Source organism: Roseomonas fluvialis, assembly GCF_022846615.1.
Taxonomy (GTDB): domain Bacteria; phylum Pseudomonadota; class Alphaproteobacteria; order Acetobacterales; family Acetobacteraceae; genus Neoroseomonas; species Neoroseomonas fluvialis.
Genome location: NZ_AP025637.1, coordinates 1,395,962 through 1,448,951, shown reverse-complemented (window position 1 = coordinate 1,448,951; position 52,990 = coordinate 1,395,962). Strand labels below are relative to the sequence as shown.

At 71.1% G+C, this 52,990-nt stretch carries 65 protein-coding genes and 1 other RNA gene (2 of these 66 cut by a window edge); 30 read left to right on the top strand and 36 right to left on the bottom strand.

From position 1 onward, the window contains the following. From folP to MWM08_RS07065, 14 genes are all read right to left on the bottom strand, one after another. Positions 1–226: the beginning of a dihydropteroate synthase gene (gene folP / locus MWM08_RS07130; RefSeq protein ID WP_244458769.1), read on the bottom strand. 815 nt of this gene lie to the left of the window's left edge; the window shows 226 of its 1,041 coding nt (coding positions 1–226); it begins with the start codon at positions 224–226; its stop codon lies beyond the left edge, outside the window. A gap of 155 nt (positions 227–381) precedes the next feature. After that, positions 382–2,304: an ATP-dependent zinc metalloprotease FtsH gene (ftsH, locus tag MWM08_RS07125; protein WP_244458768.1), complete on the bottom strand. Its 1,923-nt coding sequence runs from the start codon at positions 2,302–2,304 to the stop codon at positions 382–384. Then, the gene (tilS, locus tag MWM08_RS07120) at positions 2,297–3,595 is read right to left on the bottom strand and encodes a tRNA lysidine(34) synthetase TilS (RefSeq protein ID WP_244458767.1); all 1,299 of its coding nucleotides are present in this window, start codon (positions 3,593–3,595) and stop codon (positions 2,297–2,299) included. Before tilS ends, ftsH begins: the two co-directional genes overlap by 8 nt. A 114-nt stretch (positions 3,596–3,709) precedes the next feature. Then, the gene (locus MWM08_RS07115) at positions 3,710–4,567 is read right to left on the bottom strand and encodes a tol-pal system YbgF family protein (RefSeq protein WP_244458766.1); all 858 of its coding nucleotides are present in this window, start codon (positions 4,565–4,567) and stop codon (positions 3,710–3,712) included. A 39-nt stretch (positions 4,568–4,606) separates the two neighbouring features. Then, entirely contained in the window at positions 4,607–5,068 is a 462-nt protein-coding gene (gene pal, locus MWM08_RS07110; protein WP_244458765.1) for a peptidoglycan-associated lipoprotein Pal, read from the bottom strand. A gap of 77 nt (positions 5,069–5,145) precedes the next feature. Then, positions 5,146–6,525, bottom strand: coding sequence for a Tol-Pal system beta propeller repeat protein TolB (gene tolB / locus MWM08_RS07105; protein WP_244458764.1), 1,380 nt, complete (start codon positions 6,523–6,525; stop codon positions 5,146–5,148). Further along, complete coding sequence (locus MWM08_RS07100; RefSeq protein ID WP_244460068.1) at positions 6,522–7,523, bottom strand: hypothetical protein; 1,002 nt, start codon at positions 7,521–7,523, stop codon at positions 6,522–6,524. The genes tolB and MWM08_RS07100 overlap by 4 nt, the downstream gene beginning before the upstream one ends. 45 nt (positions 7,524–7,568) lie before the next feature. Then, entirely contained in the window at positions 7,569–8,075 is a 507-nt protein-coding gene (gene tolR, locus MWM08_RS07095; protein WP_244458763.1) for a protein TolR, read from the bottom strand. A 5-nt stretch (positions 8,076–8,080) separates the two neighbouring features. After that, entirely contained in the window at positions 8,081–8,824 is a 744-nt protein-coding gene (gene tolQ, locus MWM08_RS07090; RefSeq protein ID WP_244458762.1) for a protein TolQ, read from the bottom strand. A 53-nt stretch (positions 8,825–8,877) separates the two neighbouring features. Next, positions 8,878–9,273, bottom strand: coding sequence for a YbgC/FadM family acyl-CoA thioesterase (locus MWM08_RS07085; RefSeq protein ID WP_255751405.1), 396 nt, complete (start codon positions 9,271–9,273; stop codon positions 8,878–8,880). Positions 9,274–9,323: 50 nt separating this feature from the next. Beyond that, positions 9,324–10,388, bottom strand: a complete 1,065-nt coding sequence (ruvB, locus tag MWM08_RS07080; protein WP_244458761.1) for a Holliday junction branch migration DNA helicase RuvB — start codon at positions 10,386–10,388, stop codon at positions 9,324–9,326. Beyond that, positions 10,385–11,002 (bottom strand): Holliday junction branch migration protein RuvA, encoded by a 618-nt coding sequence (gene ruvA, locus MWM08_RS07075; RefSeq protein ID WP_244458760.1) that lies wholly within the window; start codon positions 11,000–11,002, stop codon positions 10,385–10,387. Before ruvA ends, ruvB begins: the two co-directional genes overlap by 4 nt. 250 nt (positions 11,003–11,252) lie before the next feature. Continuing rightward, complete coding sequence (gene ruvC, locus MWM08_RS07070) at positions 11,253–11,771, bottom strand: crossover junction endodeoxyribonuclease RuvC (protein ID WP_230169265.1); 519 nt, start codon at positions 11,769–11,771, stop codon at positions 11,253–11,255. Positions 11,772–11,804: 33 nt separating this feature from the next. After that, positions 11,805–12,230 (bottom strand): RrF2 family transcriptional regulator, encoded by a 426-nt coding sequence (locus MWM08_RS07065; RefSeq protein ID WP_244458759.1) that lies wholly within the window; start codon positions 12,228–12,230, stop codon positions 11,805–11,807. A gap of 99 nt (positions 12,231–12,329) precedes the next feature. On the opposite strand from MWM08_RS07065, the gene MWM08_RS07060 reads away from it, so the two are divergent. The 4 genes from MWM08_RS07060 to MWM08_RS07045 all read left to right on the top strand — a co-directional run bounded on the left by MWM08_RS07060 (position 12,330) and on the right by MWM08_RS07045 (position 14,587). Next, positions 12,330–12,716 carry a group III truncated hemoglobin gene (locus MWM08_RS07060; protein ID WP_244458758.1) on the top strand — a complete coding sequence of 129 codons (387 nt, stop codon included), beginning with the start codon at positions 12,330–12,332 and terminating at the stop codon, positions 12,714–12,716. A gap of 17 nt (positions 12,717–12,733) precedes the next feature. Next, on the top strand, positions 12,734–13,414 hold the full coding sequence (locus MWM08_RS07055; RefSeq protein ID WP_244458757.1) for an alternative oxidase: 681 nt from the start codon (positions 12,734–12,736) through the stop codon (positions 13,412–13,414). 2 nt (positions 13,415–13,416) lie between these two features. Beyond that, a complete protein-coding gene (locus tag MWM08_RS07050; protein ID WP_244458756.1) occupies positions 13,417–13,680 on the top strand; it encodes a TehB family protein in 264 nt (87 codons plus the stop codon). Positions 13,681–13,744: 64 nt separating this feature from the next. Next, positions 13,745–14,587 carry a ChbG/HpnK family deacetylase gene (locus tag MWM08_RS07045; RefSeq protein WP_244458755.1) on the top strand — a complete coding sequence of 281 codons (843 nt, stop codon included), beginning with the start codon at positions 13,745–13,747 and terminating at the stop codon, positions 14,585–14,587. A 1-nt stretch (position 14,588) separates the two neighbouring features. Here MWM08_RS07045 and MWM08_RS07040 read toward each other — a convergent pair whose 3' ends face one another. Next, positions 14,589–15,341 carry a YebC/PmpR family DNA-binding transcriptional regulator gene (locus MWM08_RS07040; RefSeq protein WP_244458754.1) on the bottom strand — a complete coding sequence of 251 codons (753 nt, stop codon included), beginning with the start codon at positions 15,339–15,341 and terminating at the stop codon, positions 14,589–14,591. Between the two features lie 112 nt (positions 15,342–15,453). On the opposite strand from MWM08_RS07040, the gene MWM08_RS07035 reads away from it, so the two are divergent. Continuing rightward, positions 15,454–16,086 (top strand): MSMEG_1061 family FMN-dependent PPOX-type flavoprotein, encoded by a 633-nt coding sequence (locus MWM08_RS07035; protein WP_244458753.1) that lies wholly within the window; start codon positions 15,454–15,456, stop codon positions 16,084–16,086. A 143-nt stretch (positions 16,087–16,229) separates the two neighbouring features. On the opposite strand, the gene MWM08_RS07030 is transcribed toward MWM08_RS07035, so the two are convergent. The 6 genes from MWM08_RS07030 to MWM08_RS07005 form a co-directional block, all read right to left on the bottom strand. Then, positions 16,230–17,021, bottom strand: a complete 792-nt coding sequence (locus MWM08_RS07030; RefSeq protein ID WP_244458752.1) for an SDR family oxidoreductase — start codon at positions 17,019–17,021, stop codon at positions 16,230–16,232. A 74-nt stretch (positions 17,022–17,095) separates the two neighbouring features. Continuing rightward, entirely contained in the window at positions 17,096–17,917 is an 822-nt protein-coding gene (locus MWM08_RS07025; protein WP_244458751.1) for a TIGR00282 family metallophosphoesterase, read from the bottom strand. Beyond that, positions 17,914–18,519 (bottom strand): 5-formyltetrahydrofolate cyclo-ligase, encoded by a 606-nt coding sequence (locus MWM08_RS07020; RefSeq protein ID WP_244458750.1) that lies wholly within the window; start codon positions 18,517–18,519, stop codon positions 17,914–17,916. The genes MWM08_RS07025 and MWM08_RS07020 overlap by 4 nt, the downstream gene beginning before the upstream one ends. A 237-nt stretch (positions 18,520–18,756) precedes the next feature. Beyond that, a non-coding RNA gene (ssrS, locus tag MWM08_RS07015) (6S RNA) lies at positions 18,757–18,911 on the bottom strand. A gap of 9 nt (positions 18,912–18,920) precedes the next feature. After that, complete coding sequence (locus tag MWM08_RS07010) at positions 18,921–19,280, bottom strand: cell division protein ZapA (RefSeq protein WP_244458749.1); 360 nt, start codon at positions 19,278–19,280, stop codon at positions 18,921–18,923. After that, entirely contained in the window at positions 19,280–19,459 is a 180-nt protein-coding gene (locus MWM08_RS07005; protein ID WP_244458748.1) for a hypothetical protein, read from the bottom strand. Before MWM08_RS07005 ends, MWM08_RS07010 begins: the two co-directional genes overlap by 1 nt. Positions 19,460–19,583: 124 nt before the next feature. Between MWM08_RS07005 and MWM08_RS07000 the strand changes: the two genes are divergently transcribed. The 7 genes from MWM08_RS07000 to MWM08_RS06970 all read left to right on the top strand — a co-directional run bounded on the left by MWM08_RS07000 (position 19,584) and on the right by MWM08_RS06970 (position 23,519). After that, complete coding sequence (locus MWM08_RS07000; protein WP_244458747.1) at positions 19,584–20,027, top strand: hypothetical protein; 444 nt, start codon at positions 19,584–19,586, stop codon at positions 20,025–20,027. A gap of 62 nt (positions 20,028–20,089) precedes the next feature. After that, positions 20,090–21,010 carry a class I fructose-bisphosphate aldolase gene (locus tag MWM08_RS06995; RefSeq protein WP_244458746.1) on the top strand — a complete coding sequence of 307 codons (921 nt, stop codon included), beginning with the start codon at positions 20,090–20,092 and terminating at the stop codon, positions 21,008–21,010. 56 nt (positions 21,011–21,066) lie between these two features. Next, positions 21,067–21,759 (top strand): tetratricopeptide repeat protein, encoded by a 693-nt coding sequence (locus MWM08_RS06990; protein ID WP_244458745.1) that lies wholly within the window; start codon positions 21,067–21,069, stop codon positions 21,757–21,759. A gap of 3 nt (positions 21,760–21,762) precedes the next feature. After that, positions 21,763–21,933: a hypothetical protein gene (locus MWM08_RS06985; protein WP_244458744.1), complete on the top strand. Its 171-nt coding sequence runs from the start codon at positions 21,763–21,765 to the stop codon at positions 21,931–21,933. 52 nt (positions 21,934–21,985) lie between these two features. After that, positions 21,986–22,474, top strand: coding sequence for a DUF4345 domain-containing protein (locus tag MWM08_RS06980; protein ID WP_244458743.1), 489 nt, complete (start codon positions 21,986–21,988; stop codon positions 22,472–22,474). Beyond that, a complete protein-coding gene (gene thiE / locus MWM08_RS06975; protein WP_244458742.1) occupies positions 22,471–23,115 on the top strand; it encodes a thiamine phosphate synthase in 645 nt (214 codons plus the stop codon). Before MWM08_RS06980 ends, thiE begins: the two co-directional genes overlap by 4 nt. Continuing rightward, on the top strand, positions 23,112–23,519 hold the full coding sequence (locus tag MWM08_RS06970; protein ID WP_244458741.1) for a bleomycin resistance protein: 408 nt from the start codon (positions 23,112–23,114) through the stop codon (positions 23,517–23,519). Before thiE ends, MWM08_RS06970 begins: the two co-directional genes overlap by 4 nt. A gap of 2 nt (positions 23,520–23,521) precedes the next feature. On the opposite strand, the gene MWM08_RS06965 is transcribed toward MWM08_RS06970, so the two are convergent. Beyond that, positions 23,522–23,926 carry a BLUF domain-containing protein gene (locus MWM08_RS06965; RefSeq protein WP_244458740.1) on the bottom strand — a complete coding sequence of 135 codons (405 nt, stop codon included), beginning with the start codon at positions 23,924–23,926 and terminating at the stop codon, positions 23,522–23,524. A gap of 200 nt (positions 23,927–24,126) precedes the next feature. Continuing rightward, positions 24,127–24,489 (bottom strand): hypothetical protein, encoded by a 363-nt coding sequence (locus MWM08_RS06960; protein WP_244458739.1) that lies wholly within the window; start codon positions 24,487–24,489, stop codon positions 24,127–24,129. A gap of 86 nt (positions 24,490–24,575) precedes the next feature. On the opposite strand from MWM08_RS06960, the gene MWM08_RS06955 reads away from it, so the two are divergent. Further along, the gene (locus MWM08_RS06955) at positions 24,576–25,298 is read left to right on the top strand and encodes an FkbM family methyltransferase (protein WP_244458738.1); all 723 of its coding nucleotides are present in this window, start codon (positions 24,576–24,578) and stop codon (positions 25,296–25,298) included. 24 nt (positions 25,299–25,322) lie between these two features. Next, positions 25,323–26,168 carry a TauD/TfdA dioxygenase family protein gene (locus tag MWM08_RS06950; protein ID WP_244458737.1) on the top strand — a complete coding sequence of 282 codons (846 nt, stop codon included), beginning with the start codon at positions 25,323–25,325 and terminating at the stop codon, positions 26,166–26,168. A 1-nt stretch (position 26,169) separates the two neighbouring features. Here MWM08_RS06950 and MWM08_RS06945 read toward each other — a convergent pair whose 3' ends face one another. The 3 genes from MWM08_RS06945 to epmA all read right to left on the bottom strand — a co-directional run bounded on the left by MWM08_RS06945 (position 26,170) and on the right by epmA (position 28,271). Beyond that, positions 26,170–26,430 carry a c-type cytochrome gene (locus MWM08_RS06945; RefSeq protein WP_244458736.1) on the bottom strand — a complete coding sequence of 87 codons (261 nt, stop codon included), beginning with the start codon at positions 26,428–26,430 and terminating at the stop codon, positions 26,170–26,172. Between the two features lie 62 nt (positions 26,431–26,492). After that, positions 26,493–27,176 carry a hypothetical protein gene (locus tag MWM08_RS06940; RefSeq protein WP_244458735.1) on the bottom strand — a complete coding sequence of 228 codons (684 nt, stop codon included), beginning with the start codon at positions 27,174–27,176 and terminating at the stop codon, positions 26,493–26,495. A 72-nt stretch (positions 27,177–27,248) separates the two neighbouring features. Next, positions 27,249–28,271, bottom strand: a complete 1,023-nt coding sequence (gene epmA, locus MWM08_RS06935; RefSeq protein WP_244458734.1) for an EF-P lysine aminoacylase EpmA — start codon at positions 28,269–28,271, stop codon at positions 27,249–27,251. Positions 28,272–28,307: 36 nt separating this feature from the next. Between epmA and MWM08_RS06930 the strand changes: the two genes are divergently transcribed. The 9 genes from MWM08_RS06930 to MWM08_RS06890 all read left to right on the top strand — a co-directional run bounded on the left by MWM08_RS06930 (position 28,308) and on the right by MWM08_RS06890 (position 37,681). Further along, a complete protein-coding gene (locus MWM08_RS06930; RefSeq protein ID WP_244458733.1) occupies positions 28,308–29,288 on the top strand; it encodes a lysine-2,3-aminomutase-like protein in 981 nt (326 codons plus the stop codon). Positions 29,289–29,627: 339 nt separating this feature from the next. After that, positions 29,628–29,885, top strand: a complete 258-nt coding sequence (locus MWM08_RS06925) for a type II toxin-antitoxin system Phd/YefM family antitoxin (protein ID WP_244458732.1) — start codon at positions 29,628–29,630, stop codon at positions 29,883–29,885. 92 nt (positions 29,886–29,977) lie between these two features. Then, positions 29,978–31,462 carry a transglycosylase domain-containing protein gene (locus tag MWM08_RS06920; protein WP_244458731.1) on the top strand — a complete coding sequence of 495 codons (1,485 nt, stop codon included), beginning with the start codon at positions 29,978–29,980 and terminating at the stop codon, positions 31,460–31,462. Between the two features lie 121 nt (positions 31,463–31,583). Further along, on the top strand, positions 31,584–32,150 hold the full coding sequence (efp, locus tag MWM08_RS06915) for an elongation factor P (RefSeq protein ID WP_244458730.1): 567 nt from the start codon (positions 31,584–31,586) through the stop codon (positions 32,148–32,150). A gap of 148 nt (positions 32,151–32,298) precedes the next feature. Next, complete coding sequence (locus tag MWM08_RS06910) at positions 32,299–32,805, top strand: hypothetical protein (protein WP_244458729.1); 507 nt, start codon at positions 32,299–32,301, stop codon at positions 32,803–32,805. A 131-nt stretch (positions 32,806–32,936) separates the two neighbouring features. Continuing rightward, complete coding sequence (locus MWM08_RS06905; RefSeq protein WP_341482858.1) at positions 32,937–33,749, top strand: inositol monophosphatase family protein; 813 nt, start codon at positions 32,937–32,939, stop codon at positions 33,747–33,749. Then, positions 33,746–34,312, top strand: a complete 567-nt coding sequence (locus MWM08_RS06900) for an OmpA family protein (protein ID WP_244458727.1) — start codon at positions 33,746–33,748, stop codon at positions 34,310–34,312. Before MWM08_RS06905 ends, MWM08_RS06900 begins: the two co-directional genes overlap by 4 nt. Positions 34,313–34,361: 49 nt before the next feature. After that, the gene (locus tag MWM08_RS06895) at positions 34,362–35,489 is read left to right on the top strand and encodes a flagellar motor protein MotA (RefSeq protein WP_244458726.1); all 1,128 of its coding nucleotides are present in this window, start codon (positions 34,362–34,364) and stop codon (positions 35,487–35,489) included. Between the two features lie 326 nt (positions 35,490–35,815). Further along, positions 35,816–37,681, top strand: a complete 1,866-nt coding sequence (locus tag MWM08_RS06890; protein ID WP_244458725.1) for a peptidoglycan -binding protein — start codon at positions 35,816–35,818, stop codon at positions 37,679–37,681. Positions 37,682–37,761: 80 nt separating this feature from the next. Here the strand turns inward: MWM08_RS06890 and MWM08_RS06885 are convergent, their stop codons facing one another. Next, positions 37,762–39,306, bottom strand: coding sequence for a DUF1254 domain-containing protein (locus tag MWM08_RS06885; RefSeq protein ID WP_244458724.1), 1,545 nt, complete (start codon positions 39,304–39,306; stop codon positions 37,762–37,764). A 225-nt stretch (positions 39,307–39,531) separates the two neighbouring features. On the opposite strand from MWM08_RS06885, the gene MWM08_RS06880 reads away from it, so the two are divergent. Further along, positions 39,532–40,470, top strand: coding sequence for a helix-turn-helix domain-containing protein (locus tag MWM08_RS06880; protein WP_244458723.1), 939 nt, complete (start codon positions 39,532–39,534; stop codon positions 40,468–40,470). Between the two features lie 45 nt (positions 40,471–40,515). On the opposite strand, the gene MWM08_RS06875 is transcribed toward MWM08_RS06880, so the two are convergent. Together MWM08_RS06875 and MWM08_RS06870 are read right to left on the bottom strand one after the other, a co-directional pair. Then, positions 40,516–41,880 (bottom strand): DUF1254 domain-containing protein, encoded by a 1,365-nt coding sequence (locus tag MWM08_RS06875; protein WP_244458722.1) that lies wholly within the window; start codon positions 41,878–41,880, stop codon positions 40,516–40,518. A 209-nt stretch (positions 41,881–42,089) separates the two neighbouring features. Next, positions 42,090–42,422, bottom strand: a complete 333-nt coding sequence (locus tag MWM08_RS06870) for a DUF1491 family protein (protein WP_244458721.1) — start codon at positions 42,420–42,422, stop codon at positions 42,090–42,092. A 258-nt stretch (positions 42,423–42,680) separates the two neighbouring features. Here MWM08_RS06870 and MWM08_RS06865 point away from each other — a divergent pair, with 258 nt between their 5' ends. Beyond that, complete coding sequence (locus MWM08_RS06865; protein WP_244458720.1) at positions 42,681–42,896, top strand: hypothetical protein; 216 nt, start codon at positions 42,681–42,683, stop codon at positions 42,894–42,896. A gap of 142 nt (positions 42,897–43,038) precedes the next feature. Next, a complete protein-coding gene (locus tag MWM08_RS06860) occupies positions 43,039–43,893 on the top strand; it encodes an OmpA family protein (RefSeq protein WP_244458719.1) in 855 nt (284 codons plus the stop codon). 52 nt (positions 43,894–43,945) lie between these two features. Here the strand turns inward: MWM08_RS06860 and MWM08_RS06855 are convergent, their stop codons facing one another. Further along, a complete protein-coding gene (locus MWM08_RS06855) occupies positions 43,946–44,083 on the bottom strand; it encodes a hypothetical protein (protein WP_244458718.1) in 138 nt (45 codons plus the stop codon). Next, the gene (locus tag MWM08_RS06850; protein WP_244458717.1) at positions 44,083–44,673 is read right to left on the bottom strand and encodes a cytochrome b; all 591 of its coding nucleotides are present in this window, start codon (positions 44,671–44,673) and stop codon (positions 44,083–44,085) included. The genes MWM08_RS06855 and MWM08_RS06850 overlap by 1 nt, the downstream gene beginning before the upstream one ends. 63 nt (positions 44,674–44,736) lie before the next feature. On the opposite strand from MWM08_RS06850, the gene MWM08_RS06845 reads away from it, so the two are divergent. The 4 genes from MWM08_RS06845 to MWM08_RS06830 all read left to right on the top strand — a co-directional run bounded on the left by MWM08_RS06845 (position 44,737) and on the right by MWM08_RS06830 (position 48,848). Then, positions 44,737–45,660 (top strand): hypothetical protein, encoded by a 924-nt coding sequence (locus tag MWM08_RS06845; protein ID WP_244459916.1) that lies wholly within the window; start codon positions 44,737–44,739, stop codon positions 45,658–45,660. A gap of 378 nt (positions 45,661–46,038) precedes the next feature. Continuing rightward, positions 46,039–47,295 carry a tetratricopeptide repeat protein gene (locus tag MWM08_RS06840; RefSeq protein ID WP_244458716.1) on the top strand — a complete coding sequence of 419 codons (1,257 nt, stop codon included), beginning with the start codon at positions 46,039–46,041 and terminating at the stop codon, positions 47,293–47,295. Between the two features lie 77 nt (positions 47,296–47,372). Next, on the top strand, positions 47,373–48,128 hold the full coding sequence (locus MWM08_RS06835; protein ID WP_244458715.1) for a metallophosphoesterase family protein: 756 nt from the start codon (positions 47,373–47,375) through the stop codon (positions 48,126–48,128). A gap of 276 nt (positions 48,129–48,404) precedes the next feature. Further along, positions 48,405–48,848, top strand: a complete 444-nt coding sequence (locus tag MWM08_RS06830) for a hypothetical protein (protein WP_244458714.1) — start codon at positions 48,405–48,407, stop codon at positions 48,846–48,848. A 16-nt stretch (positions 48,849–48,864) separates the two neighbouring features. On the opposite strand, the gene MWM08_RS06825 is transcribed toward MWM08_RS06830, so the two are convergent. The 5 genes from MWM08_RS06825 to MWM08_RS06805 all read right to left on the bottom strand — a co-directional run. Beyond that, positions 48,865–49,548 (bottom strand): type 1 glutamine amidotransferase, encoded by a 684-nt coding sequence (locus MWM08_RS06825; protein ID WP_244458713.1) that lies wholly within the window; start codon positions 49,546–49,548, stop codon positions 48,865–48,867. Next, positions 49,545–50,534 (bottom strand): ketopantoate reductase family protein, encoded by a 990-nt coding sequence (locus MWM08_RS06820; RefSeq protein WP_244458712.1) that lies wholly within the window; start codon positions 50,532–50,534, stop codon positions 49,545–49,547. Before MWM08_RS06820 ends, MWM08_RS06825 begins: the two co-directional genes overlap by 4 nt. Positions 50,535–50,628: 94 nt before the next feature. After that, positions 50,629–51,417, bottom strand: a complete 789-nt coding sequence (locus tag MWM08_RS06815; protein WP_244458711.1) for a creatininase family protein — start codon at positions 51,415–51,417, stop codon at positions 50,629–50,631. Between the two features lie 25 nt (positions 51,418–51,442). Beyond that, positions 51,443–51,820: a SpoIIAA family protein gene (locus MWM08_RS06810; RefSeq protein ID WP_244458710.1), complete on the bottom strand. Its 378-nt coding sequence runs from the start codon at positions 51,818–51,820 to the stop codon at positions 51,443–51,445. Between the two features lie 76 nt (positions 51,821–51,896). Continuing rightward, positions 51,897–52,990, bottom strand: the 3' portion of a protein-coding gene (locus MWM08_RS06805; protein ID WP_244458709.1) for a M20 metallopeptidase family protein. Its footprint extends 211 nt past the window's final position; 1,094 of the gene's 1,305 nt are visible here — the last part of the coding sequence; the start codon falls outside the window, past its right edge; its stop codon occupies positions 51,897–51,899.

Below are 52,990 nucleotides of genomic sequence, written 5' to 3'. Positions count from 1 at the left end.
GGCCGGCGAAGGGCGCGGGGCGCTCGGCGATGGCGTGCAGCGCGTCGTGCCAATCCTCCGGCACCTGGCCGATCGGGCCGACACCCAGGTCCTCTCCGTCCTCGACCAGCCGGACGAAGGTGAAGGCGATGTCGCCGCCCTGCAGTGGCAGCGCATGGCCCTGGCGCAGGGCATGGAAGGCGGCCGGGCCGGTCAACAGGCCCATCGGTTCGACAAGGCGGGTCATGCGCGGCGGGACAGGATCACGGGTGGCACCGGTTGCGTGGCAGCGCTGCCATAGACCGGTTCGGCCGCGCCGGAAATCGGGCCCGGACATGGCAAGGGCGGGTCCCGCACCCGCGGAACCCGCCCTTGTTCGACTTCGCTGCCCGCGTGGGGGCTTCAGGTGGCCGGCGCGGCCCCGGGGTTCAGCCCCGGCGGGCGCGGCGTCGGCCGCCCGGCGGACGGCACAGAACCGCGGCCCATGTTTACAGGCTCATCCGGCCGGTTACGCACGATCGGCTCGCCACGGATGACGTTGCGGATCTCGTCGCCCGACAGCGTCTCGTGCTCCAGCAGGCCCTTGGCCAGCAGGTGCAGCTCGTCCATGTGCTCGGACAGGATGGTCTTCGCACGCTGGTAGGCGCTGTCGATGATCGACCGGATCTCGCTGTCGATCTTGCGCGCGGTCTCCTCGGACAGGTTCTTGGTCTGCGTCACGGAATGGCCCAGGAAGACCTCCTGGCTGTTGTCGCCGTACGCGATCATGCCGATCACGTCCGACATGCCCCATTCCATGACCATCATGCGGGCCTGGCTGGTCGCCATCTTGATGTCGCCCGAGGCGCCGTTCGACACCTTGTCGGCGCCGAAGATCAGTTCCTCGGCGACACGCCCGCCCATCGCCATCGCGAGCTCGGACTTCAGCTTGGACTTGTGCTTCGAATAACGGTCCCCGGCCGGCAGCGACATCACCAGGCCCAGCGCGCGGCCGCGCGGGATGATCGTCGCCTTGTGGACCGGGTCGCATTCGGGTTCGTGCATCGCGACCAGCGCGTGGCCTGCCTCGTGATAGGCGGTCATGCGCTTCTCGTCCTCGGACATGACCAACGACCGGCGCTCCGCGCCCATCATGACCTTGTCCTTGGCGGCCTCGAACTCGGCCATGCCCACGGTGCGACGGCCGGTGCGCGCGGCCAGCAGCGCGCCTTCATTGACCAGGTTGGCCAGGTCCGCGCCGGAGAAGCCCGGCGTGCCGCGCGCGATCACCTTCGGATCGACGTCGGACGCCAGCGGCACCTTGCGCATGTGCACGCGCAGGATCTTCTCGCGCCCGTTCACGTCCGGGTTCGGCACGACCACCTGGCGGTCGAAGCGGCCCGGGCGCAGCAGCGCGGGGTCGAGCACGTCCGGCCGGTTGGTGGCCGCGATGATGATGACGCCTTCGTTGGATTCGAAGCCGTCCATCTCGACCAGCATCTGGTTGAGCGTCTGCTCGCGCTCGTCGTTGCCGCCACCCAGGCCGGCGCCGCGATGGCGGCCGACCGCGTCGATTTCGTCGATGAAGATGATGCAGGGCGCGTTCTTCTTGCCCTGTTCGAACATGTCGCGCACGCGCGATGCGCCGACACCCACGAACATCTCGACGAAGTCGGAGCCCGAGATGGTGAAGAAGGGCACATTCGCTTCACCGGCGACCGAGCGCGCGAGCAGCGTCTTGCCGGTACCCGGCGGGCCCACCAGCAGCACGCCCTTCGGGATCTTGCCACCCAGGCGCTGGAACTTCTGCGGGTCGCGCAGGAAGTCGACGATCTCCTCGAGCTCGCCCTTGGCTTCCTCGATGCCGGCCACGTCCTCGAACGTCACGCGGCCCTGCTTTTCGGTCAGCAGCTTGGCCTTGGACTTGCCGAAGCCCATGGCGCGCCCGCCGCCGCCCTGCATCTGGCGCATGAAGAAGATCCAGACGCCGATCAGCAGCAGCATCGGGAACCAGGACATCAGGTAGTGCAACAGCGGATTGACGTCGCTTTCCTCGGGCCGCGCGACGACGCGCACGTTCTTCTCGGTCAGGCGGGAGACCAGCGTCGGGTCTTCCGGCGTGTAGGTCTGGAACGACCGACCGTCGCTCAGCTGGCCCGTCAGCGTGCGGCCCTGGATCGAGACCTCGCGTACATGGCCGGCATTCACTTCGTTCAGGAAGTCCGAATACGCCACCTGCTGCGCCGTCGTGCGCCCGCCGCCCGAAGGTTGGAACAGGTTGAACAGCGCCACCAGCAGCAGGGCGACGATCACCCAGAGCGCGAGATTCCGGCCGAAATTATTCACGTGCGGTTGTCTCTCTCCGTGCCGGTCGGGAGGGTCCGCCGGCGTTGGCACTACACATAAGGTCGGGTTGACCAGCCTTGAATGGTCGCGCCGAAAACTCTCCGCCCACCCCCGGCGCGAACACGGTCGCGAAGGGGCGGCACGCCTCGGATGAAGGATAGTCCAGCATCGGCACCGCGGCCAGCGCGCCGTTCGGGTCGCGGATGGCGGGCAACGCCCGCAGCACGGCCGAGGGCAGCCCGGCGCCCCCGCGCAGCGCTGCCGCCGCCGTGCCGAGCGCCCCCAGCCGCCACCCCGCGCGGCCAGGCCCGGCCAGCCGGAACCGCCGGTCCCAGGTGGCGCCGGCCAGCGCCTCGACCTCGGGCGCCAGGCCGCCCGGGTCGCGCGCCAGCAGCCACCGACCGCGCGCACCAGCCCGGAGCCAGGCCCCGCCCAGCGTCCCGCCGCCGGCCGAGAGCATCGCCGCGACCTGCACCGGCGCGGGCGCCATCGCACCGCCGCCGACCAGACGTACCAGCCACGCGAGGCCCGCCGCCGCGACCCGGTCCTGCCCGAAAACGGCCGGATCGATCCAGGCAAAGCCTTCCGGCCGCAACTCGGCCGCGGCGGCCAGCCGGGCGGCGACCTCGGCCTCGGTGCGCTCCCGGCGCGCCGTGAAGGCGGCGGCAGCAGCAGCCAGCGCGGCCACGCCAGCCCCCTCCCCGCCCGGATCGGCCAGAGCGGCGCGCAGCCGGACCCGGGCGAAGCGCGCATCGGCATTGCTCGGGTCGCGGACGGGCACGAGGCCTGCCTCGGCCACCACCGCTTCCAGGGTGGCCGGTGCCACGCCCAGCAACGGCCGGAGCACCAATGCGGCACCGCCCTCGCGCACCGCCGCCATGCCTGCGAGCCCGGCCGGCCCGCTGCCGCGCAGCGCACGGAACAGCAGCGTCTCGGCCTGGTCGGCCCGATGCTGGCCCAGCAGCAGCCAGGGCCGCCCGGCCGCCGACGCGGCCTGGGTCAGCGCCGCCAGCCGAGCCGCCCGGGCGCGCGCCTGCAAACCTGGCCCGGCAGGCAGGTGCAGCCGCAGCACCCGCGCGGCGATCCCGCGTGATCCCAGCATCGCCGCAACGTGATCCGCCTCGGCAGCGCTTTCGGGTCGCAACCCGTGGTCCACCACCAGCGCGAGGAGCCCGCCGCCGCGCATGCGCGCCCAGTGATCGGCAAGCAGCCCCAACGCCAAGCTGTGCGGCCCGCCCGAAATGCCCGCCGCGATCCGCGGCGCTTCGCCGAATGGGCCGAGCGGCGCCATCAGCGCGGCAAAGGCCCGGGCGTTCAGCGGCGCGTTATCCCCATGGGCGGGCGAGGCGCCATGGCGCGCCAGACGACTGGGCGCCGGCGCCTGACACCGCGCCGCGGCGCGCCCTCACCGGCATTGCGCGCGCCGCCGCGCATCCGCCACACGGGTCGCCACCGGCTGCGCCAGGCGGGTGTACTCCGAGGCCAGCTGGTCGAGCGTGTCGCAGGCCTCGCGCCGCGCCCCGAAGCCGATGAAGGCGTTCGACAGGCCAAGCAGCGCTTCCGGCGCACGGCCGGACTGCCGGTTGCGCCGATACGCCTCATCGAAGGCCAGCGCCGCGTTCTGGAACTGTCGGCGGCCGAGCAGCGCCTCGCCCAGCAGCAACTGCGCATCCTGCGCGCGCGGGCCGGAGCGACCGGCGATCACCTCGCGCGCTGCTGCCTCGGCGGTGGGGAAATCACCACGGGCCAGGGCCGCCTGGCCGTCCGCCAGGGCGCGTTCAGCGGTTCTGGGGCCGCCCGGCGCCGGGGGGCTGCCCGGTGCGGCCGGCTGGGCTTGCGGGGCCGGCGCCTGGGCGGACGGCGGCCCCTGCGGAGGGCGGGTGGCGCCAGGCCGGCCGCCCCCTTCCAGCTGCTGCAGGCGGAAATCCATGTCGCCGCGCAGTTTCTCGATTTCCTCGGCCATGCGGCGGTTGGCGTTCTCGGCCACGTCGAGCTGGCCGCGCTGGCGGCGGACCGTCTCCTCCAGCTCCTGCACGCGGCCAAGCAGCGCCTGCACCGTCTCGGGCGGTGCGCCACCGCTGCCCCCGCGCGGGACGGGCGCGGCAGCACCACCGCCGCGGCGCACGGCATCAAGGTCGCGGCGCAGTTCCAGGATCTGGTTCTGCAGCGCGATGCCCTCCCGGCTGTCCATCTGGGCGCGCGCGGGGGCGGCCAGCAGCGGCAGGGCGATCAGGGCGGCGGTCAGCGCGATGCTGCGGGCCATGGCGGCGCGGCCCGGCTTACGCCGGGCCATCCCCTTCGGTTACTGGACGACGGTCACGGCGCGGCGGTTCTGCGCCCAGGCGGCTTCGTCCGACCCGAGCGCCGCCGGGCGGTCCTTGCCATAGGAAATGGTGGTGATGCGCGCGCCGTTGACGCCGCCGGCCACCAGCACATCGCGCGCCGCATTCGCACGGCGCTGACCCAGGGCCAGGTTGTATTCGCGGGTGCCGCGTTCGTCGGTGTGGCCTTCGACCTGCACGCGCACCTCGGCGTTGCGGCCCATCCACGCAGCCTGGCGCTCCAGGATCGGGCGCTGGTCGGCGCGGATGGTGGAACGGTCGAAGTCGAACAGCACGCGGTCGCCGACATTGGCCACCAGGTCTTCCTGGCTGCCAGGGCGGATCGTGCCGCCGGCCCCCGTCGCCGCCGCGTTCTGGTCAGTGTTCGAGCAGGCAGCGAGCAGCGCGAGGGCAGCCACGGCGCCGAACAGGCGGGTTTTCATCGGGGGGTCTCCTGGTGCAGTGATTTTCAGGCCGTGGGGTAAGCGCCCACGGCCCATGGGGTCAAGCGCGACGCCGGTCACGAAAGCAGCGGCGACCACGCAGGATCGGTCGCGTCGGTGGGCGTGGGCACCGGGCGTTCGTTGAAGCCGGCGATGTCGATCGACGCGATGCGCGCCGAATATCCACCACCGCGCGAATCCGTCGCGCGGCTCTCGCGGTAGAACATCAGCATGCGCCCGTTCGGCGCGAAGGTCGGCCCTTCCATCGCCCAGCCTTCCGACAGGATGCGCTCGCCCGATCCATCGGGGCGCATCACGCCGATGGCGAAGCCGCCGCCGCCGAAGCGCGTGAAGGCAATCAGGTCGCCGCGCGGCGACCACACTGGCGTGGCGTAGCGGCCGCGCCCGAAGGAGATCCGCCGCACGTTTCCGCCGCCGGCATCCATCACATACAATTGCTGGTCGCCGCCGCGGTCGGAATTGAACACGATCTGGTTGCCGTCGGGCGAATAGCAGGGCGAGACATCGAGCCCGCCACCGCTGGTCAATTGCCGTTCGCGCCGCGACGCGAGATCCACCACGTAGATGTTCGCATCGCCCCCGCGCGTCGAGGACAGCACCACCGAACGCCCATCCGGCGCGAAGCGCGGCGAGAGCGTCATGCCCTGGAAATTGCCCAGCACCTGCTGGCTGCCCGAGCCGATGTCGAACAGCACGACCTGCGGCTGCCCGCGGTCGCGATAGGACATGAAGGCGATGCGCTCGGCCGAGGGATGGAAGCGCGGCGTGAGCGCGGCGAAGCGGCCATCGGTCAGGAAGCGGTGGTTCTCGCCATCCTGGTCCATGATCGCGAGGCGGCGCGTGCGGCGATCGCGCGGGCCGGTCTCGCTGACATAGACCACACGCGTATCGAAGTAGCCCTTCTCGCCCAGCAGCCGTTCGTAGATCACGTCGCTGATCAGATGCGCGATGCGCCGCCAGTTCGCCGCCGGCGCGGTGAAGGCGGTGCCCTGCAGTTGCGCCTCGGGCAGCACGTCCCACAGGCGGAATTCGACGCGCAGCTGGCCGCCCTGTTCGACCACGCGCCCGGTCACCAGCGCCTGCGCGCCGATCACGCGCCAGTCCTGGAAGCGCGGGGTCTGCGCGGCGCTCTCGGGCGTCTGGATGAACGCCTGGCGATCGATCGGGCGGAACAGCCCGGAATTGCGCAGGTTGTTCTGGATCACGCGGGCGATGTCACGCCCCACGCGCGCCGCATCACCACCGCCCGCGAGATCAGGGATCGCGACCGGAATCGGATCGGTGCGCGCACGCGTGATGTCGATGACGGCACCCTGCGTGGCCTGCTGGGCGGCCGCGGGCAGCGGTGTGGCGAAGATGCCCGGCGCGACCAGGCCGGCGCCCACGCCCGCCAGCATGCGGCGGCGCGTCAGCGCGAAGGGAGAGCAAGGGTTCATCGCACGAGGCCCCTCGGGTTGAAGCGGAAGACGGAATCCATGACGGTCCGATACTTGTTGGGCGGCACGCGCAGCGGGTTGCATTGCGGGGACATAAGCGCCCGGCGCGCCGATTCGTAGACCGATCGCGCACGAGGATCGGCTGGAACGCCCGAGGACGGCAGCACGTTGCGTACCGTGCCCTGGCTGTCGAGCACGACGCGCAATTCGACCACGATCGTATCGAGGCCGAGCATCCCGCGATCGACGTTCCAGCATTCGGCGATCTGGTTCGCCAGGCCCATGATCTCGCCCTGCGTCAGCGCGGCCGAACCGGTGGGCGACCCGCCACCCTGCTGCGGCGCGCCTGACGGGTTGGGCCGCGCGGTCGGCGCGCGGTCCTGCTGCTGGGCCGTGCGCAGGCGTTCCAGCGTGTTCTGCACCGATGTGCTGCGTTCCTGCGGGCGCGCCACCGGCGGGGTCTGGCCGGTGCCCGCCTGCTGCGACGGCTCGGGCGGCGGAGGCACCGGCGTGGGCGGCAGCGGCAGCGGGTCGGCTCGCGGCGGGGTGGCGGCCTGCTGCTGTTGCGGCGGCGCCGGCGGCGTCGGGATTGGCTGCGTCACGCGCGGCGCCGGCACCGGGTCGGGGCTGGGTGCCGGTGTGGGTGCGGGCGGCGTGGGCTGCGCGGGCGTGGGGCTCGGCGGCGATGGCGTGGGCGCCGGCGCGGGCGGCGGCGGGGGCGGCGGTGGCGGGGGCTCGGGCGGCGTGTTGCGCGGCGGCGTCGGCGCGGGCGGTTCGGGCGTCGGGGGTGTGGGCGTCGCCTCGGGCGCCGGCGGGGCGGGCAGCGGGCGCGGGATGTCGGCCTGTGCCATCTGCGGCGGGCCAGGTGCCACGAGTTCCACCGCGATGCCCTGTTCTTCGGGCTCGGGGATCGGGCGCGCCAGCACGAACAGCGCGCCGGTCAGCAGCACGGCCGCATGCAGCGCCGCGGAGACCACGCCCCAGCGGTTCAGGGTCATCCCGGCGGTCGAGGATGGCCGGCCCATCCTTCCGCTCCCCGGCCGTCAGCCGCGCGGCTGTCCGGCCGGGCGGGCGGGCGCGGCAGGGCGGGCGGGTTGCGCGGCGGGCGCGCCGGAGGGTTGTTCGGCCAGCAGCGCCACGCGCGTGAAGCCGGCACCGGCGATGGTGCCCATCACCTCCATCACGCGACCATAGGCGATGGCGCGGTCGCCGCGCACGAAGATGCGGCGTTCCGGCGCGCCCTGTGGCTGGTTCTGCATGATGGCGCGCAGGCGCGGCACCAGTTCCTCCATCGGCACCTCGGTCTCCTGCAGGAAGATGCGGCCCTGCGGATCGACCGTGATGGTGAGCGGCTCGGTCTCCTGGTTCAGCGGCGTGGCCGCGGTGCGCGGCAGGTCGACCGGCACGCCCACCGTCATCAGCGGCGCGGCCACCATGAAGATGATCAGCAGCACCAGCATGACGTCGACGAAGGGCGTGACGTTGATCTCGGCCATCGGCCGGTAGCGCGACCGGCGATCGCGCCCGCCGTTCATCAGGGACCCGGCCATCGTGGCTATTCCGCCGCGCTCGCGGCCGGGGCCGCCGCGTCGTTCGCCGCCACTTCGGTCTGCCGCGACAGGATGGCGGCGAATTCGGTGGCGAAGGATTCCATCCGCGCGGCGAAGCGCGCCAGGTCGGTATTCAGCTTGTTGTAGGCCAGCACCGCCGGGATGGCCGCGACCAGGCCGATGGCGGTGGCGAACAGCGCCTCGGCGATGCCGGGGGCGACCACCGCGAGGTTGGTGTTCTGCATCCCCGCGATCGCGGCGAAGGAATTCATGATGCCCCAGACCGTGCCGAACAGGCCGATGAAGGGCGCGACGGAACCGACACTCGCGAGGAACACCATCCAGCGTTCGAGCCGTTCCATCTCCCGCCCGATCGTCACCGTCATGGCACGTTCGACGCGTTCCTTGGCACCGCCCATGATGCTGCCGGCACCGGCGGAGCGGCGCCATTCGCGCATCGCCGCTCCGAATACGGCAGCCATGGGGTGGGACGGCTCCTCGCCTTCGCGGGCGAACAGGTCATCGAGGCTGCCGCCGGACCAGAAGCGGTCCTCGAAGGCATCGGCGGCACGGTTGGCCCGGCGCAGTCCGGTCACCTTGTCGAACACGATCGCCCAGACCCAGACGCTGGCAATCAGCAGCCCGATCATCACGCCTTTCACGACCCAGTCCGCCTGGAGGAACAGCCCCCAGAGCGAAAGATCGTGCGCTGCCTGCCCGAGCGCCTGGGCGGTCACGTTGCCGTTCACGCCGTCTCTCCTTCCGAGGCCCCGCGGGGCCTGTGCATCGTCGCCACCGGGGGTCAGCCCGGCACGACGAGTCCCTTCAACACCGACCGCCAAGGCTCCGGCAGCGGCACCGGCTTCAGGCTGTCCCGGCCCACGCAGACCAGGCCGACCTTCAGTCCCGCCAGCCTGTCCGCCCCGCCATCCGCGGCGCAGACCACCTGCCCGAGGACCACCTGCGCGCCGGTCACGCGCAGCACCGACGTCTCGACCACAACGGACTCATCCAGGCGGGCGGGCCGCCAGTACTCCACTTCGACGCGCCGCACCACCAGCAACGCATTGTGACGTTCCATCATAAATTGGTGCGGCAAGTCTATGGCACGCAAGGATTCGGTCCGCGCGCGCTCCGCCCAATGCAGATATCGGGCGTGATAGGCCATCCCGCCGGCGTCGGTATCCTCGAAATACACGCGCAGCGGGTATCGATGCGGTGCATTTGCCTTATTTGGTTCGGGGCCGGTCACGGATCGGTGTCCCGCAACAGGTCGAGCTGCGCCACCAGCCCCGCCGGCGGGGCGAGTCCCAGGTGGCGCCAGCCGGCCTCGCCCAGCATCCGCCCGCGCGGCGTGCGCAGCACCAGGCCTTCCTGGATCAGGAAGGGCTCGACCACTTCCTCGAGCGTGTCCCGGCCTTCGGCCAGCGCCGCGGCCAGCGTCTCGATGCCGACCGGCCCGCCGCCATGGTGTTCGGCGATGCGGCGCAGATAGCGCCGGTCCATCGCATCGAGGCCGAGCGCATCCACCTCCAGTCGCAACAACGCACCATCGACCATGGCGCGGTCGGCGGCACGGTTCTCCACCAGCGCGAAATCCCGCACGCGCCGCAGCAGCCGCCCCGCGATGCGCGGCGTGCCGCGCGAGCGCTTGGCGATCTCGAACGCCCCATCATCCGACAGCGCAAAGTTCAATTTTCGCGCGCCGCGGCTGACGATGCCGTGCAGTTCGGCCGCCGTGTAGAACACCAGGCGCAGCGGAATGCCGAAGCGATCGCGCAGCGGTGTCGCGAGCAGCCCCGCGCGGGTGGTCGCGCCGATCAGCGTGAAGGGCGGAATGTCGATCCGCACGGTTCGCGCGGCAGGACCTTCGCCGATGATGAGGTCGAGGCAGAAATCCTCCATCGCGGGATAGAGCGTCTCCTCGATGGCCGGTTGCAGGCGATGGATCTCATCGACGAACAGCACGTCGCGCGGCTGCAGGTTCGTCAGGATCGCCGCGAGGTCGCCCGAACGCTGCAACACCGGCCCCGAGGTCGCGCGAAAACCCACGCCCAGTTCACGCGCGACGATCTGCGCCAGCGTGGTCTTGCCCAGCCCCGGCGGGCCATGGAACAGCACATGGTCCATCGGCTCCGCGCGTGCCCTCGCCGCCGCGATGAACACGCCGAGGTTCTCGCGCAGCGACTGCTGGCCGGTGAAGTCCGCGATGGTCTGCGGGCGCAGCGCGTGCTCGCCATAGTCGTCGTCCTGGCGCTCGGGGTCGGTGATGCGATCGCCGCTCGTCCCGCCCGCGGCGGGCCCGCCACTCATCTTGCCATTTCCTTGAGCCCGTCACGGATCAGCGCATCCAGCGTCGCAGCGTCACCCAGCCGCTTCGCCGCGCGCGCGATCGCCGCCGCCGCCTGCGGCTGCTTCCAGCCCAGGTTCACCAGCGCGGAAACCGCATCTGCCTCCGCGCCCTGTTCGGGAAGTGCCGCGGGCAGCGCACCCTCGCCATCCGCATCCGGCGTCGCGCGCCCCACCGCCCATTTCTGCATCGCCGGTTCATCGACGATGCGGTTCGCCGTCGCCGCGCCCAGCCCCTTCACCTCCGACAGCCGCTTGCGCTCCTTGCCCGCAATCGCCCGCGCCAGCCCATCGGGCGACAGCGACGACAGCACGATCAACGCCTTCTGCGGCCCGACCGTCTTGACCTCGATCAGCGCCCGGAACGCCTCACGCTCCGCCGCATCGAAGAAGCCATAAAGCGTGATCGCATCCTGGCTGACCCGCGTCTCGACCAGCAGCCGCTGAACACCCTCACGCCCCGTCAACGCATCCAACGTCTTGCGCGAACACGACAGCAAATACCCCACGCCATTCACATCAAACACGCACCCACCTTCGTGCGTGGCCTCCACACGGCCTTTCAGCGCGGCGATCATGGGGCGGGCGCTCCGGCGGAGGGGGCTTTGCCCCCTCCGGACCTCCCCCACCAAGGGCTTAAGGCCCTTGGATCCCTCGATTTTAATCGGGGGAGTTGGGGAGGGGCATCGTCGGGACGGACTGACGCGACAGGCGCGCCATGCCCCTCCCCAACTCCCCCGATCAGTATTGGTGTCCAGAGGCCCTTAGGCCTTTGGTGGGAGGGGGTCCGGGGGAGGGCAAAGCCCTCCCCCGCCGCGCGCCGCCCCATCATGCCGGCTGATACCCGCGTGCGAGGGCAGCGCGCGATTGGCGGTGATGGGCGTGGCAGATCGCGACGGCGAGCGCGTCGGCGGCGTCGGCGCGTTTGAAGGTCACGCCGGGCAGCAGGTGCTTCACCATGGCCTGGACCTGGTCCTTGGCGGCGTGGCCGTTGCCGACGACGGCGCGCTTCACTTCCATGGCGCCGTATTGCGCGACGGCGAGGCCCGCCAGGGCCGGGGCCAGCACGACGACGCCGCGCGCCTGGCCGAGCTTCAGCGCGCTGTCGGGATTGCGCGCGACGTAGGTGTTCTCGACGGCGGCTTCTTCAGGCACGTGAAGGTCGATGACGGCGGCGAGGCCGCGATGCAGCGCGAGCAGGCGGTCGGGCAGGTCCTCGGCGGGGGTGGTGGAGATCACGCCCTCGGCCAGGAAGCGCAGGCGGAAGCCATCGTGTTCGATCAGCCCCCAGCCGGTGTGCTGGAGGCCGGGGTCGAGGCCGAGGATGCGAATCGGGCGGCGCGACATGGCCGCGGGTCTAGCAGACCTGCGCCGGCGCGCTCAGCCCGGCAGTGAGAGCAGCCTCCGCAGCGCCGCCGCACGCCGGTCGAGCAGATCCGCCAGGCTGGCGCGGTCCAGCACCGCCAGGAAGGCGCGCAACGCCTCGTCCAGCACCGAGATCAAGCCGCAGGCGGGGGCGATGACGCAGGTGGGGCAATCGGCCAGGTCGAAATCCCCCTCCATGTGGCGGACCACGGCGCCGACGCTGATCTCGGCGGGCGCCCGCGCCAGGCGGATGCCGCCGGACCGGCCGCGCAGGCTGGTGACGAAGCCGGCACGTCCGAGCTCGTTGACCACCTTCATCAGGTGGTTCTGCGAAATGCCGTAGGCGCGGGCGATCTCGGCGATGGAACAGACCTCGTCGGGCCGCGTGCCCAGGTGGAGCAACGTCCGCATGGCGTAATCGGTGTAGCGGGTGAGCCGCATGCGCTGACCTCAAATCATGCTTTTTTTATATATGTTTTTCTCTTGCATCTTTCCAGCCCTCTCGATACATGTAACCACGATGCATGATTTAGGTGTGCGATGCACGACAGCCCCGGTATCGACGACGACACCCTCCAGCGCGTGGTCGCCCTGTTCTACGACCGGGTCCGAGCCGATGCCGTGCTCGGCCCGGTCTTCAACGACGCCATCCACGACTGGCCAGGCCATCTGCAGACGCTGTCGGCCTTCTGGTCGTCGGTCATGCTCACCTCCGGCCGCTACAAGGGCAATCCGATGGCGGCGCACCTGAAGCACCAGGCGCGCATCACGCCCGCGCTGTTCGAACGCTGGCTGGAGCTCTGGGCGCAGGCGACGGCGGAATCGCTGCCGCCCGACGCTGCCTGCGCGATGCAGGCCAAGGCCGCACGCATCGCCCGCAGCCTGCAATACGCTCTCTCCCCCCTGCCGCTGCCCGGCGCAGCCTGACCAAAGGAGCGTCCCCCATGTCCAACCCGCAGGTCGCCCTTGGCGTCCATCACGCGCCGCGGGGCATCTCCGACCGCATCGCGCTCGGCTTCACCAAGGTGCTGCGCTTCTGCGCCGATACCTTCTTCGCGAAACGCTACGGCCACCGCGCCATCGTGCTCGAGACCGTCGCCGCCGTGCCCGGCATGGTCGGCGCGACGCTGACCCACCTGCGCTGCCTGCGCCGCATGGAAGACGACAAAGGCTGGATCCGCACCCTGATGGAGGAGGCGGAGAACGAGCGCATGCACCTGATGACCTTCATCGAGGTCGCCAAGCCCACCGTCTTCGAACGCATCGTCATCCTGGGCGTGCAGTGGGTGTTCTACGTCTGCTTCTTCCTGCTGTACCTGGCGAGCCCAAAGACCGCGCACCGCGTCGTCGGCTACTTCGAGGAGGAGGCGGTGATCAGCTACACCCACTACCTCGCCGACATCGATGCCGGGCGGTCCGAGAACCCACCCGCGCCGGCGATCGCGCGGCACTACTGGAAGCTGCCAGCCGATGCGACGCTGCGCGACGTGGTGGTCGTGATCCGCGCCGACGAAGCGCACCACCGCGACGTCAACCACGGCTTCGCCTCGGAACTCGGCGGCGGGCAGCCGGGACCGGTCTCGCCCTATCCCGACCACGCCGCCGAATTGCGGCCGGAGGCCTGAGCGTGGCCGCCTATCGCACGACGCCGGTCTTCGACGAGACGACGCTGCCCGCCGCACTGCGGCGGGAACACCGCACCAAGCCCGGCGTCTGGGGCGTGGTCGAGGTGATCGAGGGACGCATGCGCCTCGTCTTCCTCGACCCGCCGGGCGAAGCGATCGTGTCGCCCGGCCACAGCGCGGTGGTGCTGCCCGACCAGCCGCACTACGCGGAGCCGATCGGCGCCATGCGGATGTGCATCACCTTCCACGACAGCCTGCCGGGCTGACGCGGTTGGCCCGACACGCGCGTCGCCGCTACCGTCGCGCGACACGGCAGGCGGGGATGCAGGAATGGCAGTTTCGGATCTCGCGGGGCGACTGGGCTTCGATAAGGCGGCGCGGCTGCTCATCGTGAACTGCGACGACCTCGGCTACTGCCATGCCGCCAACCTCGCGACGCATCGCGCGCTCGTCCACGGTATCGCGACCGATGCCACGCTCATGGTGCCCTGCCCTTGGGCGCCCGAGGCGGTGCGGCTATGCCGCGGCTTCCCGATCGGCGTGCACCTGACCCTGACCAGCGAATACGAAGGCTATCGCTGGCGCGGCCTGACCCGCGGCGCGACGCTGCACGATGCGGCCGGCTTCCTGCCGCGCACGGGCGCGGAAGTGCTCGATCGCCTCACCGCAGAGGATGCGCGCGCCGAATGCCTGGCGCAGATCGAAACGGCGCTGTCCTGGGGCGTCGATGTCACGCATCTCGACGCCCATATGGGCGTCATGCAGGACCGCGCGGACCTGTTCGACGTGTATCTGGACCTGGCCGCGCGCTTCCGCATTCCTGTCAGGATGGCGCCGGCCGACCACACCGACCGGCAGGACTTCGGCCCACGCGAACGCGCAACCGCGCGCGGAATCCTGTTCAACGAGCACATGCTCTATGCTTGGCCGACGCCGACAGGTGCGACGCTGCGGGCGGAACTGCCACGCCTGCCCGCCGGCGTGACCGAGGTCTTTGCCCATCCCGCCTTCGACGGCGAGGAGTTGCGCGGGCACGGCTCGATGGCGCACACGCTGCGCTGTGACGATGCGCAAACGCTGGTCGACCCGGACCTCGCCGCGCTCATCACGCGGCACGGCGTGACGCGGATCGGCTTCCTGGCATTGCGCGACCTGCAGCGCCGAGGCGGATGACTCAGGCCGCCGAGAGCCGCGCCGCCGCCGCCTCGTCGACCTCGAAATTCGCATAGACGGTCTGGACGTCGTCGTGATCGTCCAGCGCATCGACCAGCTTCAGCACCTCGCGCGCGCGGTCCTCGTCGAGGTCGATGGTCGTGCTCGGCCACCATTCCAGCCTGGCGGCCTCGGCCTGGCCGAAGGCGGCTTCCAGCGCGTCGCGCACGGTCGCGAAATCCTCGACCGAACAGGACACCTCGTGCCCTTCCTCGTCGGATTCCACATCCGCCGCACCCGCCTCGATCGCCGCTTCCAGCATGGCATCCGCGGTCGCGACCGCCGCCTTGAAGCGCAGCACGCCCTTGCGTTCGAACTGGAAGGCCACCGAATTCGTCTCGCCCAGCGCGCCGCCATTCTTTGCGAACATCGACCGCAGGTCGCCGCCGGTGCGGTTGCGGTTGTCGGTCAGCGCTTCGACGATGATCGCGATGCCATGCGGGCCGTAGCCCTCGTACCGCACTTCCTCGTAGCCCTCGCCCTGCCCGGCCTCGGACGCCCGCTTGATCGCGCGGTCGATGGTGTCGCGCGTCATGTTCGCCACCAGCGCCGCCTTCACCGCCGCGCGCAGGCGCGGATTCATGGCCGGGTCGGGCAGCCCCTGCTTGGCCGAGACGGTGATCTCGCGGATCAGCTTGCTGAAGGCCTGGGCGCGCTTCGCCCCCTGGGCCTGCTTGCGGTGCATGACGTTCTTGGCGTGCGAATGGCCGGCCATGGCCGTCTCTCTCTCGATCAATCCGGGGGTTCGACCGGGCTTCTACGCGGCGCGCCCGGCCGCGGGCAAGCCGGGGCTGGCAAACCGCGCCCGGACCGGGTGAAACTGGCGGATGGACACGCAAGCCCCCATCGACCCCTTCGCCGTCACCACCGAGGACCAGCTGCGCGCGGTCTATGACCAGCCGCTGGAAGGCCCGCTCAAGAAGGTGACCCATCGGGTCGAGGCGACGGCGCGCGCCTGGATCGCCGCCTCCCCGTTCTGCATCCTGTCCACCGTGGGCGCACGCGGCGTGCACGCGACCCCGCGCGGCGATGCGCCGGGCTTCGTGGCGGTCGAACCGGATGGGTCGCTGCTGATCCCCGACCGGCGCGGCAACAACCGGCTCGATGCCTATCGCGACATCCTCGAGGACAACCGCGTCTCGGTGATCTTCTTCGTCCCCGGCGCGTCCGAGGTGCTGCGCGTGCACGGCACCGCGCGCATCACCAGCGACCCGGCGCTGTGCAGCCGCTTCGTCGAACGCGGCAAGGCGCCCGCCACGGTCCTGGTGGTGACCGTGAGCGAGTTGTTCATGCAATGCGCCAAGTCGATCATGCGGTCGCGCCTTTGGGGCGGCGCGCCCCGCCCGGCCGGGCTGCCGACGATGGGCCAGCTCATCGCCTCGCACCGCGCCGACGGCCAGGTGGACCCCGCCGCCTATGACCGCGAGGCGCCGGAGCGGCTCAACCAGACCATGTACTGACGCCACGGCCGGGAGCGCCGGTCGGCCCGACGGCCATCGGCGAAAGCAACGCCCGCCGCGTGGTGCGAAACGCCCCGGGCTGCACCGCCCGACCGGCGTATTGCATCTGCGGCACGGGCGAAGGTCCGCCCGGCCCGTCCGATCTACAAAAGCCCGCGCGCGATCCCGCCATCGACATTCACGGTCTGGCCCGTGACGTAGCCCGCGCGCGGACTGGACAGCCAGATCACCATCGCCGCCACTTCCTCCGGCGTGCCGAAGCGCCCGAGCGGGATCTCGTGGGCGAATTCGGCGATCACCTCCTCGGCCGTCACGTTGCGCTCGGCCGCCATCCTGGCCGCGCGGTCGGTCCACAGGCGCGTGAGCGTGCGCCCCGGGGCCACGCAATTCACCCGGATGCCCTCGGCCGCGTATTCGCCCGCCAGCGTCTTGGTCAGCCCGAGCAGCCCCGCCTTGTGCACGTTCGACACGATCTGGTTCGGATAGGGCATACGCGAAGCTGCCGCCCCCATCAGCACGATCGACGGGGCGTCGCCGCGCCGCAGCAGCGGCAGGGATGCGCGCACGATGCGCACCGCCGACAACACGTTGAAGCCGTAATTCGCCAGCCAGTCCTCGTCGGTCAGCGCCTCGAAGCCCGAACGGATCGACCCGCCGACGCAATCCACCAGCGCATCGATCGCGCCCCAGCGCGCCTGCGCAGCCGCGACCAGGGACTCGGCCGCGCCGGCCTGCGTGAGGTCGGCCGCGAGGCTCGCAGGCCGTCGGCCCGTGGCGGCCGCGATGCGCGCGGCCGCCACGGCGATGCCGGCCGGATCGCGCGAGGCGATCAATAACTCCGCCCCCTCGCGCGCCAGCGCTTCGGCGGTCGCGAATCCGATGCCGGCCGAGGCGCCGACCACCAGCACGCGCCGTCCCGTGAAGCCCAGGTCCATGTGCAGACTCCTCCCCCGTCGAAGCGCAGGCTGGATCGGATCACGCCGCGCGGGAAGCACCCGCGCGTCCGGTTTCAGCCGGCCGGCATCGCCGGGTCCAGCGTGCCGCCCATCCGCAGCGGCGCGACGCGCCGCGCCAGTCCCGTCGCGTCGTCGGTCTCCACGAACAGGCCGCAGACCGTCGCGGCGCCTTCGGCCGGGGCCAGCTTCTCGGCCGGCACCTTGCGCCAGAAGCGCAGCGAGGCACCGCCCTTCTGCATGCCGATCACGCTGTCGTAGTCGCCGCACATGCCGGCATCGGACTGAAAGGCCGTGCCGCCCGGCAGCACGCGATGATCGGCCGAGGGCACATGCGTGTGCGTGCCGATGACCAGCGATGCGCGCCCGTCGAAGGAATGCGCCATGGCCTGCTTCTCGCTGGTCGCCTCGGCATGGATGTCCACGATCACCGCCTGCACGCTGCCCGCGGCACCCAGGGTCTGCTTCGCGAGTTCCGCCTGCACGGCGCGGAAAGGGTCGTCGAGCGGCTCCATGAACAGGCGCCCCATCGCCTGCACCACCAGGACACGCCGGCCACCGGCAACCTGCACCACGGTCGCGCCGCGCCCCGGTGTGCCCGGCGCGTAGTTCAGCGGGCGGATGAGGCGCGGTTCCTCCTCGATGTAGGGGACGATCTCCTTGCGGTCCCAGGCATGGTTGCCGAGCGTGATCGCGTCGGCACCGGCGGCGAACAGCGCGCGCGCCATATCGGGCGCGAGGCCGAAGCCGTGCGAGGCGTTCTCCCCATTCACCACGACCAGGTCGAGCGCCAGGTCGCGCCGCAGTGCCGGCAGCGCGGCGATCACCGCGTCGCGGCCCGACCGCCCGACGATATCGCCGAGGAACAGGAGCCTCACGAGACCCCGCCGCAGATCACCACGCCCGTCTCCGTCGCCACGCGCGGCAGGCGCGCATCCAGGGGGCCGGCGGGCACCCCCGGAGGGTCATGCATCTCCTGCGCGGCATAGGCAACACCGGTCACGCCCGCGTGTGGCAGCGCGGCCAGGGTGCGGTCGTAGTAGCCCCCGCCATACCCAAGCCGCCGGCCGGCGCGGTCGAATGCCAGCAGCGGCACCAGCAGCCAGTCGGGCGTGACGTCCGGGCCCTCGGCAGGCTGGCGGGTTCCCATCGGGCCCGGCGCGAGCGGGTCGCCCGGGGCCCAGCGGCGGAAGCGCAGCGGCTGGCCGCGCTTCGGGGTGACCGGCAGGCAGAGCGCCTGCCCGCGCGCATGAAGGGCGTGCAGCAGTGGGCGCAGGTCGATCTCTGGCCCCATCGGCCAGAAGCCCGAGACGAGCGCGCCGGCCGGCGGCGGGCAGTCGCGGAGCACGATGCTGGCAAGCGCCTCCCCTGCGCCGGCCGGGTCGATCCCGGCGCGCCGCGCAAGCGCGACCTGGCGCGCCTCGGCTTTCAGCGCGGCGAGCAGGACGTCGCAATGCGGTCCGGTGACGTCACTGGTCATGCCGCGCGGATCATGGGCGTCCCGTGCGGCAAGGCAATGCCGTCGACGGCCGACATGCCCCCCCGCACGGGCCGCTACCCCAAAAACCCGCGGGAAAAAAACGGATCGCACCGCGATCCGGGAGCGCACAGCGCGACCGCGCCCAACCCGCCCGCCGCGTAAAGCGCGCGAGTGCACGGCGCGAAAGCCAAGCCCGCGGACGCGGGCGCCCGGCGCCTGAGGGCCAAAAAAAGAGAGTGTGAAGCCACCCTGGCCGCTGGCGTCTCACCCTCCCAAGGCCTGCTGTCGCAGGTGGGCACCAGGTATCCGGACCAAGATCCGAACAGAGCCAGCTCCCGGAGGATGTGCATTGGCCCCGGGGATGAATTGCCTGGCGCGCCGGCCAGCCTCACCCTTTGAACCTAGGGAGCCTCGAGGGTCGCCGCAATGGCCTCGATCGCCTCGGCCACGCGATGCAGCCGGCGCAGCACCGCGGGATCCACCGGCGCGGCCTCGCCCTCCATCGGCGCCGGCGCCACGGCGGCGACCGCGCCGCCGGCCTTCAGCGCGGCGTTCTCAGCGGTCAGGTCGGCAGTCTCGTCGGCCAGTTGCAGGGCCGCGAGCAGCAGCATCCGGGTCTCCCCGAACTGCATGCCCATGGCCTTCAGCGCGCCGATGCGCTTGTCGACCTCGGCGGCCATGTTGGTCAGGTGCCGTTCCTGGCCGTCCTGGCACGCCACGGGGTGGGAGTAGCCGCCGACGCGGACCGTGACCTGGGCCATCAGGCGTCCTCGCCCAGCACGCCACGCAGCCGGGCGATGGTGTCATCGAGGCGCGCGGCAAGCGCGGCCACCGCCTCGCGGTCCGCACCTTCCCCGGTCGCGGCTGGCGCCGGACGGGCCGCAAGCGCGCGCGAAAGGCGTTCCACCGCGGCTTCCAGCCGGGCGGTCGCCTCAGTCACCGGATCCCCTGCCGCGTCGTTCATCGGTCCCCTGGAAGCCACGGATTGCTTGCCCGGCGTTGCCCCGCCGGCCTATCGGAAGCCTTGGCAGAGAGGGGCCTCGGGGTCAACGGTGACGGCGCGTGTGAGCTTGCCTCCGGCGGTGACGGTGCATGGCCTGGCCGGCGCGCGCGCGGCACTGGCCGCGGCGGGGCCGCGCGGGGTGCTGCTGCTCTCCGCACCCGGCGCGGGGGCCTTCGCCGGGGCCGCCTGGTTCCTGGGCGTGGTCGCGGCCGCCGCCAGGCCGGGCGTGCCGCACCAGGGGGCGATCGACTGCGCCGACGCGCCCGGCGCCGCCCTTGCCGCATTGCGCGCGGGCGCCCGGCTGGTGGTGCTGCAGGGCGGCTGCCCGTCCTTCGCCGCGGTCGCGGCCGCGGCAGCCGGATGCGGGGCGCGGCTGCTGCCCGAACGCCCGCCCAGCCTCGACCTCGGCCGGCTCGACCTGCAGCGGCGCGACGACCTCGCCCGGCTTTCCGCCTGGCTTGCCTTGGAAGCGCCACAGCCGGGCGCCACATCGCCGATGGCGTGACAGGCCGCGCGCCCTGCGCTATCGCGCGCCGGCCCGATCACGAACCGAAGGAAGGACGCCCGATGAAGCTGACCCGCCGCGTGAAGGAAATCCTCTCCTGGTACGAGAGCGACAATCCCGGGACCAAGGCGAACCTCGCCCGCATCCTGATGGAGGGGAAGCTGGGGGGCACCGGCCGCATGGTGATCCTGCCAGTCGACCAGGGCTTCGAGCACGGCCCGGCGCGGTCCTTCGCGCCGAACCCCGCCGCCTATGACCCGCACTACCACTTCGAACTGGCGATCGAGGCGGGGCTGAACGCCTACGCCGCGCCGCTCGGCATGATCGAGGCGGGTGCGGCCACCTTCGCGGGCGCCATCCCGACCATCCTCAAGGTGAATTCGTCGAACAGCCTGTCCACCACCAAGGACCAGGCGGTGACCGGCAGCGTATCCGACGCGCTGCGCCTCGGCTGCTCGGCGATCGGCTTCACCATCTACCCGGGCAGCGAATACCAGTTCGAGATGATGGAGGAGCTGCGCGAACTGGCCGAGGAAGCGAAGGCCGCCGGCCTCGCCGTCGTCGTGTGGTCCTATCCGCGCGGCCCGATGCTCGACAAGGTGGGCGAGACCGCCTTCGACATCTGCGCCTATGCCGCGCACATGGCCGCGCTCATGGGCGCGCACATCATCAAGGTGAAGCCGCCGATGGAGCCGCTGTCGCTGGAGGCGGCCAAGAAGGTCTACATCGACCGCAAGATCGACGGTTCCGACATGGCCGCGCGCATCCGCCACATCGTGCAGACCTGTTTCAACGGGCGGCGGCTGGTGGTCTTCTCGGGCGGCGAAGCGAAGGGCACCGACGCGCTGTTGGCCGAGGCGAAGGCGATCCATGCCGGCGGCGGCAATGGCTCCATCGTCGGCCGCAACGCCTTCCAGCGGCCCAAGGAGGATGCGCTGAAGCTGCTGGCCGCGATGATCGAGGTCTACAAGACCAAGGCGTGATGCCACGGCGGGGGCGCCACACGCGCCCCCGCCGCGCCTGCCCGGTGCGACACGCCATGCCACCACGCAGTGCCGCGCGCCTTCCATGCGTCGTCCTGGCGGCGATCCTGACCCAACAGCTGCCCGCCCGGGCGCAATCGGGCTTCGCCGAGGCCGCAGCCTGGTGCGCGCGGCGCGACCCGACCACGCCTGTGGAGCGCGCCATCGCCGGGTGTACCTGGCTGGTCCGCTCGAGCATGCTCGAACCACGCAACATCTCGATCGCGCTCGCCAATCGCGGCTACTACCTCGCGCAGGTGCTGCACCGGCACCAGGACGCGCTGCGCGACTACGACGAGGCGGTCAGGATCGACCCGACCAATGCCATCGCGTTGAATGGCCGCGGCACGGTCCGCAGCGACCTCGGCGACCGGATCGGCGCCATGGTCGACTACGATGCCGCCATCCACTTCGACCCGCGCAGCCGCGACGCCTACAACAACCGCGGCAACCAGCGCCGTGCACAGGGCGACCTGAACGGCGCGATCGCCGACTACGACCAGGCACTACGGCTCAACCCTCGCAACGCCCACGCCCCGGCCAATCGCTGCATCGTCCGCCACAGGATTCGGGAAAGAGTGCAGGCGCAGGCGGATTGCGCCGCAGCGATCGAAGCCGCGGCCCACGACAATCCCTGGCCGCACACGGCCCGCGCCGGGCTGGCGCTGCTCGACGGCGATGCGCAAGCCGCGGCCGAGGACGCCAACTAGGCCGTGCGGCGCAACCCTGACAACCCCCACGCCCTGCAGCTTCGCGCCCTGGTGCGTGCACGACTCGGCGATGCCGTGGGTAGCGCGGCCGATGCCGCGGACGCACGGGCGCGCCTGCCGACCATCACCGCCATCCTGGAGCAGATCTTCCCGACCGGCCGCGCCGCGCCCTGATCCCGCACATGGCGCCCTGCATCCGTTGCTCCGCCGCGCGCGTAGCGTTGGCATGCTCCCCATCGCCATCCGCCTGGCCGCCCTGGTGCCGATCGTCGCGGGCGGCGGTGGCGCGCTGTTCGGGCCGGCCCTCCTGGGCGAGGCGGCCGGGCCGGCGACCGCGAGCCACCTGCGCTACCTCTCCGGCCTGCTGCTCGGCCTGGGCCTGCTGGCGTGGTGGTGCGCCGGCGCGCTGGCGCAGCGTCGCGTAGTGTTCGAGGCACTCTGCGCCATGGTGGTGCTGGGTGGCACCGCGCGCCTGGTCGGCTTGCTGGCCGACGGCGCCCCGCCCTGGCCGCATCTGGCCGCCCTCGGTATGGAACTGGTCGTCGTGCCGGCGCTATGGGTCGCGCTGCAGGCCCGCTGGGCGTGCGCGGCGACCATGCCCGCCGCGCGGATGGCGGGCGATGGCGCGCATGGCGCGGGGCTCGACGCGGCCGGGTCGCTCGGCCAGAAAGCGGAGCGGCGCCGAGGCGACGCCGCAGGAAGGGAGCGTGCATGACGAAGGGCGATGGCGGTAGCGGCGGGTCCCGGCTCTATCTGATCACCCCGCCGAAGCTCGATCCCGTCGCCTTCCGCGAGACGCTGGCCGCCGCGCTGGACGCCGGCGACGTCGCCTGCCTGCAGCTGCGCCTGAAGGATGCGTCGCCCGATGACGTGAAGCGCGCCGTGGACGCGCTGATGCCCGTGGCCCATGCCCACGATGTCGCCTTCATCCTGAACGACGACGCCATCCTGGCGCATCGCCTGGGCTGCGACGGCGCGCATCTCGGGCAATCCGACGGCGACCATGCCGGGGCCCGGATGCTGCTGGATGGAAAGATCCTCGGCATCACCTGCCATGCCTCGCGCCACCTCGCTATGACGGCCGGCGAACAGGGTGCCGACTACGTTGCCTTCGGCGCGTTCTTTCCCACCGACACGAAGGAGACGGTGCACACTGCCGGAACCGACCTGCTGGAATGGTGGTCCGAGATGATGGAGATCCCGTGTGTGGCGATCGGCGGCATCATGGCACAGAACTGCGCCCCGCTGGTGCGCGCAGGGGCGGATTTCCTGGCGGTGGTCGGCGCCGTGTGGAACCACCCCGACGGTGCCCCCGCGGGCGTGCGCGCCATGAACGCGGCCATTGACGCGGCATGACGCGCCCGGTGCTGGTGCCCGAACTGCTGGTCACGGACCTTGATGCGAGCCTGCGCTTCTGGCGCGACATCTGCGGCTTCGCGGTGCTCTACGACCGCCCCGAGGATGGCTTCGCCTGCATCGAGCGCGACGGCGCGCGTCTCATGCTCGACCGGCTGGGCACCACGCGGGACTGGGTGGCCGCGCCGCTGGAACGCCCTTTCGGCCGGGGCATGAACCTCGAAATCGCGGTCGATGCCGTGGACCCGCTGCTGTCCGCCTGCGCCGCCGCCGGCTGGCCGCTATTCCTGGCGGCGGAAGAAAAATCCTACCGAATCGGCGCGGCCGCGGCGCGGGTGCGGCAGTTCATCGTGCAGGATCCGGACGGCTACCTGGTGCGGTTCTCGCAGCGCCTGGCAGGCTGACGTCACGCAGCGCGGGGCTGCGCGGCGAGCCGACGGAAGATCGCCAGCACCTCGGCGGCCGTTGCGTTGCGGGCCGCGCCGGCGCGCACCTCGTCCTGCGTCCACATCCAGGATTGCGGCGGGTCGTCGCGCATGGTCCAGGTAGGGAACAGGCGCTCGGGCGCATCGCCGCAATGCACCACCGCCACGTCCACGTGCCGGTCGTCCTGCAGGATACGCGCGAGTGTGGCGGTCACCGCCTCGCGCTCGCCCTCCAGCAACTGCATGAACAGGTCGGCGCGGCAGATCAACGCACCGGTGATGTCGCGGCGGCCGTTGTTGGCGCGCGCGCTCAGCAGGATGTTGTCGAGCACGCTCTCGTCGAAGCCGAAGGGGCGCGAGGTATAGATCAGCTGCGTCAGATGCATGGCGGCCCTCCCGTGGGTCGCGCGCATCATCGCGCAAGCGCCCGGGCGTGGCGAGGGCGTTCACGGCGCGCGGTGCGAGGGGCGCGCGCTAGAGCCCTTTCGGCTCGCCTCGGCATTTGTCTTCGCAAGCATCTTCCCCCGATCAGATGCGTTCATCTGATCGGGATCTGCGCTAAGGCACGCTTTGGCACGGGCGCGCGCTAAGGCGCGCGACGGCGCACCCCGTCGCGGATGAACACCCGGAAGGGCGTGGTACCCTGCGCATCGCCATCGAGCGCGCGCCAGGCGCCGTCGGTGCACAGGATGCCGCCCTGCGCCGGCACCGCGCGGAACAGCACGATGTTGCGGTACACTGCGCCGTCCGGCGTTGTCGCGGTGAAGCGCGTCAGGCAGCGGTCCTCGATCACCACCGGTTCGTATTCGCCGATCATGATGCCACCGCCGCCGGTGCTCTCGAACACCGCGGGCAGCAGCGGCCAGGCGTTGTAGTCGGGCTCCTGCGTCGCCAGGGCTCCGCCGCCGGCAAATGCGGCCAGCGCCGCGCCCATCATCCATCGCCGCATCGCGCGTTCCTCCTGCCGCCCGGTCGCGGGGGGCTTCCAGGTGCGATACGGTGGTGCCGAGGCATCGGATGCAGGGGCACGCCAGATTGGACGAGATCACCTTCCACACGCGGTTGCACCGCCCGGGCACGCTGGTCGATGTCGGCGCGCATGACGGGCTGATCACCGTGCCGCTGGCGCGGCTGCCGGGCTCGCGCGTGCTCGCCTTCGAACCACTGCCCCCGGCCATGGCGCGGCTGCGCGCAGCGCTGGGCGATGCGCATCCGAACGTGGAGTGCATCGCCGCCGCGCTCGGCGACCAGGCGGGCGAGATCACGCTCGCGATGCCCGTGCTGGATGGCGTTGCGCAGGAACAATGGGCCAGCACCGCCAAGGACTACGCCGCGCACCTGTCGGCGCGCGTGGACGTGCAGCGCTTCGCGGTGCCCGTTCAGCGGCTGGACGACCACACGATCGCGGACCTCACGGGCCTGAAGGTCGATGCCGAGGGCGCGGAGTACGAGATCCTGCGTGGCGCGCGCGCCACGCTGCTGCGCTGCCGGCCGGTCATCACGCTGGAAGTCGAGGAACGCCACCGCGAGGGCAGCACCTGGTCGGTGCCCGCCTACCTCGATGCGCTGGGCTACGACGTGCTGTTCGAACTGGGCGGCGCCTGGCATCCCATGAGCGCGCTCGATCGCGCGACGATGCAGCGCGCCTCGCCCGATCCTGCGGTGTTCGAGGCGTCCGACCCCTACGTCTTCGTGTTCTACGCCCTGCCGCGCGAACACGCGCCGGCCATGCTGGCGCGCCTGCAGGCGGCGGCGTAGCCTGACCGGAACGGAGGGGCCGCCATGTCCATCACCACGCAGCGCATCACCGTGACGCGGGCCTCGGGGTCCTGCGGGGCGGAGGTGTCCGGCATCGATTTCCGCGACGTCGTGGATGCCGCGACGGTGGCGGAACTGCGGCGCATCTGGCTCGACCACGGGGTGCTGTTCCTGCGCGACGTGCACCTGCCCCCGCGCGACTTCCTTCACTTCGCCACGCAGTTCGGCACGCCGGTGGAATACCCCTTCGTGCGCGGCCTCGAGGGCATTCCGCAGATCACGCCGGTGGTGAAGGAACCGCACGAGCGCATCAATTTCGGCGGCGTCTGGCATTCCGACACGGCGTATCTGGAACGCCCCCCGATGGCGACCATGCTGGTCGCGCGCGAGGTGCCGCCCGCCGGCGGGGATACGCTGTTCGCCGATGCGCGCGCCGCCTATGACGCGCTTTCGCCCGGGCTGCGCGCGACGCTGGATGGGCTGCGCGCGATCAATTCATCCCGCAAGGCGGATGCGTCCAAGACGCGCGAGGACCGGCAGAAGGAACGCGGCGCGGTGACCAATGCCGAGGTGCTGGAAGCCGCCCATCCCGTGGTGCGCACGCATCCCGAGACGGGGCGGCGCGCGCTGTACGTCAACCTGGGGCACACCACGCAGTTCGAGGGCTGGAGCGCGGAGGAATCGAAGCCGCTGCTCGACTACCTATTCGCACACATCACGAAGCCCGAGTTCACCTGCCGCTTCCGCTGGGCACCGGGGTCGCTGGCGCTGTGGGACAACCGTTCGGTGCAGCACTACCCGGTCAACGACTACCACGGCCATCGTCGGGAGATGCACCGCATCACCCTGGCCGGGGACGTGCCGGGCTGACCTACCGCTCCAGGCTGCGCAGGTAGGCCAGGAAAGCCTCGATCTCGGCGCGGTCGAACGTGAAGGCGGGCATGTCCGGATGACCGGTTACGATGCCCTCGGCCAGTGCTTCGGCCAGTTGGTCCACGGGATAGCGGTTGTGCAGGTCGCGGAACGCCGGCGCATTGGCGCGCGGACTGGCGCCGGTGCGGCCGACGGCGTGGCAGGCGGCGCAGCGCTGCTCGGCCAGTCGCTGACCGGCGGCGGCATCGGGCGGCGGCATCGGAGGGGCTGGGGGCGCGCAGGCGGCCAGCAGAAGCAGCGGCAGAAGGGCAGTGCGCATCTTCACCCGCCGCAACTCGTCAGCGATGCGGTGGCGAAGCCGCGGATTTCCGAAACCACGCTGAGCGCTAACTCAGCATTGCCGAGCGTGACGACCTGGCGCTGCGGCAGGCCCGTGTACGTCACGGGGTCCTGCCCCGCCACGGTCACCACCACCTGCGCGGTGCGGGCAATGTCATCGGTCTGCGTGGCGGTGCTCACCACGACGCGCACCAGGCCCTCGGCCAGTTCCATGCCGGCATTCTCCGGCACGCGCGCGCCATAGGCGATGGCGAAGCGGCGCGAGGTGCCGCGGGCTTCGCAGCGGCGCACTGGGCCGGCGTCGCGCAGCACCTGCTCGATCCGCTCGCGCGGGATGCCGGCCGCGATGCGCTGCTGGGCCAGCGAAAACACCGCCGCCGAGGCACCCGATGGCACGTCGCGGTCGTAGCGACGCTGCAGCGCGACGTTGGCCTCGCGCGCCTGACGCAGGTCCGCCTCAAGCCGGGAATTGCGCAGATGCAGGTCGCGCGCCTCGGTCGCCACCTCATCCAGGCGGGTTTCGAGGCGCGTCACCTCGGTGCCGGCGAGTTCGAGGCCGCTCTGGTAGGCCACCACGCCGAGCCCTGTCAGGACGCCGGCCACCACCAGCCACTTCGTCGCGCGCAGGGCGAACTGCCCGCGGCGGCGGCGCCTTTCCCGGCTCATTCTGGATCCGATCGCCATGCGTCCCGTGCTTGTCTCCGCGCGGGCGTATAGACGCGACGCAGGTGCGGCGGGTCAAGCCATGGGCAGCCACAGCACGTCGTCAATGCTGCGGGCGCCGGCGGCCAGCATGGCCAGGCGGTCGAAGCCCAGCGCGATGCCGGCGGTGGGCGGCAGGCCATGGGCGAGGGCCGCGATGAAATCTTCATCGATGTCCCAGCCGGGGTCGCCGGTGATGCGGCGGCGGTCTTCGTTGGCTTCGTGGAACCGTACGCGCTGTTCGCCAGGGTCGGTCAGTTCGTCGAACGCGTTGGCGAGTTCGAGGCCGGCGGCAAACAGTTCGAAGCGCAAGGCGGCGCGCGGGTCGGCGGGGTCGCGCCGCGCCAGGGCCGCCTGGGGCGCGGGCCAGTGCGTGAGGAAGGTGGCGCGGTCGCGGCCGATGGCGGGTTCGATGCGCTCCAGCAGCAGCCGGAAGAACAGGTCTTCCCAGGATTCATCGGGGCGCGGAGGGAAGCCGGCGCGGGCGGCGGCTTCGTGCAGGCGAGCCGCGTCGCCTTCGGTGGCGAGGATATCCAGGCCGTTGCAGTGGCGGGCGAAGGCGTCGGCCATGGTCAGGCGTTCGAAGGGCTGGCGGAGGTCGGTGCGCACGCCATCGTGTTCGACCACGTGGGGGCAGACGGTGCGGAGGAAGGCCTCTGCTTCCTCCATCAGGCCTTCGAAGGACAGGCCGGGGCGGTACCATTCCAGCATGGTGAATTCTGGGGCGTGGCGGGCGGATTGCTCGCCGTTGCGCCAGACGCGGGCCAGTTCGAAGACCGGGCCGGCGCCACCGGCCAGCAGCCTCTTGATGGCGAGTTCGGGCGAGGTGCGCAGCCAGAGCGGGCGCGACGCGCCGGCCCCCAGATGCGCGTCGTAGCGGGTGGCGAAGGCGCGGATATGGACCTCGGCGCCGGGGGCTTCGACCAGGGCGGGGGTCTCGACCTCGGTGTAGCCGCGCCCGGTGAAGAAGGCGCGGGTGGCGGCGGTGAGGCGGGCGCGGGCGGCCAGGAAGGGCAGCCGCGCCGCCAGGCGGTCGGGGTGCCAGGGGGCTTTGTCCATTGTGCGCGGCGGGGCCTTCCGGTAACCGCCGCGACCATGCCGGACGGGACCACCACACGCCAGGGACGCAGCATCCGCGACGCGCGCGGGCTTGTCGCGGCCGGGCTGATCCCGCCCGGGGCCGAGGCCGATGCGGCGCAGGTGGCGGCGCGCTATGCCGTGGCCATCACGCCGCATGTGGCGGGGCTGATCGGGGACGCCAGCGACCCGATCGGGCTGCAATACATCCCGGACCCGGCCGAGCTGGTGACCGCGCCCGGCGAGCTGGATGACCCCACCGCGGATGGGCCGTTCACGCCGGTGCGCGGCGTGGTGCACCGCTACCCGGACCGCGCACTGCTGAAGCCGCTGCTGGCCTGCCCGGTCTATTGCCGGTTCTGCTTCCGGCGCGAGGTGGTGGGGCCGGATGGCGGCGTGCTGACCGAGGCCGAGCTGGACGCCGCGCTGGCCTGGTTCGAGGGCACGCCGGCGGTGCGCGAGGCGGTGCTGACCGGCGGCGACCCCTTCATGCTGAGCGCCCGGCGGCTGGGGGCGATCCTGGCCCGACTGGGGGCGGTGCCGCATATCGAGACTCTGCGGGTGCATACGCGGGTGCCGGTGGCCGACCCCGGGCGGGTGGACGGCGCGCTGGTGGCGGCTCTGCGCGGGGCGGGCAAGCCGGTGTTCGTGGCGGTGCATGCGAACCATGCACGGGAGTTCGCGGGGCCGGCGCTGGAGGCCCTGGCGCGGCTGGCCGATGCGGGGGTGGTGCTGCTGGGGCAGAGCGTGCTGCTGCGCGGGGTGAATGACTCGGGCGGCGCGCTGGAAGACCTGGTGCGGGCAATGGTCCGCGCGCGGGTGCGGCCATACTACCTGCATGCGCTGGACCCGGCGCCGGGGGTGGGCAGGTTCTCGGTGCCGGATGCCAAGGGGGTGGCGCTGGTCGAGGGGCTGCGGGGGAAGGTGCCGGGGTTCGCGGTGCCGGTGTTCGTGCGGGAGAGCGAGAATGGGGGCGGGAAGAAGCCGGTTTCCGCGTAGCGCGGCCGGAAGCGCGAGACCTGTCGGTTTCGGACAAATGGTCGGCCCGGGACAAAGAGTGTCGGTTTCGGACAAATGGTCCGGCGAGGCACGGGTGTCGGTTTCGGACAAAGGGGCGGGGGACGCCGCAGGCGCGTGCGGCCCGGAGGATGGGCTGGGAGGACGGATGCGCAGCTTCAAAGAGCGGCAGGCCGCCGAGGCGGACTGAATTCCTAGGTAAGCATCCAGGGGAGCGAAAGTCCAGGAGAATGGGGGCTCCGCCCCCAAGCCCCCGCCGGTGCAGGCCAGAGGGCGGGTCCTTATATGGCCGGTATGGGTGACTGGTCAGGAGATGTGGTCATGGACGATGTGCGCGAAGTGAACGCGACGGAATTCAAGGCCAAGTGCCTCGACCTGCTCGATCAGGTGAACACCGGCACCATCGCGCGGCTGGAAGTCACCAAGCGGGGGAAGGTGGTGGCGGTGGTGACGAAGCCGCCGGCGACCGAGGCCGGGGACCTGCACGGGTTCCTGCGGGGCAGCGTGATCGTGCCGCCTGACCTCGACCTGACGGCGCCGACCGGGGGGGATGCGCCTATGGTCCCGAGTTCGAGCTAATTGCCCATAAAGTCGCTGTCGCATGCCCCTTTTTCCCGCGACCCGAACGATTCTAGACAACACCAAAGCCCAGCCCGCATATTTTACGGCTCATGAACCCGCCCGACACGATTCCCCACGAACAGTATTTTCCTACATATCGCTTCCGTGCAGGAAGCAGCGAGGCCGCCCTCAAAGAATATGAGGCCGCTGTAAAGATTTTGGAGAATGATGAGCGTATATTCGCTGCCTCAACTGGCTTTTTTATTGGCGGCGCAGGCATCTTATTTGCCGCACTATCGCAGGCAAATTCAGAAATATTTACAGCAGTCGGGGTTATTTTTGGTGATAGAACTGTCTTATACATCGGATGGCTACTTATAATAATCTTATCTATGCTCGCTGCAACATATTTTGCGGACAAGACCGCAGCCGTCGTTCACGCCGCACGAAAGGTTATTGTTCTGCGTAGAATGCTCGGCATTAGCTATGGATCAGTCGATATGGTACTTCCGTCTAATCGAGTGGAGGGCGCCGACGAGCCATTTCAAATTCGAATGTTTGACGGTTGGCTGTCCTATAAAATACTTCCTGCCTACATAATCGGAATATTTTCCGCACTTTTATCAGTTATTTTATTTTCAAGGTTCATTTCGTTTATTTACACTGATGCGAATAGCATTAAATCTATCGTTAATTTGACTAATGTTCCATTTTTTCAAATATCTATGACACCTATACTCGCTGGAATATTGAGTTTTGTCCTTGTGGTTGGCGCATTTCGCGCCAAACTGTACGAATCTAACGAGAATATATTTTGGTCTTTAGCGGCCGCAGCGTCTGCTTTGATGAGGTTTCAGATCAAATCTAATTGGCCATATGTACTGTATCGGATAAAGCTAGCTGTCGAAGAGTCGCGCCGCATCGGATTGCCTTTAGAGCAATTCTATCCGATCTTGACGCACGTTGAGGACAGATCATTCTTCAGTCACAGAGGATTCTCCATCCGCACGCTTGTCGCGCCGATAATTCGCTACGCCCGCAGCAAGAAACTAAGCGGAGGATCAACAATAACTCAACAATTTGTTCGATCAAATTTTTTTATTTCTTATCGAAAGAAGTATCGCCGCAAGATTGCCGAGCTTCTATTCAGTTTGTGGGCTGAGCGTGCCTTTGAAAAGAAGCAGATATTAGACTATTATCTAGTTTCAGTTCGCTTCTCGAAAAATGTCGTCGGTGTAGATAAGGCATTTCAATATTTTTTCCCACAGATTTTTGTAAATGAGGCACGTCGACGACAACTAACTAATGTTGAGTTGTTTTTTCTCGTGGAGCGACTTTCAAGTATCGGACCCTCTATGAATATCGAGAAAATATCTGCTATTCTTGGCTCATTGCTGAGCGCTAACATAATAAAAGCAGAAGACTGTATCTCGATTGTAGAGATATACGATTACCAAATTTCTGAAGGCCGCATCGCGATTTCAGAAGCCCCAAAAGTAAAATCCCTTAAGGATAGGGTTCTGATGTTGAGAGACCCGTCAGGGCACGCCCTGTACCAGCTGTTCGGCCCACCACCGTCGGGCAGCGCCAGATAGGGGGTTAGCGCCGCAGCGGCGCGCATTTGCTCCCGACACGGTTGTCTGGGCTTGCGCCCGCAGATATTACGACGCCCCGCGGTCAGTGCGAACGACCTCAATACCCCCTAGGGACACTCCCATGGCAAAGATGCAAGCCAACCAAATGCGTGCCGGCATGGTCATCGAGTTCGAAGGGGCTCGCTACACCATCCTCAAGCAGAACATCATGATCCCCGGCAAGGGCGCCGCGGTCATCCAGGTCGAAATGCGCAACGTGAAGTCCGGCGCCAAGAAGGACCAGCGCTGGCGCACCGCCGACACGGTCGAACGCCTGATGACCGAGGACAAGGAATTCACCTACTCCTACGCCGACGAGGACAATTTGGTCCTGATGGACCCGTCCACCTACGAACAGACCATCGTGCCCAAGGACATCCTGGGCGACCGCCTGCCCTTCCTGCAGGAGAACATGACCGTCAACGTCAAGCTCATCGAAGGCGAACCCGTCTCGATGGACCTGCCCGAGACCATCGTGCTGGAAGTGATCGAGGCCGATCCGGTCGTGAAGGGCCAGACCGCCTCCTCCTCCTACAAGCCCGCCGTCATGTCGAACGGCGTGAAGGTCATGGTGCCGCCCTTCATCACGGCAGGGGAGAAGATCGTGGTGAAGACCGCGGACGGCACCTACTACGAACGCGCGAAGTAGCCGCACGCGTCACGCCCGGCCGCGCGTATTCGCGGCCGAGCGTTTCGCCAGATGGTAGATTTTTCTGGCGCGCTCTTGCGCTCCCCGCCAACCTTCCCGCCTCAATTCGATCCGGGAGGGCAAGGCTATGGTGCGTGGCTTGTGGGTCGTGAGCCTGGCGGCGATGGCGGGATGCACGGGCGCTGCCGATCGCGTGGTGCCCGAGCCCACCGACATCCGGCTTGAGGGTGCGATGGTGAGCGTGGTCCGCGCGTTCCGCGCCGCCCAGGAGGTTTCGGCGGCGACGGGCCAGCCGATCGGGCTTTATCCCTGCACCGTCACCGTGACCTTCAACATCACTGCCGGCGGGACGGATCGGCGCGAAATCGTTCTCGATGCGAATGTCACGCCGCCCGCGCGCATCGTCCAGGGTGCCCTGGGTCTCACCGCGACAACGGAGCAGACGCAGACGGCATCGCGCGGCAACCAGATCGCGATCCTGCTCACGAGCGCGGCGTGCAACCCGCCTGAGACACTGGGCACGCTTCGGCCGCAGAATGTCGCTGTCGGGTCCGGCGGTCCGCCGATCATTCTTGGCGGCGCACGCATCAGTGGCGGCCTGACCCGCGAGCAGCGGGAGGTGCTCGACGCGCTGGTGCGCGAGCGGCGCCGATAGCTGCCCTCCTCCGGTCGCCCACGTTCCCGCGGGTCTGGGGGCACGCATGCCCCCAGCGGGGGTCCAGGGGGCTGGCCCCCTGGTGTCCCTTCCGCTACGTCGCGCCCATGTCCCAGCGCTTATCTCCTGCCATGCAGGTCGTCACCTCCGCCGTCCGCAAGGCCGGCCGCCGCCTGTTGCGCGACTTCGGGGAGGTCGAGCAGCTCCAGGTCTCCGTGAAGGGTCCGTCGGACTTCGTCTCCTCCGCCGACCTGCGGGCCGAGCAGACGCTGAAGGAGGAGCTGTCGAAGGCGCGCCCGTCCTTTGCCTTCCTGATGGAGGAATCGGGCGCGTCGGGCGACGAGACGTGGGAGTGGCGCTGGGTGGTCGATCCGCTCGATGGCACGACCAACTTCCTGCATGGCATTCCGCATTGGGCGATCAGCGTGGGCATCGAGAAGCGCATCGATGCCGACCGCACCGAGATCATGGCCGGGGTCATCTACAACCCGGCCTCGGACGAGCTGTTCTGGGCGGAGAAGGGTGTCGGTGCCTTCCTGAACGACAAGCGGCTGCGGGTTTCGGCCCGGCGCGACATCCGCGAGGCGGTGTTCGCCACCGGCATTCCCTTCGCCGGCGTGCCGCGCAAGGCGGAGTTTTCGTCCATTCTTCACCGCGTCATGCCGCAGGTGGCGGGTGTGCGGCGCTTCGGCGCGGCGGCGCTCGACCTCGCCTGGGTGGCGGCGGGGCGTTACGACGGCTTCTGGGAGCTGGGGCTCAAGAAGTGGGACATGGCGGCGGGGATCGTGATGGTGCGCGAGGCCGGCGGCTTCGTGACCTGCCCCGATGGCGGGGATGCGTATGAGACCGGGTTGGTCGTCGCCGGCAACCAGGCGCTGCAGCCGAAGTTGCGGGAGGTGGTGGCGGAGGGCATCGCCGCCGTGAAGGCGCACCAGGCCGGATGATGCGCTGCGGGGTGGCCGCGGGCGCGCTGGCGCTGGTGCTGCTGGCGGCGCCTGGCGCGCTGCGGGCCCAGGAGGCGCCGGCGGCGCGGCCCGAGGCAGCGCCCGAACCGCTGCCGCCCGAACCGCCGCCCGCCCCCCCTGCCCCGCCGCGGCTGGCGACGGAGGGGGCGGCGCTGGTGCCCAGCGCGCCGGCCGCGGGGCCGCCGCTGCCGCCAGGCATGCAGGCCATGCCGGAGGGGGGTGTGCGGATCATGCTCGGCACCGCCACGCTCGAACCGGCGCAGGCGGCGGCGCTGGCCGTGCTGGGGCGTGCGCTGGCGGCGCTGCCGGCCGGGCGCATCACCATCGAGGCGCAGGTGAGCGGGCCGGCGAATGATGCGTCGTTGGCGCGGCGGGCGTCGCTGGCCCGGGCGCAGGCGGTGAAGGCGGCGCTGGTCGCGGGCGGGTTGCCGGCGACGCGGATCGACCTGCGGCCGCTCGGCCGGTTGCCCGCGGCGACCGACCGGGTGGACGTGCTGCCGCCCGGCGTGGCAAGCCCCAGTGCGGAAGTCCGGGGCCGATGATGCCGCAGCCAGCCGATCGACCACCCTTGCCACGCGTGGGATGCGACGCATGACGCAGCCCATGGTGTTCGTGTGGCGGATGGTCGGGTTCCTCGCCTTCGTGCTGGTCGTGACGGTGCTGGTGTTCGACCAGTTGCAGCATGCCTTCGCCGCGAACCCGGTGCTGAACAGCGTCATCCTGGCGGTGCTGCTGTTCGGGATCGGCTGGAACCTGCGCCAGGTGCTGTCGCTGCGGCACGAGGTCGCGTGGATCGAGGGATTCCGGTCGGTGCGCGGGGCGGATGCGCCGGTGCAGCCGCGCTTGTTGGCGCCGATGGCGTCGATGCTCTCGGCGCGGCGGAGCGAGAGGGTGTCGCTGTCGGCGATCGCGCTGCGGTCGGTGATGGACGGGATCCTGTCGCGGCTGGACGAAAGCCGGGAACTCTCGCGCTACATGGTGGGGCTGCTGATCTTCCTGGGGCTGCTCGGCACCTTCTGGGGGCTGCTGCTGACCATCGGGTCGGTGGCGGACGTGATCGGGTCGATGTCGGTCGGGTCGGGGGACCTGAATGCGCTGTTCAACCAGCTCAAGACCGGGCTGGCGCGGCCGCTGGAGGGGATGGGGACGGCGTTCTCGACCTCGATGCTGGGGCTGGCGGGGGCGCTGGTGCTGGGGTTCATGGACCTCACGGCTGGGCAGGCGCAGAACCGCTTCACCAATGAACTCGAGGAATGGCTGGCGGGGCTGACGCGGCTGTCCTCCGGGCCGTCGGGGCAGGACGGCGAGGGATCCATCCCCGCCTACGTCAACGCCCTGCTGGAACAGACGGCGGAAAACCTGGACGGGCTGCAGGCGATCCTGGCGCGGGGCGAGGAAGGGCGCGCCGAGACGTCGCGCGCGCTGGTCACGCTGACGGAACGCCTGACGGTGCTCACCGAACAGATGCGCGCCAACAACGCCCTTATGCTGCGCGTGGCGGAAGGACAGGCCGGCATTGCCCCGGCACTGACGCGCCTGGCGGACAGCCAAGCGATCGACGACGCCACCCGCAGCCACATCCGCAACCTCGACATCCACCTGGTGCGGCTCGCGGAAGACCTGGCCCAGGGCCGCACCCAGGCCACCGCGGAACTGCGCAACGAAATCAAGATCCTGACCCGCACCATCGCCGCGATCGCCGAGGAACAGCCGCGGTGAGACCGGACGCGACAGGCGCAAGGCGGGGGGCCAGCCCCCCGGCCCCCCCGCTGGGAGGCAACCGCCTCCCAGACCCTGGGTCAAAGGGCCGGTTTGGTGGAGGGGCGTGGAACGGCGGTCCCGCAAGGCCCACCGTAGAGCCCCTCCACCACACCGGCCCTTCCGTTCACGCGGGTCCGGGGGCACGTATGCCCCCGGCGGGAGGGTCCGGGAGGGCGGAGCCCTCCCGCCACGCGCCTGTCGCGGCCTGACGCACCATGGCGCGGTCCTCCGATCGGCGACGTGGGGGTGGTGGGTTCGATCCCTGGCCTGGGTATGTGGATGCCTTGTCCACGTTGCTCATGGTCATCATTTTCGTGTTGCTGGTGTTCGCGTTGGCGCAGGGGTTCCTGTCGGTCGCGGTGTCATCGCGGGACCGGGCGCTGGACAGGCTGAACCGCCAGGTCGCGGAGCTCGCCGAGATGCTGGCGCTCGAGCGCGGCCAGGCCGAGGAATTGCGCGGCGGCCTGTCGCGTGCGACCGAGGAATTGGCCGCCGCTGCCACCGCGCGCGATGCGGCGCAGCGTTCGCTCGCCACGCTGCGCGAGGAGCGCGACCGGATAGCCACCGAACGCGACGGCACGCGCGCCGAGCGTGACCGCCTGGCCGCGCGCCTGGCCGACCTCGGCCTGACCGGGCGGGGGGCGGAGGAACGCGTCGCCGCGCTCGAACGGCAATTGGGCGAGGCGCTGGCCCGCGCCGAGGCCGCCGGCGGCGATGCCGCGCGTGTCGCGCGCGACCTGACCGAGGCGCGCCGCGGCCTGGCCGAGGCCGAGCAGCGCCGTGCCACGACCGAACGCCAGGCCGGCGCGCTGGCGGCGGAACTGACCACCGCGCGGGCCGACCTTTCGCGCGTGCAGGCCGAGGCGCTGGCGCTCGACCAGCAGATGCGCGCCGACCGCGCGACCATCGAGGCGCGGCTGGCCGATGTCGCGCGGCTGGGGCGCGAGGTCGAGGCGCTGACCGCGCTGCGCGACGAGGCCGAGCGCCAGGCCTCTGCCGCACTGGCGCGCGCGGGCGCGCAGGAACGGCTGCGCCTGGCCGCCGAGCAGGCCGCCGCCCAGGCCGCCACCGCCACCGCCGAGGTGGAGCGCCGGCGCGCGGCCCTCGCGGCCTCCGAACAGGCCGCCGTTGCGCGTGCCACCGAGGCTGAGCGCGCCCGCCTGGCCGCCGAGGCGCAGGCGGCCGAAGCAGCACGGCTGCGGGCAGCGCGCGAGGCCGAGGCGCGCACCGCCGCCGCCCGTGCGCTGGAGGCCGAGAGTGCCCGCGCCGCCGCCGAGGCCGCTGCCACCCGCGCCGTGGCCGAGGCCGCCGAGGCCGCGCGCCGCCGCGCCGAGGCCGACGGCGCCGCCGCCGCCGCCGCATCGCGCGCCGGCGCATCCGAGGCCGAGGCGCAGGCCGCCGCGCGCCGTGCGGGCCAGGCCGAGACCGCCGCCGCGCAGGCGGCGCAACGCGCCGGCTATGCCGAGGAACAGCGGCGCCTCGCGGAGGCACAGGCGGCCGAACAGGTGCGGCTCGCGGAGAGCGCGCGGGCACAGGTGGCGCTGCTGTCGCGCCAGATCGAGGCGCTGCGGGCAGACCTGGCCCGGCTGTCGGCCGCGCTCGACCTCGCGCAGGGAGAGCGCCAGATGCAGGAGGCGACGATCGCGCAGCTGGGCCAGCGGCTGAACGCCGCGCTCGCGCAGCGGGTCGAGGAATTGCAGCGCTATCGCAGCGACTTCTTCGGGCGGCTGCGCCAGGTGCTGGGCGAAAGGCCCGAGGTGCGCATCGTCGGCGACCGCTTCGTCTTCCAGGGCGAGGTGCTGTTCGCGCCCGCCTCGGCCGACCTGAGCGAGGAAGGCCGGCGCCAGGTGCGTGACCTGGCGCGCGTGCTGCTGGAGGTGACGCCGCAGATCCCGAATGAGATCGCTTGGGTGGTACGCGTCGATGGCCATGCCGACCGGTCACCGCTGCGCGGCGGGCGGTTCGCGAGCAACTGGGAACTGGCGGCGGCGCGGGCGATCGCGGTGGCACAGCTGCTGATCGCGGAAGGCCTTCCGGCGAACCGCGTAGCGGCGACGTCGTTTGGCGATACACAGCCGATCGACCCGGGCGAAGGGGCCGCGGCGTTTGCGCGCAACCGCAGGATCGAGGTGCGGCTGACCGATCGCTGACCACGGGCGTCACCGGAGGGGCGCTGCCCCTCCGGACCTCCCCGCCAAGGGCCAGTGGCCCTTGGAACGCCGGGACGGGGTCAGGGCTGCAGTTCGATGTCGCCCGGTTTCCAGGTCTTGTCGAACCAGGGCTGCAGCGGGCCGTACAGGCGCAGGATGACGAACCAGGACTTGCCGGGGATGGTCTGCACCCAGTTGCTCGCGCGGCCCGCCGGCGCGGTCGGGCCGAACCACACATCCACCGAGCGGTCAGGGTTCACCTGGAGGTCCGGCTTCTGGCTGCTGACCGAGGGGAAGCGATTGTCGGTCTGCAGCATCGAGCGCGTCTGGGTGTCGTAGACGATGGTCGACCAGAAGGTGCGCACCGGCACCGGGCCCGGCAGGCGCAGCCGGTAGGTCTTGCCGCCATCGAAGGCATTGCCCTGCGAGTCCTCGGCGGTCCAGGGATAGGTCGAGCCCTCGCCCACCACCTTCGTGTCCATCGCCGGCGTCACGCCGGTCGCGGCGAAGAAGTAGAAGGACCGCGCGTTGAGGTTCGGCACGCCGGGCTGGCGTTCGAACTTGTAGCCGCCGACGAAGGCGAACTTCCAGCGACGATCGGGGAAGATGATCCCTTCCGGGTCGCGCATCCGGTAGAACAGCGCGCGGGCGGTGGCGTCGCCGGTCGCCGCGGCCTCGGTCAGGATGCGGCGCATCCGGTCGTCGGGCTGAAAGGGGCGGCCCTTCTGGATGCCGACGGCGGCGAAGTAGCCGAGGCTGGTCGGGTCGGTCGCCGCCAGCGGTTCTTCCTGCACGACCGTGTTGAGCAATTCCCAGAAGCGGAAATCGGCGGGGCCGACCATGTTGAAGGGCTGCCCCGACCCGTCCACGAAATTCAGCCGCGGCGGGTTGGCGGCGCGGGCCAGCGGATAGACCTTGGTGCGCTGCTTCACCACCGCGACACCCGGGCGCGGGTCCCCATTCTCGAGGAAGCTGCGCCAGATCACGAGGTTCCCGAAGGTGCGCGGCCGGATGACAGTGTAGCCCTGCGGAACCTGGCCCCGGTAGCCCGGCGGCAGGATCAGGTACTTGCCGCCGCGCCCGCGATCCGCGCCCGTGAGGCCGAGATCGGTCACCCAGAAGTAGAACATGTCGTTGATGATGCCGAGCACGCGCGGCGGCACCTCGATGACCAGCGGCCCGCCGCGCAGGTCGATCCAGAACCAGGTGTAGGGCGTGTTGTCGTTGGCGGTCAGTTCGACCGTGCGGCTGTCGACCAGCTGTTCCCAGATGGGGATGGTGGTGTTGTCCGGGCCGAAGCTGCGGATGGCCTGGCGGTTGAAGGCCTGGTTCACCGCGGGGATGCCGAGCAGATAGGCTTGCACCGCCTGCTGGAAGATCAGGTTGTCGTAGATCGCATCCGTGCTGGGGCCGTCCGGCACGCCGTCGAAGAAGTTCAGCCGGCCAAAGCGGGTGTCGACCGACGGCGGCGAGGCGACGCCCGGGGGCATCGGCGTGGTGTAGCGGAACACCGGCGGTGTGGGCGTGCCGGTGAGCGGCTGGGCCTGCGCCGTGCCGGGCCCGAAGGCGCTGCGCAAGGCAGATGCTGCCGCCGCAAGCATCGCGAGATCGCGCCGTGTGGTCATGGAGGTCGAACCTTTCCGCATGGTCGGGCGGTGCCGGCGCGCCCTGGCGGGCCTGTTGCCCAGCCCGCGCGCAAGCCATCCCCCCTCATCGTTCTGGCCACGAGGCCAGGGCGGCAGCGCCGCCGGGAGAGGCTATCGCAGGTTGCGCATCGGCGAGGGTTGAACCGCTATCCGCTTTCGGAACACGCTGCGGCACTGGGCGTCCCGCACCGAGGAGATCCGCGCTTGGAGTGCATCGCCCCCGCCGCCTGGTCGGCCGAGTTGGACTGCGTCGAGCCGCTGGCCGCGGCGCAGCGCGATTTCCAGGCGGAGATGGTGCAGCTCTCGCCGGGGCGGTTCCGCTACGGGCTGCGGCTGGTGGATTTCGGGCCGCTGCGCGCGCAGGCGAATGTGCTGGAGGGCAGCTACCTGGGGCTGGCGCGGGTGCCCGACGGTGCCTGGGCACTGTTCTTCCCGACCGGCGGGCCTGCGCGGGCGAGCCGGCTGAACGGCCTGCTGCCGGGGCCGGAGGATGCGGTGCTGTTCGGGCCGGGGGCGGAGCTGCAGGCGCGGGTCGCGGACGGGCAGCGCTGGACCATGGCGGTCTTCGGCGATGCGCGCTTCCGCGCCGTGTTCGACAGGCTGGGCGTGGCGCGCGAGGGGCGCGCGGTGCAGCTGCCGGGCCTGCTGGCGCGCGCGCCGGGGCTGCTGCGGCTGGACGAGGCCGCGGCCGCGGTCGCGGCGGGCGCGACCGGCGCCGCGGTGTCCGAGGAGGTGGTCGAGGAGCTGTCCGCGCAGCTCAACGCGGTGGCGCCGGCCGGGCGGCTGCGGGCGGAAGGGCGCGCCATGCGGATCGTCTCGACGGCGGTGGCGTATCTCGAGGCGGCGCAAGGGCGGCCCGTCTTCAGCGAGGAGATCGCCGCCACGGCGGGGGTGAGCGCGCGCTTCGTCAATCAGTGCTTCGGCGCGGTCCTCGGCATGAGCGTGCACCGCTACCTGCGGCTGCGGCGGCTGACCGAGGCGCGCCGGCGGCTGACGGAGGGCGGCGCGGGCGTGATGGTGAAGCAGGTCGCGCTCGACCTCGGCCTTTGGCATTTCGGGCGCTTCGCGCAGGCCTACCAGGCGCAGTTCGGCGAGACGCCGTCGCAGACGCTGGCGGCCCGCGGGCGACCGGCGCGGCGATAGCGCCGACGCCGGGAGCGTCCGGCGCTGGCCTTCTCGAAGGGGCTCTCAGCCGACCTTCACGATCCCCGGCGGCTGCCACGCCCCGCGCCCGACCGGCAGCAGCGATGGCGCCTCGGTCTTTGGCCAGTACAGCCGCATGACCATGTAGACCGGGCCATTGGGCGCCGGCAGCCAGTTCGCCCGCAGCGCCTCGCCGGGGTCGTCCTTCTGGATGTGGATGGTCAGCGACCCGTCGGCGTTGCGGCGCATCTGGTCGAGCATGGGCGTGTTGATGAGGTAGCGGTCGATCGGGTTCTGGATCAGCAGCTGCGTGCGGCCGTCATACATCGTGACCGACCAGAAGGCGTTGACCGGCGGCAGCCGGCCGGCCGCGAAGGTCAGCGTGTAGCGGTTCGTGCTGCAGTCGAGCGTGGCGCCGGTGGCGTCCTCGCGCGTGAAGGGATAGGTCGCCTCCTCGGTGGTGTTGGCGTAAACGCCGGCCTTGGCGACCACCGCGCGCAGCATCCAGTCGCCGTTATAGGCCTGCTGGGTGCCCGGCACGTTGGTCACGCGCCAGCCATTCATCGCGATGCCGGCGGCGGCCACGCCCGCCTCGACCTTGCGCTCGCCCTCGAAGGCGCCGGCCAGGAGTTCCAGCCGGTCGGCCAGCGACATCGGCATCGGGCTGCCGGTGCCGATGCCGATGCGCGCCATCTGCGCGCGGATGGCCGCTTCCTCGGGCTGAGGCGCGCTGAACTGCAGCGCAAAATCCAGGTAGTCGAAGAAATGGTGTTTCACGAGCTCCGCCGTGGCGCGCGGCCAGCGGATCGCGGGCGGGGCCGGCGGCGCGGGCTGGCGCAGGAAGGCCGAGAGCGGCTGGGCGGAATAGCCGCGCTGGATCGCCGCCACGTTGGGCATGTCGGCGGGATTGAAGAGCTGCGTGCGGAACAGCGTGAGCGCCAGATGCGTGGTGGAGCGGATCACGCCCTTCACGCCGGTCGGCGTGGCACCCTGCCAGCCGGGCCCGGCCACCAGCCACGACCCCGCGCCCTGGCCGGTGGCGCGGCTGCCGATATAGCCGACGTTGTAGGTGTTGCCGTCGCAGACCTGGACCGAGAAGTACCGCCCGGCCGGCACCTCGGGCACCGAGATCACCATCGGTTCGGCGCGCAGGTCGAGCCACAGGATGGAATAGGGCGTGTCGCTGTTGGGCGTGACGACGGCGGTGTCGCGCCAGGTGGCGACGTTGGCCTCGTTGTAGATGGCGTTGAACGGCGCCTTGAACTGCGACCCGGCGCGGTCGATGGCGAATTCGTACATCACCGCGTAGTTCATCACGATCGGCAGTCCGAAGACGAAGGCAGCCTCGGCCGCTTCGAAGGACCCGATCAGGCCGGGGCGGCTGGCCTGGGCCAGCGCGGGGCGCGGCATGGAAAGCACGCTGGCCCCGACAAGGGCGGAGGCGCGAAGAATGTCTCGTTTCAGCATCGAGTGGCTTCCATGGAACGCGGCGATGACGCGGTTGCTCCGGCGAGCGGGAGACTAGCCGTCGCGAGGTCACGACCGCGAGAGATTTTCGTATCCGAGTTGGGCGCGTCGTGCGTCGCCGCGATGGCGGCCGGCGGCCGGCGGCGCAGGGTTCAGATCATCCGCGCCTCGAAGGGCGGCATCAGGTCGGGCGCCTCGAATTCCAGCACCCAGAGGTCGGGGTCGCGCTTCACCTGGCGGTCCACATAGGCGGTCGCGAGGGCTTCCTCGATCGGGGCCGTGCCGGTGCCGCGGACCCAGGCGGGGCGCCCTTCGGCGTCGCGGGCCTGGGCGAGCACGACGCAGCCCTCGCGCCCACGCAGAACGCACAGGATGCCGCCGGAATCCGGGTCCCCGCGGCGCAGCACGGCGGCGGGGCGGCCGGCCATGTCGGACAGGCGGATGGCCATCGAGACCCAGATGCCGGCCTTGACCTTCGGTTCCATGTTTACATAGCCCTCAAGCGTCGGGCGCCGGCCTTCGCCGGCTTGGCTGCGCGCCGTGTGCTGATGCGCCGGGCGCAGGGGCCGGGTTGGGCGCGGTCGCGCCATGCGCTCCCGGATCGCGACGCGATCCGTTGCGGGTGCTGGCGCGGCAGGCGGCTTGCGGTGGCGGGGGGCGTCATCGCGCCAAGGTCGCACGCCCCACCCCTTGCCGGAAGGCGCGCCGCGCGCCATTCACCGCGGATCGAGCGGGGGTCGGCCATGAGCGATCGGAAGATGACGGATGCGCAACGCGCCTATGAGGCGAAGCGCGCGGCCAAGGCGGGCATGAGCCTCGAAAAGTGGCTCGTCGCCAAGGAACGCCGCGCGGCCGAGGATGCCCGCGAGGCCGCCGCCGCCGCGCCGAAGCCGGCCGAACCGGCGAAGAAGCCGGGCTTCTTCGGCCGGCTGCTCGAGAAGGCGCAGAAGCCGCTGTAGGCTGCTGCGCCCGGCCGCGCGTCGGGCAAGCGCGTCTTGCGAGGTGTCGGTATCGGCCCGCTCGCGCACCCTGGCCACTGTCGTTGGGCGGCCAGGTGGATCAGCAGGCCGTCGGATCGGAAAACGCGCTAGGCTGCGCCCCATGCGCAGTACTGTGGCCGGGATGCTCGGGCTGGTCGCCGCGGCCGTCGTGCCGGCGGCGGCGCAGGACTACGCGCCGCTCGGCACCGTGATGCTGTTCCACCCAGGTAGCGCCGAGGTCACGCCGCAGGCGCGCGACGCGCTGCTGGCCTTCCTGCGCCCGCCGCGCCCGCCGGAATTCCGCGGCCACTGCATCACCGGCCATGCCGACCGCGACGCCGGCGCCGCGTCGTTCGCGCAGGCCCGCGCCCATGCGGTCGCGGCGATGATGCAGCGCCAGGGCGTGGATTCGCGCGACATCGCGGTCGAATCGCGCGGCGATGCGCAACCGGTGCGCCTGACACCGCCCGGCCAGGCGGAACCGATGAACGACCGCGTCGAGCTGTTCCCCTGCCCCGGCCCACGCCTGGCCGGCGTGGCCGAGGCCGAGGCCCGCGCCATGGACGCGGTGGTGGTGCCGGCCTTCGTGGCCGCGCTGGCACCGCGCGTGGCGCGGTCGCTGGGCTGTCCGGAACCCGAAGTGCCGCGCGGGGCCCTGGTCCCTCCACCCTTCGCCTGCCCCGCCGGCACGGAGGTGCCGTCGCTGAGCGTTCTGCGCATCGCGGGCACGCGGCGCGTGGCGGTGATCCTGGAATGGCGCGGCGGCGCGCGGGGCGGCTGGAACGCGCCGGCAGCGGCGGTGCTGGACCTGTTCGGCCATGCACCGGCCGCACCTGTGCTGGCTGCGCTGGGCGCGCAGGACGGCGCGGCGCGGCGCAGCGAGTTCCTCGCCGGCGGGGTACGTGCGGAGGTCGAGATCGGCCCCGGCGCGCTGCGCCGCCTGCATGTGGTGCCGCAGGCGAAGGACGCGCCTTAGACTCCGTTGCAGGCGTCGCCCTCGGGGCGCTTTCCGCGACGTCCGGCCCCGGTCAGGCGGTTGCGCCCTGGCGGTCCGTCCGCGGCGGCAACTCCCGCGCCGCCGCGCAGGAACACACCACCGATCCATCCGCGCGTTCGTTCGGCACCGTGGGTTCCCCGCAATGCGGGCATTCGATCGGTTCGCGCATCACAGCATGCGCATCAGCGTGCCGTCGCGCCGGATCGCGTGATGGAACACCGCGCCACCGATATGCGCGACCAGCAGCACCACGAACAGGTAGCCACCGATCGTGTGGCCCCAGGACAGCGCATTCGCGAGACCTTCCGACGGCTCCATGAACTTCGGCAGGTCGATGAAGCCCAGATAGGCGGTGCGCCCCTGCATCGGGAAGCCGAAGGCGTTGGTCATGAAGAAGCCCATCAGCGGCTGCAGGATCAGCAGCGCGTACAGGCCGTGATGCGTCGCGGCGGCGGCCTTGCGCATCATGGGCGGCAGGTCCGCCGGGTGCGGCGGCGGCGGGTGGCGGACCTTCCACGCGATGCGCGCAATCGCCGCGAACAGGATGGTCAGGCCCGCGCTTTCGTGGATGGCGTAGAAGCCCATCTTGTAGGCGCCATCGGCCTCGCCGGTGATGAACTTGATGACGAAGCCGGTCGGAAGCGCCACCAGCATGAGGCCCAGCGTGATCCAGTGGAACCACTTCGCCGCGCGACCGTATTGCCCATGCGGGTGCGCGGCGTCCTGGCCGGGCAGAGGGCCGGCTGTGCTGGCGTCCATGTTGGGTCTCCCGTGCATGTCGCGGGCAGTCTATCGCATGGCCGCGATGTTCCGCACGTGAGGATGATCGCCGCCCATGCGGATTGGAGCACCGATCCGCGCAAGCGCTGGGTCAGCATCGCGCGTCGCGGCGCAGATGGGTGGCGTGCGCAGGCGCCGGTCCCGGTGGGCGATCCCGCCGCGCTGGCGGCGGCGCTGGTGGCCGAGGGCGTGCCGGTCGCGATCGGGCTCGACCTGCCGCTCGGCGTGCCGCGCGGCTTCGCGCAGGATCGCCCGGAAGCGGGCTTCGTCGATTTCCTGCGCTGCCTGGTGGCACGGCCCGCCTTCTTCGAGGTTGCCGCGACGCTGGCGGAGGTATCGCGCGAGCGCCCCTTCTACCCCGCGCGCGGCGTGAAGGGCATGACGCGCGCGGCACATGCGGCGGCGCTCGGGCTGGGCGATGCGCGCGGCCTGTCGCGGCTGTGCGACCGCGCCACAGCGGAACGCCCCGCCGGCGCGCCGGTATTCTGGACGCTGGGGGCGAACCAGTCCGGCAAGGCCGCGATCGCGGCGTGGCGGGACTGGCTGGCGCCGGGGCTCGCGCGGGGCGCGCCCTATGCGATCTGGCCCTTCGAGGGCGGTATCCATGCGCTGCTGGCGCCCGGCCGCGCGGTGCTGGCCGAGGTCTATCCGGCGGAGGCGCTCCGCCACTGCGGGCTGGTGCTGCGCGGGTCGAAGCGCGTGCAGGCCGACCGCGCAGCCATCGGGGATGCGCTGCTGGGCGCGATGGCGGCGCGGTGCGTCGTCCCCGAGCCTTGCCTGCGCGTCATGGTGGCCGATGGCTTCGGCGCCGACCCGGCCGGCGAGGATCGCTTCGATTCGGTCATCGGCCTGCTCGGGCTGGTGGGCGTGCTCGATGGTGCGCGCGCGGACTTCGTGCCGCACGACGACGCGGTGCGCCGCTGGGAGGGCTGGGTGCTCGGGCAAAGCGCGCTGCCGGTCGCGTAGCGCGCGGGCGCTGCCAGGCCGCCCCGGGGCGACCGGGACGGCGAACACGTGAGGACTGCGCGGCGTGCGCGCGAACTACGCCTCTTTGCGCCGCCGCGCGACTCGGACCGCGCGCCGCCGCGCGACTCGGACCGCGCGCCGCCGCGCGACTCGGACCGCGCGCCGCCGCGCGACTCGGACCGCGCGCCGCCGCGCAACGCGACAACGCGCTGCAGGCGCATCGATCACCGCACGCCCACCGCCCACGCATGCGTGCACGCCACCACCGACATCTCAAGCAGCGCAGTCGCGCACCGGGCGCCGCACGCGACCTCCGCGCCGCGTAACCGCCCGCCTGCCGCGGACGAACCCATCCACGGACGCAGCAGGAGAGCGGCGATGCATTACGACCCCCGCGGCATGGCGATCACGACCGGCAGCGCCGTGGCTGCACGCGAACTGGACGCGGCGGTGATGGCGCTGCTCGGCCAGCAGCAGGAGGCGGGCGCGCGGCTCGGCGCCGCCCTCGCGGCCGATCCGCTGCTGGTGGCGGGGCAGGCGCTGGCCGGCTTTTCGCTGATGCTGGCGGCGCGGCGGCCGCTCGCGATTCAGGCGATGGGCAGCCTGGGGCGCGCGCGCGCCGCGCTGGTGGACCGTGGCGGCACGCCGCGCGAGCGCGCGCTGGTGCAGTCGCTGGCGGCCTGGGCCGAGGGCGGCGACATGGCCCGCGCCGCCGCAGGGCTCGAGGCGATTGCGCAGGAGGACCCGCACGACATCCTCGCGCTGCGCCTGGCGCACGGCATCCGCTTCATGCTGGGCGAGGCCTTCGAGATGCGCCACGCAATCGAGGCCGCGCTGCCGCGCTGGGATGCGTCGATGCCGGGCTACGCGAACCTGCTGGGCTGCCACGCCTTCGCTCTGGAGGAGACCGGCGAGGCCGCGCGCGCGGAACGGGTGGGGCGCGCGGCCGTGGCGCTCGATCCCGGCGATTTGTGGGGCGCGCACGCCGTCGCGCATGCGCTGGGCGCGCAGGGGCGCTTGCGCGAAGGACTCGCCTGGCTGCGCTGGCTCGAGCCGCATCTGGCCGGCGGGTCGAACTTCGTGCGGCACGTGCATTGGCACCGCGCGCTGTTCCACCTGGCGCTGGGCGAGCACGATGCGGCGCTGGCGCTGCACGACGCGAAGGTCTGGGCGGAACCGAGCGAGGATGTGCGGGACCTGATGAACGCCGCGCACCTGCTGTGGCGGCTGGAGGCCGGCGGCGTGCCGGTGGGTGCGGCGCGCTGGGATGCGCTGGCCGACGTGGCGGAACGGCGCATCGGCGAGCATGCCTGGGCGTTCGCGGACCTGCATGACGTGATCGCCCTGGCCGGGGCCGGACGGCACGCGGCGGTGGGGCGCATGATCCGGTCGATCGCCGGCCATGCGGGGTCGCACCACGGCGATCAGGCGCGGCTGCATGCGGAGCTGGGCATCGCCGCGGCGCGCGCCGTGGCGGATGCGGTGGGTGGCGATGCGCGGCAGGCGTGCCGGTGCCTCGATGCCGTGCTGCCGCGCCTGCCGGAATTCGGCGGCAGCCACGCGCAGCGCTCGGTGTTCGTGGCGATGCGCGACCACGCGGCGCGCGGCGGCCTGGCGGACCGCGCGCGGGGGTGACGCCGGCGCGCGAAGCGTGAAGACTACGCCGAGGCGCGGGGGCATCTTCGCACCGCCCGCCGACCACGGGAGCGCGCATGAAACTGGCCGTCATCACCGACATCCACGGCAATGTCGCCGCGCTGCGGGCGGCGCTGGCGGATATCGCGGCGCGCGGGATCGGGCGCGTGGTCTGCCTGGGCGACATCGCGTCGGGCGCCGGCTGGCCGCGCGAGACGGTGGAGTTGCTGCAGGACCGCGCCATCCCGTGCATCCGCGGCAATCACGACCGCTGGATCAGCGAGCACGACCACGCGACCATGGGCAAGCAGGACCGTCATGCCTTCGATGAGCTCGGCGCCGACCACCGCGCCTGGCTGATGGACCTGCCGGCCACGCTGGAACCTGCACCGGGCGTGCTGGCCTGCCACGGCACGCCGCAATCGGACGTGCAGAACCTGATCGAGGAAGTGGTCGAGGGCCGCCTGCGCGAGGCGCCGATGGCGGTGCTGCGCGACCGGCTGGGCGAGGCCGGCATGGCCGCGCGCGTGGTGGTCTGCGGGCATTCGCACCGCACCGGGATGGTGCAGGTGCCGGGCGGGCCGCTGGTGGTGAATCCGGGCAGTTGCGGGTTGCCGGGTTTCCGCATCTCGCGCGAGCCGGTGCACCGGCAGGAGGCCGGCACGCCGCATGCGCGCTATGCCGTGCTGCACCTCGATGGACCGGAGGTCGGGGTGGAAGCGCTGGCGGTGCGCTACGACTGGGATGCGGCGGCGCGCCGCGCCGAGGAGGTCGGCTTCAACGCCGCCTGGCCGCATGTGATCCGGACGGGGCTGCTGCCGGAGAGCGCGTGAGGCGAAGGCCCGGCGGCCGAGCGCCGGGCATCCGAGCGGCATGTGCCCGTGCGGAAGCGCCGCGAGCGCCTGCCGTGGCGCGCAGGTCGGCAGCGTCGCATCCGGGCGGCGCCAGGCTGGGGGTGCTGCGCCCCTGACCGGCATGCGGAGCCCGTCGGCCGCACTGACGGGGTCCGGGAAGCAGGGGCGTGTCCGACCTCCCTCGGCCGCATCATCGGGCTTGCCGATGCAAACGCGAATGGCGGACCTTGGGGTGGAGTTGGCGCGGGAGGCCGGGTGGACATACTGATCCGTGTGCTGGCCTGGGGTGTCGCCATGCTCGCCGCGAACCTCGGGGCGGCGTATGTCTGGCGGACGTACTTTGTCCCGGATTGGGGAGGCGCGTCGCGCGAGCTGGCGGGCGACCTGTCGGCCTTCGATGAGCGGCTGCAGCGCGAGATCGCGGCCTACAACGCCAACCTGAGGGTCTTCAGCACGCCGCAGACGGAGGCGCTCGGCGCAAGCCTGTCCGGTCGCACCGTATTGACCCGCTTCATGATGAACCGCTTCGTGGCGCCGGGCGAACGGGCCGAGCTCGCCGCCCGGCTGCGCGAGCGTCACTACCGGGAGGTATGCCCGCGCCAGGGCCTTGCGCTGCGTGCCGGCTACCGCTTCGTCTACAGCTATGCGGATATCGTCGGCGGCGAGATTCGCATCGTGCTGTCGGCCAACGATTGCTGAACTGCCGCGCGGTGCCTTACCCGCCGTCCAGGAACCGCCCGATCCAGCCCTGCACGCGCGCGACATCGTCGGGCCCCGCGTAGCTCGCCAGCGCCGGCGCGGCGTGCGCGCCGAAGCGATCCTGCAGCGCCTCGGTCAGCGCGACCGCGTAGGGCACGGTGAATTCCGGATGGAACTGGAAGGACACGGCATCGCCGTAGTCGAGCGCGGCCAGGGGCGTGAACGCGCTCGCGAGCAGCAGGCGCGCGCCGGGCGGGGCGGCCACCACCTGGTCCTGGTGGAAGGCGGGCGCGCGGATGGTCGTGGCGTCGTCCATCCAGGCAGCGCGCGCGACCACGTCGTAGCCGTGCAGGCCGAGCCCCCAGCCGCGAGGGGATTTTTGTACCCGCCCGCCGAAGGCCGCCGCCATGGCCTGGTGGCCAAAGCACAGCCCCACCAGGCGCGCCCGCCCGCGCGCGTCACGCAGGAAGTCGAGCAGCGGCGGGATCCAGGGAAGGTCGTCCATCACCCCGGCCGGCGAACCCGTCACCACATAGGCGTCGCAGGCCTCGGCCGCTGCGGGCAGTACGCCCTGCAGGGTCGCGAAGACCTGCGCGTCGTGCCCGGGGCCCAGCATGCGGCGCACCATCGCGGCATAACTCCCGTGCCGTGCGCCGACGGACTCAGGCGGGACGCCGCATTCGAGGATGCCGACCTTCATGGCGCGGGCGCGTAGAGCCCCGCTGCGCGCGCGGCCTGCGTCGCGAGCCGCGCGGTCAGCTCGAAGACCGGCATCGGCACGCCGGCCTGCTTCGCGAGGTCGAGCGGCACGGTGAACAGCGCGTCGATCTCCATCGCGCGGCCGAGTTCGAGGTCCTGCAGGATCGAGGGCTTGTGCGCGATCATGGCGGACCGCTTCATGCGCGCCTCCGCCGAGGTCGCGAGGTCGTGGCCATGGGCGAGCGCGAGGGCCGCCCCTTCCTCGGCGATGGCGATGGCGGCCGCGTAGATGGCCGGGTCCGACAGCGTGGTCATCATGTCGGCGCGCGAGAGGATGCACAGCGGCCCGCTGGTCAGGTTGCCCATCAGCTTGCCCCAGACGCGGTGACGAATATCGGTGACCACCGGGCAGGGCATGCCGCCGGCCTCGATGGCCGATGCGATGGCCTGCGCGCGCGGGGTGACGCTGCCGTCGGGTTCGCCGAGGAACAGGCGGATATCCGCGTGTTCGGACTTCACGACGCCGGGTTCGATGACGGCGCTGGCCGAATAGACCACGCCGCCGAGGGTGCGATGCATGCCGATGCTGCGTTCGATCTCCGCGCCGGGGTCGAGCAGCGGGATGCGTTCGCCCTCGCGCGGGCCGCCATGGCGCAGGAAGTACCACCAGGGAATGCCGTTGGTGACGAAGGCGACCGGCGTGTCGGGGCCGAGCAGCGGGGCGATGGCGCGCGCGGCCGCAGGCAGTGCGGGGACCTTGGTGGTGACCAGCACGGCATCGACCGGGCCGACCTCCTCCGCGGTGGCGAAGGCCTGCACCCGGACGGTGCGCACGCCGTCATGCGCGTGCAGGGTGATGCCGCGCGCGCGCATCGCCTCCAGGTGCGGGCCGCGCGCCACGACGGCGACATCCGCACCGCCCAGCGCCGCGCGGGTCGCGAGGTGGCTGCCGATGGCGCCGGCACCGAAGACGCAGATGCGGGTCATGGATGGATCCTTGGCCGGAGAGACGCCACGGGCAACCTGGTACCGCGCAGCCATGCAATCGCTGCGCCGGAATGGGCGCCGCGTGCGGAACGCATCACGCCGCGTGGTCGCGCAGTTGCACGCACATCGCGGCGCCCGCGGCGACCAGGCGGTCCGTGATGGTTTGGCCATGCGCGGCATTGGCGCTGCGCGGGTCCGGCGCAGCCACGCCGCCGGGGGCGACTTCCTCGACCCACATCGGCACGGCGAAGTCGACGCCATGGCTGCGGATGGCGCCGAAGCCGGTCGGCGGCACGCCCAGGTAGGGGCCGGTGGGGGCCCGTTCGCGCGTGCGGTCCGGACGGCACAGATCGGGGCGCAGGTGCAGGGTGACCGAGGCCACAGGGTCGCCGCCATGGCCGAAGGATGCGGCGGGCCCGCCGAGTTCGGCGTGCAGCTTGCCGGCTTCGCGCCACAGATGCAGGGCGGGGATGATGACGCCGTGGCGGTGGCGGGCGGCGCGTGCGGCCGCTTCCGCGGGACCGATCGTGCCGGCATGGCCGTTGACGATGAGGATCGAGCGCGTGCCGGTGCGGATGAAGGCCTCGGCTGTTTCCTCGATGACGGCGGTCAGCGTCGGGATGGACAGCGTGATGCCGCCGGCCACGCCGGCGAAGAAATCCTCCCCGCCGAACGGGATGGCGGGGGCGACCAGGGCGTCGGCGCCCAGCGCCAGCGCGCTGGCGGCGATGCGCGCGGCGATCTCCTCCGCCACCAGGTAGTCGCCCATGGGCAGGGCGGGGCCATGGGTCTCGAGGCTGCCCATGGGCAGGATGGCGACCGCGCCGGCGGCGAGGCGCGAGGCCACCTCGGGTGACGTGATCTCGGCGATGCGATGGGTCATGCGAAGGCCTTGCGGTGAAGGGGCGTCAGGCCGGCGTCTCGGCGGCAAGGATCCAGGCGAAGGCCTGTTCGAGCTCGCCGGAAGCAAAGCGCCGGATCTCGGGCGGCAGGACCGCGCCGGCGACGCGCGCGAGCATGCCGGCCAGGTCGCTGTCGGTGACGATAGCGACCCGCCTCACGCGTGCGGCGTGGCCGCGCACGAAGCGGCCATGCGCGAACAGACCGTCGAGCCCGTCCCAGCCGGGGAAGCTACGCGTGTCGATGAGCAGTCCGCGCAGGCTGCCGGCCTCCTCGATGTACGGGTCGACCAGGGCGGCGAGGCGATCGAAATCCTCCGCCGCAAGTGGGCCGTCCGGTTCCAGCACGACGACGCCGCGGTCGCGCAGCAGTTCCATCACGAGCATGGCGCGGGCTCCTTCCCCTGGGGCTCGACCCGACCTTTGTGCCAGCGGATGGCGCGAACCGCCAGCGCCGCGCGACCTACGCCAGCAGGTCCAGGGCGGCGCGGCTGAGCGCCTGCACACCCTGTTCTATGCAGCGCTCGTCGGGCTGGTAGAAGGCGTTGTGCAGGCGGTCGTCGCGCCCCGCCGCGCCTGATCCGATGCGCAGCTGGAAGGCGGGCGCGCGGGCGGCGAATTCGGCGAAGTCCTCCGCCCCCATCGACGGTTCGCCTTCGACCGGGGCCACGCCCATCTGGCGCGCCACGGCGGCGATGACGGGTTCCAGCACGCGTGCATCATTGACCAGCGGCGGCACCTTGCGCGCATAGGTCATGGTGCAGCCCACGCGCAGGCCGGTCGCGATGCCCTGCGCGAGCCGCTTCAACGCGGCCTCGGCCGTGTCGCGCGCATCGGCGTGCAGGGTGCGCACGGTGCCCTTCAGGTGCACACGCTCGGGGATGATGTTGTAGGTGGTCCCGCCCTGCACCATGCCGACCGTGACCACGGCCGGGTGCAGCGGCTTGATCTCGCGGCTGACGACGGTCTGCGCCTGGCCGATGAACTGCGCGGCGGCGACGATGGGGTCGACCGCGGCGTAGGGGTGCGCGGCATGGCCGGATTTGCCCTGCACCACCAGGTCGAAGCGGTCCGAGGCCGCGAGGCAGGCGCCGCGCACGTAGCCGAAGGTGCCCACGGGCATGTCGGGGTGGTTGTGGAACCCGATCGCGAGATCGGCGCCATCGGCGGCACCGTCGGCGATCATGGCGGCGGCCCCTTCCAGCACTTCCTCGGCAGGCTGGAACACCAGCCGGACGGTGCCGGCGATCTGCGGCGCGAGGTCCTTCAGCACCGCCGCGACGCCGAGCAGCGTGGCGGTGTGGATGTCGTGGCCGCAGGCGTGCATCTGGCCATCGACGCCGCTGGCGAAGGGCAGGCCGGTTTCCTCGTGGATCGGCAGCGCGTCCATGTCGGCGCGGATCAGCAGCGTGGGGCCGGGGCGACCGCCGGTGATCTCGCCCACCACGCCGGTGACGCCCACGCCGGTGCGATGCGCGATGCCCAGGCGCGTGAGTTCGGCGGCGACGATGCCGGCGGTGCGGATTTCCTGGAACGCCAGTTCAGGCACGCGGTGGA

What these genes read in the sequence shown, in the direction of transcription:
- MWM08_RS06860 (WP_244458719.1), top strand. Translation starts at nt 43,039, where the DNA reads ATGCGCAGTACTGTGGCCGGGATGCTCGGGCTGGTCGCCGCGGCCGTC.
- MWM08_RS06920 (WP_244458731.1), top strand. Translation starts at nt 29,978, where the DNA reads ATGAACCCGCCCGACACGATTCCCCACGAACAGTATTTTCCTACATAT.
- pal (WP_244458765.1), bottom strand. Translation starts at nt 5,068, where the DNA reads ATGAAAACCCGCCTGTTCGGCGCCGTGGCTGCCCTCGCGCTGCTCGCT.
- MWM08_RS06970 (WP_244458741.1), top strand. Translation starts at nt 23,112, where the DNA reads ATGACGCGCCCGGTGCTGGTGCCCGAACTGCTGGTCACGGACCTTGAT.
- MWM08_RS07020 (WP_244458750.1), bottom strand. Translation starts at nt 18,519, where the DNA reads ATGACCAGTGACGTCACCGGACCGCATTGCGACGTCCTGCTCGCCGCG.
- MWM08_RS07100 (WP_244460068.1), bottom strand. Translation starts at nt 7,523, where the DNA reads ATGACCCTGAACCGCTGGGGCGTGGTCTCCGCGGCGCTGCATGCGGCC.
- MWM08_RS07055 (WP_244458757.1), top strand. Translation starts at nt 12,734, where the DNA reads ATGTCCAACCCGCAGGTCGCCCTTGGCGTCCATCACGCGCCGCGGGGC.
- MWM08_RS06820 (WP_244458712.1), bottom strand. Translation starts at nt 50,534, where the DNA reads ATGACCCGCATCTGCGTCTTCGGTGCCGGCGCCATCGGCAGCCACCTC.
- MWM08_RS07115 (WP_244458766.1), bottom strand. Translation starts at nt 4,567, where the DNA reads ATGGCCCGCAGCATCGCGCTGACCGCCGCCCTGATCGCCCTGCCGCTG.
- MWM08_RS06900 (WP_244458727.1), top strand. Translation starts at nt 33,746, where the DNA reads ATGATGCGCTGCGGGGTGGCCGCGGGCGCGCTGGCGCTGGTGCTGCTG.
- MWM08_RS06980 (WP_244458743.1), top strand. Translation starts at nt 21,986, where the DNA reads ATGCTCCCCATCGCCATCCGCCTGGCCGCCCTGGTGCCGATCGTCGCG.
- MWM08_RS06945 (WP_244458736.1), bottom strand. Translation starts at nt 26,430, where the DNA reads ATGCCGCCGCCCGATGCCGCCGCCGGTCAGCGACTGGCCGAGCAGCGC.
- MWM08_RS06865 (WP_244458720.1), top strand. Translation starts at nt 42,681, where the DNA reads ATGAGCGATCGGAAGATGACGGATGCGCAACGCGCCTATGAGGCGAAG.
- ruvB (WP_244458761.1), bottom strand. Translation starts at nt 10,388, where the DNA reads ATGAGTGGCGGGCCCGCCGCGGGCGGGACGAGCGGCGATCGCATCACC.
- MWM08_RS06990 (WP_244458745.1), top strand. Translation starts at nt 21,067, where the DNA reads ATGCCACCACGCAGTGCCGCGCGCCTTCCATGCGTCGTCCTGGCGGCG.
- MWM08_RS06950 (WP_244458737.1), top strand. Translation starts at nt 25,323, where the DNA reads ATGTCCATCACCACGCAGCGCATCACCGTGACGCGGGCCTCGGGGTCC.
- MWM08_RS06840 (WP_244458716.1), top strand. Translation starts at nt 46,039, where the DNA reads ATGCATTACGACCCCCGCGGCATGGCGATCACGACCGGCAGCGCCGTG.
- MWM08_RS07060 (WP_244458758.1), top strand. Translation starts at nt 12,330, where the DNA reads ATGCACGACAGCCCCGGTATCGACGACGACACCCTCCAGCGCGTGGTC.
- MWM08_RS07030 (WP_244458752.1), bottom strand. Translation starts at nt 17,021, where the DNA reads ATGGACCTGGGCTTCACGGGACGGCGCGTGCTGGTGGTCGGCGCCTCG.
- MWM08_RS06810 (WP_244458710.1), bottom strand. Translation starts at nt 51,820, where the DNA reads ATGCTCGTGATGGAACTGCTGCGCGACCGCGGCGTCGTCGTGCTGGAA.
- ruvC (WP_230169265.1), bottom strand. Translation starts at nt 11,771, where the DNA reads ATGTCGCGCCGCCCGATTCGCATCCTCGGCCTCGACCCCGGCCTCCAG.
- MWM08_RS06995 (WP_244458746.1), top strand. Translation starts at nt 20,090, where the DNA reads ATGAAGCTGACCCGCCGCGTGAAGGAAATCCTCTCCTGGTACGAGAGC.
- MWM08_RS07040 (WP_244458754.1), bottom strand. Translation starts at nt 15,341, where the DNA reads ATGGCCGGCCATTCGCACGCCAAGAACGTCATGCACCGCAAGCAGGCC.
- tolR (WP_244458763.1), bottom strand. Translation starts at nt 8,075, where the DNA reads ATGGCCGGGTCCCTGATGAACGGCGGGCGCGATCGCCGGTCGCGCTAC.
- epmA (WP_244458734.1), bottom strand. Translation starts at nt 28,271, where the DNA reads ATGGACAAAGCCCCCTGGCACCCCGACCGCCTGGCGGCGCGGCTGCCC.
- MWM08_RS06965 (WP_244458740.1), bottom strand. Translation starts at nt 23,926, where the DNA reads ATGCATCTGACGCAGCTGATCTATACCTCGCGCCCCTTCGGCTTCGAC.
- MWM08_RS06835 (WP_244458715.1), top strand. Translation starts at nt 47,373, where the DNA reads ATGAAACTGGCCGTCATCACCGACATCCACGGCAATGTCGCCGCGCTG.
- MWM08_RS06875 (WP_244458722.1), bottom strand. Translation starts at nt 41,880, where the DNA reads ATGCCGCGCCCCGCGCTGGCCCAGGCCAGCCGCCCCGGCCTGATCGGG.
- MWM08_RS06845 (WP_244459916.1), top strand. Translation starts at nt 44,737, where the DNA reads ATGATCGCCGCCCATGCGGATTGGAGCACCGATCCGCGCAAGCGCTGG.
- thiE (WP_244458742.1), top strand. Translation starts at nt 22,471, where the DNA reads ATGACGAAGGGCGATGGCGGTAGCGGCGGGTCCCGGCTCTATCTGATC.
- MWM08_RS06815 (WP_244458711.1), bottom strand. Translation starts at nt 51,417, where the DNA reads ATGACCCATCGCATCGCCGAGATCACGTCACCCGAGGTGGCCTCGCGC.
- tilS (WP_244458767.1), bottom strand. Translation starts at nt 3,595, where the DNA reads ATGGCGCCGCTCGGCCCATTCGGCGAAGCGCCGCGGATCGCGGCGGGC.
- MWM08_RS06905 (WP_341482858.1), top strand. Translation starts at nt 32,937, where the DNA reads ATGCAGGTCGTCACCTCCGCCGTCCGCAAGGCCGGCCGCCGCCTGTTG.
- MWM08_RS07035 (WP_244458753.1), top strand. Translation starts at nt 15,454, where the DNA reads ATGGACACGCAAGCCCCCATCGACCCCTTCGCCGTCACCACCGAGGAC.
- efp (WP_244458730.1), top strand. Translation starts at nt 31,584, where the DNA reads ATGGCAAAGATGCAAGCCAACCAAATGCGTGCCGGCATGGTCATCGAG.
- MWM08_RS06855 (WP_244458718.1), bottom strand. Translation starts at nt 44,083, where the DNA reads ATGCGCGAACCGATCGAATGCCCGCATTGCGGGGAACCCACGGTGCCG.
- MWM08_RS06940 (WP_244458735.1), bottom strand. Translation starts at nt 27,176, where the DNA reads ATGAGCCGGGAAAGGCGCCGCCGCCGCGGGCAGTTCGCCCTGCGCGCG.
- ruvA (WP_244458760.1), bottom strand. Translation starts at nt 11,002, where the DNA reads ATGATCGCCGCGCTGAAAGGCCGTGTGGAGGCCACGCACGAAGGTGGG.
- MWM08_RS06850 (WP_244458717.1), bottom strand. Translation starts at nt 44,673, where the DNA reads ATGGACGCCAGCACAGCCGGCCCTCTGCCCGGCCAGGACGCCGCGCAC.
- MWM08_RS06930 (WP_244458733.1), top strand. Translation starts at nt 28,308, where the DNA reads ATGCCGGACGGGACCACCACACGCCAGGGACGCAGCATCCGCGACGCG.
- MWM08_RS06960 (WP_244458739.1), bottom strand. Translation starts at nt 24,489, where the DNA reads ATGCGGCGATGGATGATGGGCGCGGCGCTGGCCGCATTTGCCGGCGGC.
- MWM08_RS06870 (WP_244458721.1), bottom strand. Translation starts at nt 42,422, where the DNA reads ATGGAACCGAAGGTCAAGGCCGGCATCTGGGTCTCGATGGCCATCCGC.
- MWM08_RS06825 (WP_244458713.1), bottom strand. Translation starts at nt 49,548, where the DNA reads ATGAAGGTCGGCATCCTCGAATGCGGCGTCCCGCCTGAGTCCGTCGGC.
- tolB (WP_244458764.1), bottom strand. Translation starts at nt 6,525, where the DNA reads ATGAACCCTTGCTCTCCCTTCGCGCTGACGCGCCGCCGCATGCTGGCG.
- MWM08_RS07065 (WP_244458759.1), bottom strand. Translation starts at nt 12,230, where the DNA reads ATGCGGCTCACCCGCTACACCGATTACGCCATGCGGACGTTGCTCCAC.
- MWM08_RS06925 (WP_244458732.1), top strand. Translation starts at nt 29,628, where the DNA reads ATGGACGATGTGCGCGAAGTGAACGCGACGGAATTCAAGGCCAAGTGC.
- MWM08_RS07010 (WP_244458749.1), bottom strand. Translation starts at nt 19,280, where the DNA reads ATGGCCCAGGTCACGGTCCGCGTCGGCGGCTACTCCCACCCCGTGGCG.
- MWM08_RS06895 (WP_244458726.1), top strand. Translation starts at nt 34,362, where the DNA reads ATGACGCAGCCCATGGTGTTCGTGTGGCGGATGGTCGGGTTCCTCGCC.
- MWM08_RS06885 (WP_244458724.1), bottom strand. Translation starts at nt 39,306, where the DNA reads ATGACCACACGGCGCGATCTCGCGATGCTTGCGGCGGCAGCATCTGCC.
- MWM08_RS07045 (WP_244458755.1), top strand. Translation starts at nt 13,745, where the DNA reads ATGGCAGTTTCGGATCTCGCGGGGCGACTGGGCTTCGATAAGGCGGCG.